The following is a 57,671-nucleotide window of genomic DNA, read 5'->3' as shown; positions in this document are numbered from 1 at the left end:
CCATCAGGATGTAAAGTCCAGATTCCACTCGGGAAGTCAGTACGAACTGGTGCCATACCTGCCATGATCGCATACTGTTCAAATTCAGCATACGAGTAATTACCTGAAGCAACCAATTGGCGAATGTTATTTTCAGCTTCAAAGATGGTCTGCAAAGCTGGAGGCATACTCGCTTTCGCTTTCTCCATCACATCGAAAGGAAGAATTCCTAAAGCTCCACCTTCCAATTGCAACAGTTGTTTTGGTGTCAATAGCTTGATGGCTGTAGCCTTAACCGGACCAGCAAAATTGACAAACTTTGTTTTAGCAATAATTGCCCAAAGCAACATCTGAATATCGGATTGTTGAACTTCAGGATGTTTTTCTGCACTCTTCAGAATAGCAATAACAACATCACGCTTTTTACCTAAAGTAGGTGCATACATATAGCCATCGCCAGATGAAGGCGCAAAAGTACCGGCCTTCAAACAATAGCTTTTATTAATCATTTCATAGTGACCTGCTTGTAGAACAAAGCCATCAGAGCCATTTCTTTCCAAACCAGTCAATGGAGCATAGCTTGCTGAATTTTCAAACTCAGGCATCTCTTTGCCTTTTTGATCTACATCATCAAAACTCGTAGAAATAGCCTCTGGTTCTTTTAGAATCTTATCTAAACCAAGAGATTGAGCTCCTTTTGATGCAACTGCCTTACCAGCTTTATTTAACAAATCCCCAAATTGCGCAGAGGCAAATTGAACATTAAACATCAATGTAAATAATAGAAAGGCACTTAATTTTAAACTTTTCATAGTAGTATTAAATGTGATTTTATCAATTAACAATAAAAATAGCCCAATCATTTGAATTTCAAAGTCATTTTAGATTAATTAATCGATAAATAATACGTTCAATTATTTTCTGTATTATTTCTTAAAATCCAATAATTGAAAAACTAATTATTTTGACAACTGAATTTCATAGTATTCTTGGCTAATGACATCACTATATTTAATTGGGCATTAAAGGTATTTGCACCTTTAGATTTGGATATTGCTCACCCAATTTTTTCAGAAAATCGCTTGCAATAACAATTTCTTCTTTCCATTTTTCTGCATTCATGCTAAATGGACTAGCTGCTGTAGATGCAAAAGTAAATACTAAAGCACTAAATATGACAACCTCCATCATTCCACTTTTACTGGCAAGGGTCAGTTTATATGCTTTTGTATGCTCACCTTTTTGCAAGGCAAAGGCTTTCAGATTTCCTGTAAGAGGAATCTCTTCTATGGTAGATTCTTGAAGGCGTGTAGGATTAAAAACATAATGCTCTGAAATATCCCCATCGGTATCCGTATCGAAAAGATGCAGTTCTCCCCTATTTAGCACTAAATATTTGGGTGTTTGCATGGTGGTAAAACGCACCGTACCTAAAGTCGCCAGTCCTTTCAAACCGTCTTTAATGCCATCTTTTATAGCGTCTTTATTATTGTAAGAAGCATTGGCATAAGTTAAAGCCTCTATTTGCTGACCATCCATTTCTTTCTGGAGATATGGAACTTCATTTCTGATAAAGTTTTGCAAATAGCGATCTGCATCTGAAAAGGCAGCTGTAAAATCAGTATTCGCCAATATAGCTTGTTGACTCTTTCTTTTCTTATTCATAAAAATCATGAAGCCGGTATAAACAACTACTATGACAATGAAGAAAACGATTAATATGGTTGTGTTCATAATGTAAGATATTTGATGTTCAATAGCTATTTACTACATCTCTTTAGCCTGTACAGGTCTCTTTTTACTTGGAAGCAAACCATAAATAATGATGGCAATAATTACTAATGCAATTGCCTTACCTCCATACTTATTGTAAAAAGGAACTTGATTTAACTTTGCTTTATCCAGCTTTTGTTCGGCTAAAATTGCATTAAGTTCTGCCTCAGGAATTTCATAATAGGTATCCTCGACCTCATCATATCCCACCAATTCCGGATCCTTTGTAATCCACAATGGAAGAAAATAGGCAATATTGAATTCGGTATGTTTGGTTGCAAGGTCAATATAACGACCCGGACTTAATTCAAATTCTTCCGTATTTGGAAAATCATGAACCTTCTTCAGCACTTCAATTTCACCAACTGGAATCTTGGCTCTTCCAAATGAACTGTGCGAACTAAACAACACTCCTAGTAAAATTAGTACGGAAAATTTAATCTTTGTAGACATAATGACTGCATTTAAGTAATGGATTATTAATAGTTATTTAAAAAATATTAGCGTGTATTTTGTAACGAATATAATACAATCAATTAAGTTAAAAAATTATTTTGCTGTAAAATTTAGTTGCATAAACAAACTATAAACCTCCATTAGAAGGAAAATACAATCATAGCTATTAAGACAACCCTATTAAATTTAATCTTTACTAAACCATTAAAATTATTGAATAAGCAAAGATTTCAGTACTTAATTATGTAATTATAATCTTAGAACGGCAAGAAATTATTTATCGGTTTTAATAATAATCCGGAATATTCTTTCCCAAAATAAGATCACGATTGATATGCCACATTCCATTAACCATTTTTGGTACAACCACCCCAAATCCTCCTCTATTTTTTAATCGAGATTTGAATTGATAAGTAAACAATGGGTCGTCTGAAAAGAAGTATTCATCTAAATAATATTCATTTTTACCGGGCTCCTTAATGGTAATATGGATATGTTCGGGTTCTGATCCGTCAGGATAGGAAGCAGGTCTAAAACTATAAAAGGTAAATTCCCCATCTTTATTGGTTTTCGCCCAGCCACGGATATAACCATGTCTTTTTGCCCAACCTTCTTCATTTCCCTTGGTTTGATAAACACCTTTTCTGTTGGTATGATAGATGTAGATTATCACATTCTGCGCTGGCGTCTTTCCATCTACTTTATAAACTGTACCTGTGATCTTCATCTTTGGTTCATTGTTCCAGAACTCAGGTAAAGTATCTACGGCACTTAATTTTTTATTGCCATATTCATAAATAGCCTCACACCCTTCGCATGGTCCACCGATATGATGTCTTGGTTGTGCCTCACAGGAATAAAACAGGATTAGCAAACATAATTTGCTTAGTAAAATTAGCTTTTTCATATCTTTCATTAATAAGTTTACGAATGAAAGGTATAGACTAATTTACTGCATGAAAAGGCCTTAGAAGTCAATTTAGGCTAAGCTGAGGGATTTACTGCTTAAGCTGAGGAGTGTTATGCATTTTCATTTTGAAATCTGTAGCATAGTTACGACTAACCCGAACTATTTCACCGTTTGCTAGGTAAAGATCATAATCTCCGTTTAAGCGTGAAGTAAAACTTACTACTTTAGAAATGTTAACAATGCACGTTTTGTGAACTCGAACAAACTTAGATTCATCCGACTGCTCCAGGAAGGATTTCAAGGTTTCGTTATGTAGATAACTTTTATTTTCTAATTGGATGCAGATGTAAGGACTCTCTGATCTTATTTGATATACATCAGCAAGATGTAGGACTACCTGCGATTTGCCTGAATGTACAATAATTTTATCCAAATGCACCTTACTGGGTTCAGAATCAATGGATGGATGTTCCTTTGAAGAATAATAAGCCAATAGAACAACGAGTAAATAAACAAAAAGAACACTCAACAGGTCATGCTCTATCGCATAGATAAGGAATTTGTAGGGACCAAAATGCGCCTCATAATAAAGATTAGAAAATATGGATCCCAAAAGTGAAAATAAGACTAAATGCAAAACAATAGCCAATATATAACACATGATCAATACATCTAACTTATCAATGGTTTTATACTTCCTAAAAAAGTAATTCAAGGCACATGTAAAAGGAATAAACAGAAGCCAATGAACTTTAAATAACAAAGACTCGCTTAGAAAAAAAGAATAACCATTTCGACTTGCAATTAGATAATCCTGAAATACGGAAAGCCCTATTATCATAGCAATACCAATCAGGATACCTATAAAAGTTCTTTGCTGATTAACTAGAAGATTCTCCTGTAAAAGCTTACCAAATGAGTTACTCATAAAGAAGTCATAATTAAATGGTTAACCTATCAAAGATAGAAAAAAGTAAAATTGAAAAACATCTTCGAATCAAAAAACATTAGATCAAGAAATCAAAATTCAGCGATAGAATCAAAAAGGAAAAGAATCAACTATATTAGATATTCCTATTCTAATTAGTCAAATTATTCAGGGTCCAAATAATTGCTTTCTCTTTTGTTGCTCGGAAAATCGTATTATGCTTTTCCTTTTTTTCATCGGAATATTTCCATACGATGTTTGTAGGATTTGTTGTTTTAAGCTTTTCAGCTAGATTTTTGGTATTGCCGGAAATATCTGTTGCACTTGAACCCGCAAACCAAAAGGTCTTTTTAGAAGTAGGAAATTTATCTAAATATTGACTCGATTGTTTGACCAAATACGCATCATTCCACCAGATGGAAGGGTCAAAAGCTATATAAAAATCAAATAGTTCTGGCTTTAAAAGCAATGTCTCTGTAACGAATAATCCAGCTAAAGACTCCCCTATAATTCCTTTTTTATTGGTGACTCTATATTTTTTATTGATTTCGGGAATAAGCTCTTCTTCAATAAATGCCCTGAACTTTTCAGAACCTCCACCTTCAGGCAGCAATTCCTTATCCTTTGCAATAGACGTTGGACCCGTCAAATCTCTCTTTCGAACTGTATTCTCTATTCCAACCAAGATTACTGCAGGTATTTTATTGGCTTTGATTAAATCGTTCAAAGTATTGGCTATATGTGGAAAGTCCTCTTGAATTCCACCATCCGGCATGTATAAGACCATGAAAGAATCTTGGCTGGATTTATAGGACTCCGGAGTCCAAATATTGATAGTACGCTCCTCTCCCACTTGTTTGGACTGTATCTTGATCGTTTCATGTTCGGGTATAGGATCCTTTTGCTGCGCAGAACAAGATATAAAAAAAAGAAAGAACAGAGGTAATAGTAAGTTAGTATGTAAGGCTTTCATGGATAAATATTAATTGGGTGTATAGTTTTAATAGTACTGTCAAAATAAATTAACTGGAGACTAATATACAAAGGGGATGGGGGAAATAGGAAGGTTTGGTGAAAAATGGATATTTTTTTGTAGGAAGAAAACGACATGTAAGTTCATCCCCTAACATGTCGTTTCATTTTTAAATTTATTTTACCAGGGCACCATTCCTGTTTGAGGATTAATTTCTTCACTAAAGAATTTCCCTGTTGGACCGTTGTTATCAGTACTACCTAATACAAGCAATATTACAGTCGAAACCACCCTTGAAATTAAAAATTCAGGAATTGAAAAGCTATTTAGGAGAATCCCGCATTTGCTAATTATTAATCTATTTAATATATTGACTGGTTGCAGATCCTAAACCATAAATAATAAACCTGAGGCTGTCTAATTGATCCTTTTTCATAAGACGGACTCTACATTAACAACCTTATGAAAACCTTAAATATCCTTTTCGTATTTATCCTTTGTTGCATAACATGTTCCTATGCACAACAAGCTCCACCTAATATCATTGTTATCCTAGTGGATGATCTCGGATACAAGGATGTCGGATTTATGGGTGGACACTATTATCGTACTCCACATTTGGATAGCTTGGCAAAAGAATCTTTAGTGTATGAACAAGCCTATGCCGCTGCATCAAACTGCGCTCCTAGCCGTGCAAGTCTATTGACAGGCCTACAAACTAGTAGACATGGCATATATACTGTCGGCTCTTCCGAAAGAGGTAAAACCGAAGATAGAAAATTAATTCCCATCAAAAATAACACAACACTGGATAGCAATCTTCCTACCATTGCGACGCTCCTAAGTAAGAAAGGATATCAAACTGCGGCCATAGGCAAATGGCATCTTAGTGACTCTCCTCTTAACCATGGCTTCTCATACAGCTTTGGAGGTAATCATAGCGGGCATAATAAGCACTTTTCTCCCTATAAAAACAAGGCAATACCCGATGGGAAACCTGGCGAATATTTAACAGACCGAATTACAAACGAAGCCATCGATTATGTCGGTCAGCAAAAGCAATCTTCCCCTTTCTTTTTATACCTTTCATACTATGCGGTGCACACACCTCTAGAAGCGCCCGATTCATTGCAAAACCACTATAAAGGCATAAAAGGAACAGGTGAACGGGATTATCCTGTTTATGCTGCTATGATCGAATCTTTGGATCATAATATTGGTAAGCTTGTCGATAAACTCAAACAGCAAGGACTTTTGGAGAATACGGTCCTATGGTTTTGCTCGGACAATGGAGGGATAAATACCATCTCTCCACAACAACCTCTGCGCGCAGGTAAGGGTTCTTACTTTGAAGGTGGAGTCCGAATCCCTTTCTTTATACACTGGCCTAAGCAAATACAGCCAAAGCGGGACAGCAGTACATTAGTCAGTCATCTTGACCTGTTACCGACTATAAAAGAGATTGTAGAAGATAAATCTCCACAATTATTAGATGGTGAATCGTTATGGAGCAATATTCGCGGGGAGGATGTTCTACAAGATCGAGTGTTGTTCTGGCATTTCCCGATATATCTGGAAGCTTATAACCCATCTAAGGATGATGGTCGTGATCCGAAATTTAGAACTCGTCCAGGAAGTACCATACGAGTTAAAAACTGGAAACTCCACCATTACTATGAAGATGATGTATACCTTTTGTATAATCTATCATCAGACATCGGAGAACGAAAAAATAAAGCATCCGAATATCCCGATATCTTGAAAAAAATGAAGTCAGAATTGAAGAAGAAAGTTTTGGATACACATGCTAAAATCCCTAGACAACTAAATCCGAATTATAAGGATAGGCTGTGAGATAGAGCTGATCTTGAATTGTTGGTTAGCATTAAAATTGAATATTTTAAGTTCAAAACCTTTAGGACTTAAAGCTGAATAGGAAGATTGCAATAAATTGTTGAACCAGATTTCAAAATGTAATTTTAGTGAATGATTAGCAAAAACATCAACAGTTATTTGTGTTTTTTATTTGTTTCTTCAACCTTATTGCTATCTTTTTTTAGTAAATATTCTTTATAGAACTCCTGATCCTTCTTATAGATATTCTTAGGATTAGAAAGGTGATCTAATTTATTAGAAGTTCGAAAAAGGGTGATAAAATTAAACTCATCTTCAATTAATCCTTCAATAAGTTGAGGTAAAATTTTCTTGGAGAGCCCCACTACAATCGTTCCTTTTGCTTGTTCAGCTCCTGTAATTATATCAGCACCGCCACTATATAATCTATCTGTAGTTTCAAACTCCTGATAGTTTTTACCCTTAATAAATTCCAATGCTCCTGAATCTGTAACCTTTGAAAAGTCTATTTGTTTTATAGAAGGCATCTTCTGAAATACTTCTTGAAACATTTTTGAAGATGTTTCGGAATATCCCTTAAATCCTATAAGCTCATCGTTCAAAAAGTACATATCCAAGGAAGTCAATTTATATGCTCCAATGGAAAATGAAACCTCAGCCTTTTTCAGTTTTTCCTCCGTAATAACGATTCGGGAAAGGTTTGCATCGGTATAGTCATGATACCTCAATGGATAACGCTTTATATCAGGTCCAAAAATCTGAAACAAATTTTGGTACATTTTATTACCGACTTCTACCTGTAATAAATCAAAAGAACGACTTTTCGAAGCACAAGAACAAAGGCATCCCCAAGACAAGAATAGAAACAACAAAATAAATTCTTTGAAGATTTTTCGCTCAGTTTTGATCTCCATTCTTTTAAATATTTGAGAATTAATCATATTCTATTGGCAATTATAATCTATAAATTGGGCTATTTCCTTCAGATAAAGAAGAAGGTTTAACATCGCAATTGTATAAACTCCAAATTAACAGTAATAGTGCTTTAATTGAGTCGTGTATTTGGGTAAAATTTTAAAACAGAAATAGGAGATTATTGTTTATGGTATTAACAAATTTTGTAAAAGGAAGTAGCAATTAACGGATGACCAGAAAGGTTATAGTTCTGATAGTCTTGAAAACAGACAATTGAAAGAGGCTATATAATATATTCTCCCCTTCTAAATACTAAAAAAGGATTGGCTCAGCCTCACATTCCCCAGACGCTAACCCTGAGCCATCCTGTGTGGGTTGAGCTTAAAAAATCAATTTCGACAGGGGCTATTAGACTGAAAAAATCAATATCTTTACACCATATGCAATTTTTATGAGTAAAAAGGCAATTAATAGATTAAAGGTAGTGCTAGTAGAAAATAATGTAAGTAATAAGTGGCTTGCAGAACAATTGGGAAAAAATGAAGCTACAATATCAAGATGGTGTACAAATGATGTACAGCCTAGTCTAAAAACATTGATAGAGATTGCAAATATCTTAAAAGTTAAACCCGCAGATTTAATCAACAATATTGAGCAATAATTATGGATAATGAAAGCAAATTATTGGAATTAAAAAAGAGATTATCAGAAGAGGTTCTTAAAGAAAGTTCTGATAATAATCTTATTATTTCCTTATCTAATGAAATAGCTAGTTTAGATAAATCTGCTGTAAGGTTTTCCGTGGATGCTGGTATTATAAATAGATTAGGAAAAGAACTAGTTGGTAAGCAGGAAACAGCCGTTTCAGAACTTATAAAAAATGCATATGATGCAGATGCTACAGAAGTTGATTTAATTTTTGAAAATGCATGGAATCAAGGAGGGATTTTAACAATAGAAGATAATGGTCATGGAATGAACCGAGAGCAACTGGTAAATGGTTTTATGAGGTTGTCTTCTTCAGATAAAATTCACAATCCTGTTTCTGAAAAATATAAACGTCAAAAAGCAGGTAAAAAAGGAATTGGTAGATTTGCTACACAACGTTTAGGGAATAAACTAACAATCATCACCCAGACACTACATTCTCTAGATGCATTAAAAGTTATTGTTAATTGGGATGATTTCGAAACGGATAAAGATTTGTTGACTGTTTCCAATTCGATTGAATTTGTTTCTAAAACTAAAGAAAGTGGTACAACATTAATAATCGAAGGACTTAGAGAAGGTTGGTCTGATGCTATGATTAAACGAGTCTACCGCTATACCTCTGAATTATTACAACCATTTCCGCTTTCAAAAAAGAAAGAAGAAGAAAAAGAAAATTCCATTGATGAAGGATTTAAGAGTAATTATTATCGAAGTGATAATGGTGATTTGGTTGCAATTGTTGATGAAGAAAGAGCGATTTTCCAGCATGCTTTAGCAGAAATTGAAGGTTATGTTTTAGATGATGGTCAAGGTTGCTGGGCTTTGAAAAGTGATAAATTAAATTTTCCCGAAGAAGTATATCCAATAGGTAATAATGAGAAAGATAAAGAAGATACGACCACCCCATTTAATCTAATTAAAGGAGTACATTTCAAAGCTTATTATTTCATTTATGACCCTAAACTTTTCTCTCCTGGTACCGTAACGTTTATCCGGGAACTAGGCTATGAGAAAGGGGGAATAAAATTATATCGTAATGGTTTTCGTGTCCTACCTTATGGTGAACAGGGTGATGACTGGTTAGGTTTGGATAAATCGAATAATAGAAATATTATTTTAGCCCAACATCCTAATCGAAATTTCTTCGGTTTCGTTGAACTTGAGGACTTGAATAACGATTTTGAAGAAACCTCTAGCAGAGAAGGGTTGATAGAAAATGATCGCCTAAATGAATTAACCGATTTTGTTTATCGGTCGTTAACAACTGCTGTTATGAAAGTTCAAGAGTTGAGAGGTAGAAAGGTGACAGCTTCTCAAAAAGGATATAAGAAAGAGACTGATAACTCTTCAGAAAAAGTTGACAATGCAATTGAGCAAATAGAAGAACTTTTTAAAAAAACTGGGATTGAAAATGAAAATAACACTGAGCCTACAAAACCTACTGAAACTGTAGATAGAGCAAATGAATTAATTGCAGATCTAAAAAAGGCTAGAGAAGTAGAAAAAATACAGACACAAGAATTAATTGATGAAAACAATATGCTTCGGGTGTTGGCAGGATTAGGTTTAGTGATTGGTGAATTCGTTCATGAAGTTCAACGTTTTTTACCAGGTTTTGATGCAGATATTCGATTTCTTAAAAATGCAGTCAAAGACTATAAAGACGTTTATGAAAGAACTGAGTTGTTAGAAACAAATGTAAAATCATTTAGTACCTATACTTCTTATTTTGATAAAACAATTTCTAGGAATGTACATAGAGAATTAGAACCAATAGAACTGAGAGATGTAGTCAGAAATTTTGAAACAGTTATTTCAAATGATTTGAAAAGAGCTTCAATAGATATGCTCCCGAGCAAATTTGAAGGATATGATTTATTTACTGTTCCAATGCATCCGTCAGAATGGGCTTCCATATTATTTAACTTATATACTAATTCAAAAAAGGCAATTAAGAGAGTGAAAACTGATGGTAAGATTTTTATAAGGTGTGGGAAGGATGATAAGATTGTTTTCTTAGAGTTTTCGGATAATGGTGACGGAATCAGCAAAGAAAACGAAGAAAATATTTTTAATGCATTCTATACTACATCAACAGCTTCTAACCACACTTCTGATGATGCTACTGCTCTTACAGGAACTGGACTGGGATTAAAAATCGTAAAAGATATAATAGAGTTCTATAATGGAGAAATATATGTTTCAACCCCTTTACAGGGGTATAGCACAACGATAAGAATAGAGATACCTAAAAATTAAAAAAGCAAATTATGTCAGCACCTAAATATATATATGTTGATGATGAAAACGATGAATCAATTACATCATTAATAAATGGTTTTAATGATACTGGATTGGTTGAAGTTAATCAGCTTTCGATAAATAAAGGAATGAATTTCTCAGAATTGGAGGGATTGATAAAAAGTAAAATAGTAGATGAAAAATATGATGGATTATTAATTGATCTAAGATTAGATGGAGAAGGTCCAAATCAGTTAGAATATAGTGCTATTTCAATAAGTGCAGAACTAAGAGCAATATGTGCAAGAAAAGAGATACCTTCTTTTCCAATAGTTTTATGTTCAACAATAGATAAGATAAAAGAAACTTATAAATCAGATAAAACAAGTCATGATTTATTTGATTATACATTTAAAAAAGCTGGGGAACCTAATTATGAGAAATTTTCAAAAAAATTATGCTCACTAGCAAAAGGTTATAAAGATTTACCTTACGGAAAATTTAGTTTAGAAGAAATTTTTAAACGCCCAGATTTAAACACTCTTGATCAACGAATATTTGAACGTTTTTTTAATCAAGATATAATTGTACCATACGATTTTGCACACTTTGCTGTTAAAACTCTATTTCATTGTACTAACCCTTTGATTAAAGAAACTGTTTTAGCAGCGAGACTAGGCGTAAATATTGAGGCAAGTGGAGATCATTGGGTAGAACTATTGTCAAAATTTGAAGATTGTAAGTATAATGGCTTATTTTCAGACGGCTGGAATAGATGGTGGGCTAGTATTCTGAATGTTCAATTAAAAGAAATTTCGGGTAAAAACTTTTCTTTTTTAAAAGCAGAAGAGCGAGTGAAAATCTTATCTCAATTTTTTGGTATAAATAATTTAGTACCTGCTATTCCAATTACCAATAATGCAAGTAGTGAATTTTGGACTATATGTGAAGCGTTAAAACTTCCCCTTGATCCATTAGAGGGTGTAAAAATAAGATTATCACATGAACTGAAACCTTGGCAAGAACCTAAGTACATCTCTATGTATGCAGCAGCAGAAAGAATAGGCATTGATAAGGGTATTGAGCCTCATTACACTGAATTAGAAAGAGTTGAAGAATTTAAAAAAGGTTCGTGATATGGCGGTAGGTTCTAAGTATATGAGCTTCAGAAATGCAAGAGCTCAAGAAATGAGGCAAATGGCTGATTTGTTAGAAAATCAAATTGGCAATATATCTACATTCCCAATTCATAATGCTATAGCAGATCTTTGCAATCCGGAAAGGATACCTTTGTTGAAAAACGGAGATGCTAAGGAAAATGTTTGGGGATATGATATTGAAAATTTTGTTCTACCACTAGATACTCTGAAACACGTTACACCTAATAATATAAAGAATGGTGAGATTGTTTTAAATATGAAATTAAGAGGAAATATTGAAAATTGGGAATCCTTTAATGATCCGTTTGTGGAATTAGCTTTTAAAGTGCTAGTAAAAGGCGTGGGTAGCGACAAGACATATCACTTTGGATTTCACATTGATAAACATACTGGTGGTAATTCTGATGAACCTCATCCAATATATCATTTACAGTATGATTTTAATCCCACGAATTCAGCGGAACCAAATTTAGGGGACTTATTCTATGTTGATACTCCAAGAATAATGCATAAACCAATGGATTTTATCCTAGGTATTAGCTTTTTAACTTCAAATTTCTTTCCAACAGGATTTCGAGTTCTTTGTGAAAAAAGAGAATTCATAAAGTTAAATTATACGTATCAACAATCTGTATGGCGACCTTACTTCCATACTTTAGCTAATAAGTGGAAACCTTTCGATGAAAAAAATATCATTTGGGATCCTATTAACGAAATTTGCCCAATATTTGTATGAGAAACATATTCAGATACTTAAAGACTTATTCAACTCAACCATTAGAAGTTGATAGGCTTATTGTGTCTGCCTTTTTAGAAATTAATCAATTAACCGTTTTAGAGAATCGTTTTTTGTTGGAATATTCCATCTCTGAAAATCAAATTCAAGAGTGGAATAGTTTAGTTCAATTCATTGAAATCATTAATGAAGAAATAGAGTTTTTTGATATCGAAAAGCTAATTGAACTCTTCGAATTTGTTATCTCTCCTTCAGACAGAATTGTAAATGGGGCGATATACACACCTTCAGAAATTAGAGATTACATCGTAAGTCAAACGTTCAGAAATAATTTAAATATCCTTAATGAAGTTACCGTAGCGGATATTTCGTGTGGTTGCTCAGGATTTTTATATACAGCTGTAAAAGAATTAAGAAGAAGAACAAGAAATAGTTATCATCAGATTTTTCAAAATCAGATTTTCGGCTTAGACATTCAGGAATATTCAGTAACACGCAGTAAATTGTTATTGTCATTATTGGCTTTATCTGAAGGAGAAGATGTCGAAGAATTTCATTTTAATCTATATCAGGGAGATGCTTTGCTTTTTAATTGGGAAGAACATTATCCAGGCTTTGACGGATTTCAAATCATTGTCGGAAACCCGCCGTATGTCTCCGCCCGTAATCTTGATGAGAGTGCAAAAGAGAATGTAAAACTTTGGGAAGTTTGTACTACCGGAAATCCAGATTTGTATATTCCTTTCTTTCAAATTGGTTATGAAAACCTTGCAGAAAATGGTATTCTTGGTTTTATCACAATGAATACTTTTTTCAAAAGCTTAAACGGGAGAGCTTTAAGACATTATTTTGAAGAAAACAAGGCTACAATAAGAATTGTCGACTTTGGCACTCTTCAGATTTTTAAATCCAAGAGCACTTACACCTGTATTTGCTTCCTTGAAAAATCGGAACAAAACTATATCGAGTATTATAAATCAGCTGAAAAAGAATTACCGACCAACAGAAACCAATATAGTAGAATTAATTACAGAAATCTTGATGCAAAAAAAGGTTGGAATTTAAATAACAATGAAATTATTTCCAGACTTGAAGCTATAGGAAAACCTTTTGGAGAAAGATATAAAACTCGACACGGCATTGCTACATTAAAAAATGACATTTATATTTTTAAACCAGTAGCCGAAGATGATGATTTCTTTTACTTACAAAATGGGAATCTCTATCCAATAGAAAAAGGAATTTGTAAAGATATTTTGAACTCAAATAAATTAAGTAGAGATATTGATTTTGATGTGGTAAGAGAAAAGGTTTTATTTCCATATAATGATGATGTAAAACCAAAAGCTCTTGATGAAGAATTGTTAAGAAATCAGTTTCCTATGGCATTTGAATATCTAGAAAGAAAAAGAGCTATCCTGTCAGAAAGAGATAAAGGAAAAGGAAAATATGAAAAATGGTTTGCCTTCGGAAGAACACAGTCTCTGGAAAAAGTAGCTAATAAGTTGTTTTTTCCTAAGTTTTCAGATAGAATTCCAAGTTATCTAATCAGCAATGATGATGATTTACTATTTTACAATGGACAGGCAATTATTGGTCATTCAGAAGATGAGATGTTATTAATAAAGAAGATTTTAGAATCACGATTATTTTGGTATTATATAAAGTCAACAAGCAAACCTTATTCGTCAGACTATTATTCTTTGAATGGAACTTATATCAAAAATTTTGGCATCCCAGAATTTACCGTAAATGATATTGACTTTCTAATAAATGAACCCAATCAAAATATAATTGATGCTTTCTTGGAAGACTATTATAATGTACAATTGAATGAGGAGTTTGTGTATTAATCTCTTTTGAGAAATATACCTAATTCTTCAAACCAGTAATCATTAGTGTATCTAACTGTTTTTGGAAAAATGTTTTTTATAATTTTTTCTGTCATTTCAAAAGAGTATTCAACTTCTTTGCTAAGAATATTTAAATTATCTAGGGTTGATAAACATAAATCATATGGAGGAGTGTACAAAGCTCTTAGAAAAATAGAATTATTAGTTTCGTCATCTATTGTAAAATTGTAATAGTCAGAGTTGTCAACGGAATCAAGCAAATCTCCTAATGTATCAATTTTTTCATTTAATAGTTCATCTTCGTGTTCTGCTATTTTGAACACACATTCAAAATTAAAAGAGCGGTTTTCAGGATTTATAGGTGATGGTATTGTATAAAATTTTTCAAAGATATCAACTAATCTATAAGTCGTTCTTGGATCTTTAGGAAAAGGGGCATCATTATTTATTGCAATAATTTTGCTTGCTTTTTCCCAATCAATAATCTCTAAGCTATTTCGCTTTGCAGTATTTATTATTTCTTTTTTTAAAACTTCAAATTCTTCATGTTTTAGTAAATTTTCAAATTCATTTACATCAGTAGGATAAATTACAGGAGTTGGATGAATCCAACATAACAATTTGGTATTACTGGTATAAGTATAGGACTCATCTGGCTGATAATCAAAAAATAAATCATCTGATTTATTTTCACTAATTATAAAAAGTGACTTTGACCATATTACTTTTTTAATTTCCATTTGTCGCTCTACATGAGGATGTAAATCTTTATTAACCATACATGTATATTCCAAGTAAAAAACAAAATCTTGTTGCTGATTGTAATAACATAAATCATTTAATTGGGACATGTGTATTCTGTCGGGCAATTTCCAATCTTCGTTCACATCTATTAAGAAATCATACTCTTCCATAATGGAATCTTTGTAAATGATATATGTTTCGCTATTTATAGGTAAGTTAAATTTTTCGAATTTGAAATTTCGAAATGATTCTTCTTGTTCTGGAAAATATGGAATGCCAAAGCGGATAGCGATGAATGATTTCTCTATCTGCATCTCCTTATCATTGCAAATGGTATTTAGAATTTCCTCTTTTGCCTTATCTATGGAATGAAAATTTACATTTTGTTCTAATGTTGCGTGATGACCTATAGCATTTCCAAAAGAATTACCAGCCTTTCTAATATCAAGATGATTTAATGGGCGTAGTTGTCTTGGATTGATAAGCTTATCTTTTTCAATTGCTAATGAAACTTCATTCATAAAAGTTAAGTGGCTTGGAAATTTATAGTCATACAAAATATCCTCAGGTAATTTCCTTAAGATAAATGGAACTGTAATTCTATTATTAATTAGATGAATTCTTTCATTTTCAAACCAGATGTTTCTCAAAATTGAATTTTCTAAAACAATGTCAACTATCTCATGCCCTTCTAACCAATTTAAACTAAAGTTTTTGTAATTATCTAAATATTCTCGTTTGCTTTGTGGGGATAATTTACCAGAAGTGCAGAAAAAACCTTGATTGTAGCCGAATTTATTGAGAGCAATTACTATTTCGTCTGTTTCTCTACTACCAGAAGTTTTATTAAAATCAAAATGAAACTTACACTGAGTGATTACATTATTACCATGTTGATCTACAGAAAAAATATCTCTTCTCCCATCACCTGTACCATCCACTATTTTCACAATTTTGTGATTGTAATGAATGGATAATATATCAGCGACTAAAAATAGAAAATCTTTTTCATTAAGTCCATTCAAATATTGTAGTTTATCATTTGGCTTACCAGGCATAGTAACTTTATTATCAAGAGGATTTAAACAAAAATACAAATTAAATTCTCCATGCTCTGCCCACGCACAGAAAAAATACGGCTTTAGCCAGACCCCAACCGCACAAAGCGAATGCTTCGTCTGTTTAAGTCTATTGTTGTTTGCATCTCTTCTCCATCGAAGATGGCTAAGATAAATTAAAATAATAGCCCTAAAATGCTTATGTCGTTATACCATCTTTCTATTTTCTATCAATAGAATCGACGTTATTATTAGAAAATTATGTCAACAGCAATTATTTACATCCGTGTCAGCACAGACGAACAAGCACAAAAAGGATACTCTCAGCGTAGTCAGGAAGAAAAATTAAATAAATATTGTAGAGACAATCATATTGAAATTGTCCAGACCATATTTGAAGATCATTCGGCAAAAAACTTTGACCTACCAGCCTGGACTTCAATGATAAAAGAATTAAACATGAATAGAATTACAAGACCAAACCTTATTCTATTTACTCGCTGGGATAGATTTAGTAGGAATACAGCAAATGCGTATTATACAATAACCCAACTTCAAAAGATTGGAATTGAACCCCAAGCTACTGATCAACCTTTGGAAATGTCAGTACCCGAAAACAAAGTATTAATAGCAATTTATATCTTCACAGCAGAAGTAGAGAATGACCGAAGGTCTTAAATATTAAGCAAGGCATACACAAAAGGAAGGACGATATATGGGGCGAGCACCTATAGGTTATCGCAATATATCGGTACAAGACGGCACAAAAAAAAATCGTTCCTCGTGAGCCATATGCAACATTGATCAAAAATATATTTCGAGCATTCTATGAAAATATTTCAGTTCGTTCCTACTACAAAACCTTTCTTACAAGTAGATTAAAATGTTGTCTAAATGCTTTCTTTAAATATTTTAAAATCTGGTCTACTGTAGTAAAATAAGAATTCAATCGATAAATGGAAAAACTGTAGTCGAGGCTCAAGGAATCCATAAACCTTTAATTTCGATAGAACTTTTTGATGAAGTACAGTCAATATTTAAACGCAGAAACAAGAAATACATTAATAAAGCGTCAATACTGTGCTTATGTTTAAAGGGATACTCAATTTCCCTCTTTGTTAAAAAACAATCTGATATTGGATTATTACAGTTAAGACAATTTTTAGATTTTATTACTCGATGTTTCGAGATTTAAGTTCATTTTTAACTTTGGAATAGTGCGACGAAAATGCCACAGCAATTCCAAGAAAAACGACAGGAAGAAAAGTAAAAACATTTATCCCCTGTTTTATGGTCGAAATAGCCCCGGATATAATCATAACAATGATTACTCCTATGAAGATTCCTAAAACAAATTTTGCATTTTTGCTCTCTTTTAATAGTTCCTGATCTGATAATTCTTGTAAATTTTTCTTCATAATTTTAGTCTTAAATTTGCTATTGAGGTTTATTTTGCTTGCACTAATTCTAACTAGGACAATTTAGCAAAAAAATCGTCTAACCAATTCTTCCAGGAGAGTTTTTTTTCTTTCATTAAAAAATGTATTGCTATGGTTTATATCCACATAAGACAGATAATAAAAAACTTCCTATCTCTATTGTGTTTTCTAATTAGCATTAAGACAAGATATTTTACGGTCTTAATTTAGTTTAACAATCAGATGCTTTCGATCTAAAAACAGAAAAAGCCACTGATTTCCAGTAGCAATTAATGGATGACCTGAAAGGTTATAGTTCTGATGGTCTTTAAAAGAGAGTATGACAAAGGTCTATATACTATATACTCCCTACTAAATACTAAAAAAAAGGATTGGCTCAGCCCCACGAGCCCCAGACGCATACCCTGAGCCATCCTGTGTGGGGGTGGCCATAAAAAATCGAAGCTTCACCGAAAGTGATCTTTTTTCATTCAGGGGCTTGAGCACAAATAAATTTGGCTCTGCCCCTGAATGAAAAAAGCCTCCCGCTAAGCGGAAGGCTTCGATTTTTTAGTCGGGGTGGCAGGACGAATCTGCGCACACTCAAATATCTATATGTCAATATGTTGACTTTCTTTAAAAAGAACTACTCACCGTTTAACTCACATATAATTTGTGATTCGATGTTGCAAATTTAATCATTTAATTTGATTGAGCAATACAATTTGGTGATTTTTGATTTAAACCTCAAAATCACTAAAGCGATTTTTCTGGCTCATTTTTTCAAATAAAAAGATTAACAAGGTTCAAAGTTATATAATAAAGCAATCAGACTTAAAGTCTCTTTATATCCGTTAAATTTGCGTTTACTAAAGGGGCTTTTCAAAGTCATTTCATACTGAATATTTATAAAATAATCTCCACAGTTGGGTGAGATTTATGACAAAAATCTTCCCACAGGTGGGGTGAACTTGGGTAAAGGTATCACTTAATATAATGATGTTTGTGTATTAATTAGGGATAAACTGAATTTTGAAATTCGCTATTGATCACAAAAATTATGGGCTATGCAACATTCTTTACACACCATTATTTTAGAGATACATAATAAGGAAGATAAGATTTTATCACAGAGCAAAAGGTTGATTGATGAGGCTTATGAAATGACCTTGTATCTACAAGACCTGTTATTTGAGGTCAAGAAATATATTGCTAAAAAGGGCTTTCAAAATGATGGGGAAGAAATAAAATTCTTCCGAACCATCAAACCCCAAATACTTGGAAAACTCATCTACTACAATAAAATTTACCGGATTGAAACGACCTGTCCGGTCAGCAACGGCAAAATGTATTACAGTTACTTTTCGACTCAATTAGCCAATCTTAAAAGAGAGTACATTGAGCATATCTGCAATTCAGATTTTTATAGGTACTATCGTTCGGGGCGTACGGACCGTGACGACACCTATTTCAAAAGAGGCAACATAAATTACCACGACGGTCTGAACAGTATCGTCTTTGAAATTGATCCCGAATTTTCTACTTTCTACGATTACAAGACCGCAAGGATTATCGCCAACGAATTGCTTTATACCTATCTGCTGACGAAAATCAATCCAGATGAAAATCCCGATGCTATTTTACAAAAGCCGGAAAACGCCAAAGATATTTTTTGGACAGAAAGCAAAAACGCACTTGTCGAATTGATATATGCCCTGTATGCTTCGGCAGCAGTTTCGCACGGTAAAACCGGTGTCCGAAAAATCAGTTTGATGTTCCAGATACTTTTTGGCATTACGCTCGGTGACCTGCACCACGCATTCCACAGAATGAAAACCCGAAGCGGTTCCCGAACGGCATTCTTGGACCAGCTTAAAACTTCATTGGAAGAATATATGGATAAAGACCTTTAACCCAATGCAGGTCTTTTGTTCAGGGCAGTGCATTGTTGTGTACTGCTTTTTTGTTTATACCATAAGCCAATGTATGTCAATTGGCAAATGATGGTATAAACCATCTCCTAAATACTCGAAATTCTTTTTAAGCCCTACCAAACAAGGGTTTCTCCCAATTGCAAAAATTTTCAAAAAACAGCCAAACCAATTGGCAGGGCTTGGCTGATAAACACTGCCACGCTTCCCAATTTTGCATGGTGAACATTAAAACTTATCGACTATGAATATTGACAGAATGGAATTTATAGCGTGGATGGAACGCATCATGGACAGGTTTGATATGTTGGGCGACAATATTGACGATTTAAAAAAGAAACGCAATAGCATAGACGGAGAAGAACTGCTCGATAACCAGGACCTGCTGCAAATGTTGAAAATCAGTAACCGTTCCCTGCAACGCTACCGCTCCATAGGTAAACTACCTTACTATACCATTAGCGGAAAACTGTATTACAAGCTATCCGATGTGCACCAGTTTATCAGGGAGAGTTTTAACAAGTAAAACGCCAATGCGTGCCGAATACTGCCTTTGACTGCCACTTCGGGCGATGCAGTAACTGCTTCATTTACTTTCGGCAATAAAACTTTAAACTTTTCAGATTATGAGTGAAGAAAAAGAAACAGAAAACCAACAGGTTGCTTCCGAACAGTTATCGGATATACTTTTAGTGCTGGATAAAGAAAAAATGAAAATCCAAGCTGTAAAAAGTATTGACAAAAGCGGAAAAATGGAAACGGTTGACCCTACGAAGAAGAACCAAAGCGAGTTCATGCGGGTGGATAAACACGGTGATTTCGTGACCAATTTCCTTTCCAATTTTTGGAGGCAGTTAAAAGACCCTACCAAATTTGCTCTTTTCAAAGTTTCGGCTGACGAAGCCGTAGAGAAAGCAAAAGAATTTCAGAATCAGATAAACAATCCAACTGCCGAAGGCAAAAAGAAAATGGAAAAGCATGAAGTGAAAAATGAACCCGAACAAGAGCAAAAACAAGAAAATAAAAATGATATGACAAAAACAGAGACAACCCCGGAAACAAGCGAGTACCGCTTCCAGCCGGAACAGATTGATTGGGAAACAATGAACAATCTCGGATTAAGCAAGGAATACCTTGAGAAAAAGAACCTCCTTGACCCACTATTGAGGGGTTACAAGACCAATGAGCTTGTACCTATAAGCGTTAATCTTGGCGGTGCGGTCGTCCGTACAGATGCCCGCTTGTCTTTACAGTCCACCCCGGAGGGGGACGTTGTGGCAGCGGTACACGGTATCAGGCGTGAACCCAACTTAAACTTTGAGTTTTTCGGACACAAGTTCTCAGACGAGGACAAACAGAACTTACGTCAAACAGGCAATATGGGGCGTGTGGTCGATCTGATAAACTCCAAAACAGGCGAATTGATGCCGTCCATCATTAGTGTGGACCGGCTTACCAATGAGCTGATTGCTTTGAAAACAGATTTCATCAAAATCCCCGATGAGGTTAAAGGTATAAAACTAAATGACGAACAAAAACAAACCTTAGTGGAGGGCAAACCCCTGTTCATTGAGGGAATGATTTCTACAAAAGGTACTCCCTTTGATGCAAACGTACAGTTCAATGCGGATAAACGGTATGTGGAATTTCTGTTTGACCGAAGCAACAATAACAGGCAAACCCAAAACAGCCAACAGGACAATCAGCAAAGCAGGTCGCAGGAAGCCCCGAAAACCTTTAGGGGAAAGGAACTGGAGGATGACCAATACAACAAGTTCAAAGACGGTCAAACAGTTTACATTCCGAATTTGGTCGATAAGAAAGGGCAAACTTATAACGGCTATATCACATTCAACAAGGAAACAGGAAAAACCAACTTTGAGTTTCCCAACCAATACAAGGAACGGATAAAACCTACAGAAGCCCATAAAACGCAGATTGCCGTCAATTCCGAGGGCAAGACCAACGAAGCGACCAAGAATATCAAAGAGCCTCTACAGAAAGGGCAGCAAAGACCGAAAAACGAAAAGCAACAGGAGCAACAGAACAAACCCAAAGCACCTGCAAAATCAAAGGGTAGGAAAGTGAGTTAGGTATGAAAACAATTATCGCAGAAAAACCAAGCGTAGCAAGTGAAATAGCCAGCTTGTTGGGTGTTTCCGAAAAAAAGGACGGTTATCTAACGGGCAATGGCTATTTCGTTACGTGGGCATTCGGACACCTTATCGGTTTGGGAATGCCCGAAGATTATGGGATTTCGGGATTTGACAAGGCTTCCTTGCCGATACTCCCGAATCCGTTTATTTTGACTGTTCGTAAGGTCAAAAAAGACAAAGGTTATACAGTCGATACTGGAGCATTAAAGCAACTGAAAGTCATCAAGGAGCTATTCCATAAAAGCAACAGTATTATCGTAGCTACCGATGCAGGTCGTGAGGGTGAACTTATCTTTCGGTACATTTATGAATATCTGAAATGCCGTAAGCCCTTTCAGCGGCTTTGGATAAGCTCGCTTACTGAAAAAGCAATCAAGCAAGGGTTTGACAGCCTGAAAGACGGTAAAGAATTTGACGGCTTATTTCAGGCTGCACAAGGCAGAAGCCGTGCCGATTGGCTGATCGGCATCAATGCGACACAGGCATTGAGTATAGCCGCTGGCAACGGCATTTATTCGCTGGGCAGGGTGCAAACACCTACATTGGCTTTGATTTGTAAACGCTATCTGGAAAATAAAAATTTCGCTATTAAAAAGTATTGGCAAATTCAGCTATTGCACCGCAAAGAGGATATTGATTTTAAGAGTATCTCAAAAACCAAATGGAACGAACAAAAGCTTGCGGAAGATACATTACGACTGGTCCAAAGACACGGAACCGCAACGGTCATATCTGTGGAAAACAAAAACACCACGGAGCAACCCCCCTTGCTTTTTGATCTCACAGGCTTGCAAAAAGAAGCCAATAAAAAGCTGAACCTGTCGGCAGAGCAAACACTCAATATTGCCCAGAACCTTTATGAAAAGAAATTTATTACCTATCCACGTACCGGAAGCAAATATATACCCGAAGATATGTGGAGTGAGATACCTAATCTTGTAAGAGCGTTACAGGACAATGATAACTTTAAGCAAGCTATTTCTAAATTAAAATGGGGTCGCTTCAATAAACGTGTCGTGAATGACCTGCGTGTAACAGACCACCACGGAATACTCATCACGGACAAAGTGCCGTCTGCACTCAATGCCGACGAAACAAAGGTTTATGATATGATTGCCTTTCGACTGCTCGAAGCTATCTCTCAGCCTTGCATTAAAGAAATAACGGATATAGCATTGGAAGTATCACACTACGATTTTATGCTAAAAGGCTGTAAAGTTTTGGAAGCGGGCTGGCGTTCGATCAAAGGAACATTTTCGGACGAAGATACCGAACCGATACAGGATTTGCCCGAACTGAAAAAAGGCGGTGAATTGAAAATCAAAGAAGCCTCCTGTTTGGAAAAGAAAACAAAACCACCTGTGCTGTTTACCGAAGCCGGACTATTGTCGGCAATGGAAAATGCCGGAAAGGAAATAGCGAATGAAGATGAGCGTAAAGCCTTGCAAGGCATTGGCATTGGAACACCCGCTACAAGAGCGGCAATAATCGAAACGCTTTTTAAGCGGGATTATATCAAGCGTGAAAAGAAATCCCTTGTTCCTACCGAAAAAGGATTGCAGGTTTATGATGCTGTAAAGGACAAAAGAATTGCCGATGTAGCTATGACCGCCGAATGGGAAATGGCTTTGCAGAAGATTGAAAACAACGAGGCAGATGCTATGGATTTTCACCAATCCATGGAAGCCTACGCCTCGGCCGTTACGCAGGAACTGTTGAGCATCAGCATTGCGGGCGAAAAGCAGCACGAACTGACCTGCCAAAAGTGCAAAGCCCATAAACTGCTCATCAGGGATAAGGTGGTCAAATGTCCCGATGAAGCGTGCAACTGGCTTTTGTTCCGCAATATCTGCGGGGTACGGTTGAGCCTTAACGAAGTGGAGAACCTCGTAAACAAAGGAACGACCAGCCTTATCAAAGGGATGAAAAGCAAAGCAGGCAAAAAGTTTGATGCCCGTATCGTACTGAAAGATACCTATGAAACATCGTTTGAATTTGACAACAGCACATATAAAAAGAGATGAACAGCAACGCAATCATAAGCCGAAAGGAAATAGAAAACCTTATCTACACAATACGGGGCAAACAGGTTATGTTGGACAGCGACCTTGCCAAGTTGTACCAGGTCGAAACAAAAAACCTTAACAAAGCCGTAAAAAGAAACATAGAGCGGTTTCCCCAATCATTCTGCTTTCAATTAACAGAAGAAGAAGCTGAAAACTTGAGGTTCCAAATTGGAACCTCAAGTTTAAATTACGGCGGCAGGCGTTACCTGCCCTATGTTTTTGGCGAGCAAGGGGTCGCCATGCTGTCCGCCGTTTTGCGCAGCGAGATAGCTGTAAAGGTCAGCATCGAGATTATGAATGCCTTTGTGGAAATGCGCAGATTGTTAATCGGAAATGCCGCATTGTTCTCCCGGATGGATAAAATCGAACTCAAACAGATTGAAGCGGACGGCAAATTTGAGGAAATCTTTAAGGCTTTGGAAAGCGGGAAGCTTCACAGTGATAAAGGTATTTTCTATGACGGGCAGATATTTGATGCCTATACCTTTGTCGCCGATATTATACGGAGCGCACAAAGGTCAATTATCCTTATAGACAACTATGTGGATGATACGGTGCTAACGATACTCGGAAAGCGTGGGCAATCCGTATCTGCCACTATTTACACCAAAAATATCAGTAATCAATTACAACTCGATTTACAACGCTACAACAGTCAATATCCGGCTATCAATGTACACGCATTTGCCCATGCCCATGACCGTTTCCTCATTATTGACGGTACGGAACTATACCACATCGGCGCATCACTAAAGGATTTGGGTAGGAAATGGTTTGCCTTTTCCAAAATGAGCGCAGAGGCAAGTAAGATGATTAGTTTACTAAATGGCATATTGCGTGAGGGATAGCAGCGACATCCTTTTGTGGTCCTTTAAGATCCGCAAAAGATATAGCGGATAGCCCGACCCGGTTGCATTTTTGGGTCGTCCTCTGTGCGGTGGTTAAATGCAGACGGTGGCACGCCCCGGTACACTTTCTTTCCCACTTGCTTCAATTGTTTGAAAAAAAATTTTACCCAAGTTCTACCCAACTTGGGTTTTTTATTCATTTGAATGGTTCAGATTTGTATAGCCTATATCAAATTCCATCCGTTTGATTACAGGAACCCCTTACCGTAAAAGTGGAATTGAAGTAAGAGGGCGGAATTTATTAAGGCATCCGATAGGAGAATAAATTACCGCCTATGGAAATACCTTATATCCTAAAAATAGAAAGCGAATTTAAAAGGTGGATAGCCAATCCCAACGACCTCCCGGAGTGGAGCAAATACCCATTACCTTTCGCTGTCCAAAGGCAGGGCTTTACGCTGCCGTATTATGAACTATTGAGCCAGCAAATTAAAAACAGTCCTTTTTTTATAGATTTAGTGCAGCTTAATGTAAGCAACCCTGTTTATATTCCTTTCGACATTCAAGAGCGGCAACTGTACCTTTATTTTATGCTCAAAGGCACATTGTTGTATATGACTGAAAGCCGTAAGCCGATTATAAAAACGCAGCCTAACAGCTTCCTCATGTCCTATTACGATTCGGGCAGGTATTTCGCCTATGCCCAAAAAGGCATGCATATCTGTCTCGTGGTAAGTATTTTGCCTGAATGGATAGAAAGCATGTACCATAACTACCCTAATATCCAAAACGTCCTGCATCGTTTTAATCACGATAACCGCACCTACGACACCATGTACCAATGCAGGATGGACAGGAAGATACACCGATGGCTGTATAAAATATACAGTTATTCACAGACCAATATCGGGGCATTGGATGGCAATCTCCGCAAGTATATCAGCTACCTTCTGGAGCATTACGACACAATGTTAGAAGACCAAAAAGCCGACCTTGCTTATAAAATCAAAGCCTATATCCAGGAACATTATTGTGATAATGCGCTTACCATAAAATTCCTTTCAGAATACTTTTTCGTTACGGAACGTACTTTGCTCAATATCTTCAAACGCCAGTACCACATAAGCGTACAGGATTTTATTACCGAATTGCGCATTTCTCACGCCTTGTTCCTCATCGAAAAACAAGGGAAAGCTATAAAAGACGTATATATGGAAGTTGGCTACACCAATGAACGTCCATTTCGTACTGCTTTAGAGCAATACCTGAAACGCAGGTAACGGAATTTCCCCGAAATTGATAAAATCGGAAAATTTCTTACACAAAGTTGCTCAATATTTACCGATTTTGTCTTTCACACGCTTACGGCTTTTGATGAACTTTGTATCAAAGGATGGTGATAACCATCATTAAGATACAAAGACAATGGAAACAGCAGCTACATATCAAAACCAAATCAAAAGAAAACGGATAACACTCAATGTCGTTATTATTCTTTTGCTGCTTCTTTGGATACCCGTAGGCATCGATAAAATAACAGACTTTACAGCGTTTAAAGGAGGCATTCTCCGCCAACCTTTTTCAGATAGCATAGGATATATCCTAATATACTCGCTCCCGGCATTGGAGTTAATAACAGTGCTGGCATTAGTAATGGAAAAGTATCGCAAAGCAGGTCTAATACTATCTACCGTATTAATGACCGCTTTTACAGCATATATCGCTGTGGCTCTTATGGGTGCATGGGAAAAATTACCATGCGGGTGTGGTTCGGTGATAAGTGGTATGAACTGGACACAGCATTTTTTCTTTAATCTCTTTTTCCTTTCCCTAAGCATTTTGGGGCTTTACTTATGGCATAAATTACGAGGTAGCAACGCCGGAGGCGAAGCTACCGAGGGCGCGTCTGCCAAAAGACATATAAAAAAGTATTTTTTAACATCAAAATTTTAAAGCGATGAAAAAATTAAAAATGAACCTATTTGCTGTAGTAGCAATAGCCATTGCAGCTGTAACCATGTCGTTTACCGTGATGAAAAACGCCAGTTTTGCAGGAGAAAAATGGTTTGAGTACACTGATGAAACCGGAGATGGAAATCCCAACAATCCTGAAAATTATATACTCACGCCAAGTGATGGCGCTAATCCGCCTACGTGTCCTGAAGGAAGTGACGAAATCTGTGCGGTTAAGGCTCAACCTGTGATGATTGGTGGTGAAGAACATCCCAATTTAGGTACTGTTATTGACGACAGAGAAAGAAAGCTGCAATAGCTTTTTCAGTAAATAATTTGAAAGAGTGTGAACAAGGATTATCCCATGTTCACACTCTATTTAGAGAATACTTTCGTTAATTAGATTTAATCATCCAAAGGAAAAGACCATTTCTTCAACCTCAAAATTTTAAAATGATGAAAAAAATAAAAAATAACCTATTTGCACTGGCAGCGGTAACCATTGCATCTGTAACAATGTCCTTTTCGGTAATGAAAAACGCCAGTCTTGCTGGAGAAAAATGGTTTGCCTATACAGATGAAACGGGAGATGGTAACATCTCCAACCCAGAAAATTTCGCACTTGTTAATGAAAATGGTAGTACAGCACCTCCGTGTATAACGGGAAATGATATATTGTGTGCTATTAAGGCAAAACCACTCATTGGAGATACTGAACACCCTGATATGAATACAGTTATTTCGTCTATATATACAAGGATAGAATAATAATTATTAGCGGTATTATGCTGAACCTTGTTACCGCTCGTTTTGTTGCATACCGTTGTTAAGTATCACACTATTGGGTATGGGAAAGACATACTTTGGACTGTTTGGCTCTAATGTATAAATCTTTCCATCAATATTTCTTGTTATCGTTTTTGAAAAACGGCTGTCCTTGTTCAATCGTCTTAAATCCGACCACCGTAATCCCCGCCATATTAATTCCTTTCTTCGCTCATCCAAGATAAACCTTAATACAGTTTCATCATTGTCCGAACTGAATGGAATAAATGTGCTGTTATAGCGATTTTTTAATAGTTCGTTTACGGTCTGTAAAGCCGTGGTAATATTTCCTGCTCTTGCTTCACATTCAGCTTTTATCAGATAGATTTCGTTGGTAGAAATTCCGGCAAACCACATTCCTGAATTGCCATCGTAATTTCCCCTAAAGGAATAATAGCCCGCTCTGTTTCTAAAGAAAGCTGTTATTCTAATATCGTTCGATTCATAAGACTTATATAGGTTGCTATCAATTCTTCCATAGGTAATGCTCATCACCATACGCCCAAAATCGTTAGCATGAAAAATTATTTCTTCATTATAGCGAGGTATCGGGAATGAGGTTGCCGACCCCATTGTTAATGTATTGTAATCAAGTAAAGCATCTGAATAGCTTAAACAAGTGTCTGCGTAAGATAGTGCTTTATCATAGTCTTCCATTGATAAGTATATGCGGGCTAACAGTCCATAGACAGCCTGCTTCGTTGGTGTTGTTTTATATGGGCTATTGACGGATAAAAGTATAACAGCCCTGTTCAAGTCATTGGTAATTTTAGTATAAGTTTCTTCAACCGATGACCTTATAGATTTCTCACCAATATCAGATTTTAACCTTAGTGGAATACCTAAGTCTGTTTGTGCCGTATTTTTCTCATAAGGTTTTGCCCAAAGCTGGGCAACATTGTAAAATGCAAAGGAGCGGAAAAACAAAGCCTCTCCCTCAATTTGGTTTTTTTCTACCGGAACAGGTTCAATTTTCTCCAACTGCTCCAAAATCAAATTGCATGAGTAGATTGCTGCATACATCATCGACCATTCGTTGGTTTCATCATCGTTAAATACATCATCATTCCATGTATAGATGTTTTTTGCTGTTAATGAAGTGAATCTATTCAAATTTTCTGTTTGTACAAATTGATTATCCGTAGCACCATCCTGAATTGAGGGATACCAGCTATTCATTCTCGATGTGTTATACAATAATGCTCTAAGGTCTGCAACCGTGGTCGGTACGACAAGCGATTTATCCGGTTTAACGTCCAAATATTTTTCACATCCTGAAAATGTGATTATTGTAATCAGTAATATTATTATATATCGTGTCATAGTTTCTAAATTTTAAAAGCCTGCTCTTAAACCAAATGAAAAAGTTCTTAGTGGTGATAAATCTCCAAATTCCGGGTCGACGTTATGTTTATCCGCTTTCCATATCGTCCCTAAATTGGTAGCGTACATCAATACCTCCAATCTTTTCAGTTTCCATTTGTTTTCCAATGATTTAATTTGGTAACTAAGGTTGATGTCCTGTAAGCGTATATTGTCTCCCTTTGAAATCAGCACTTCGGCACGTGGATAAAAATAGCCATCCCGATTGTTATTATTCGGATAGACCATTGACGGAATCTGTGTGGTGACTTCATCACCCGGCTTTTGCCATCTTAGACTAAAATCCGAATGCGAACCTGTGCCATTGAATATTGCGTTATAGTACACGCTGTTTCTCCTGAAATAGAACCCTAATTTATAGCTGATATTGAATGAAAGACTTAACCCTTTCCATGAGAACGTATTTCTTAAAGCACCGAAATGTGTAGGAGTGGCGGAGCCATAATAAATCAGTTCTTCTGGTGTGGTTTCGTTGCGGATGGCTGCATAATCTTTGCTTACTTCGCCATGAAGGTAGCCCATAGGGTCGCCTGTTTCGGGGTCAAGACCAGCCCATCGAAATGCAAAAATAGAATAGGCGGGTTTTCCAATGATGGGCGAAATAACCAATCCGCTATTAAGATAATTATTGAGGTCTCTTGTCTCGGCAAGATATTCCGTTATTTTAGTTTTTACGGTACTGTACAGCAAGTCTGTCCGCCATTCAAATGCTTTACGGATATTGACACTATGCAATTGTATATCTATTCCGTTTCCGGTCATGGAAGCCGAATTTCCAAGATAAGTGAACCCTCGGCTACTTAAGGAACCTATTGCACCTGTGGTTTGGTCGATAGGCATATAACCAATAAGGTCGGTATTTTTCTTGTGATAGTATTCAAATGTACCGCTTAAACGTTGTTTTAAAACAGCAAAGTCAAACCCTACATTGAACTGCCCGTTCTTTTCCCAACGAAGATTTTCGTTCGGTGGATTAACTAATACACCATAAGGCGTATTTATTAAATTTCCACCATTGTAATAACGCATTGTGGGCAGAGCCGAAACATTGCGATTGAGGTTACCGCTATAACCGAAAGTCGTCCTTAGCTTCAACAGGTCAAGCCATGTAATATTGATAAACCGTTCATTCGTCAGATGCCAGCTACCACCAACCGACCAAAGTGGGGTAAACCGTTGATTGCTCCTTACTCCAAACAGATTTGAGCCATCTTGTCTTGCACTAATGTTAAGATTATAGCGGTTATCAAACGTATAAGCCCAATTGGTAAAAAAGGATATAAACCTATCGTTAGTTTCGGATGTAAAATATGGATTTGGAATTTTTGCAATTCCACCTGTGGGACTGTACAAAGTATAATCAGTATCGTAATTAACTGCGATAGTCGTCAAAATATGGGGATTATAACCATATTGTGTAGACTGTGTTAGAGTGGTGTTTGCCTGACGAGCCTCTGCTCCAGCAAGACCTGTTAGCTGGTGTTTATCCCAAGTTTTGGAGTAATTCAGTTGTTAACGGAGAGATTGCGACGTGAAGCTGTTTGTTGATTCATTTAAGATATCGCCCAAAGGTATTGGGCGGAATAACGCTCCATCCGTACCAACCTGTGTATAGGTATTTATCCTATCACGGGTATAATAGGATGCCATGCTCCGTATATCTTTTCCTGCTCCCTGTGCGTTTTCATATTGGTATTTGATTTCTACAATCAGCCCTTTGCCAATGTCATAATTCAGCCCTGTATTCAATATCAGGCAGTTTGTTTTCTGCTTATTGTTGATGAGGTTTATTTCGTCCAATGGACGATACGTCCAATCTAATAATCCATTTTGTTTTGTTTCCTGAATATAGTTTGACCGATAATATCGGTCTATTGGTAAAGCGTTTCCATTTTCGTCCGCAATACGGGCATAAGGTAACGAAGAAAAATTGGTAGGTCTTCCTGCGTTTGTGAAGGTATGGGTAAAAAACAAGGCGGCATCCCAACTCAATTTTTTGGAAAGTCGAAACGTATTGTCAGAACGTAGATTATACCGTTTATAACCTCCATCGGTGGTGCTGGTATTGTCATCATAGCCACCAGAAAGATAATAGCTTACATTTTCGCTCTGCCCACTCACGTTTAGGGAATATTGCTGGTTTAGCCCTTTCCTGTAAACGTATTTATTCAATTCCCGACGTATATCGTATTGCGCTAATTCGTTCAGCCCTTGTTGCAATGCGGCATCGGTTAGTAACCCGTGTTTATTTTTATACATTAATTCCACTGCGGGGGATAATGGCACGTAGCCTAACTGCTCATTGGCATCGTAAAAGTTATTGTCAAAAAGCATTTTTTCGACACCTATATAATCCGCAGAAGACATATAAGGCAGTTGCATCATATCCGGCTTTTGAATAAGAGTCATATTGCTGTTAAACGATATGGCAGGCGGCTGGTTCCGTTTGGCTTTCTTGGTCGTTATAACGATTACACCGTTTCCGGCTCTTACGCCCCATATAGAGGCTGCGGTTGCATCCTTTAGAATGGTAATATCTTCCACATCGTTCGGGTTAATATCATTTATATTGCCCTCGTAGGGAAAATTATTCAGTATGATTAATGGTTTCGTATTGGAAAAAATAGTGCTTAGACCTCGTATGCTCAAATTGTTACTGCCTACACCGGGTCTGTTATCAAACATTGCTGAACTGGCAATACCGTCCAACCTGCTCAATACATCGGTAGAGATTTGACGATTAAACAATTCGTTGTCGATATGGTCAAATGACCCTGTGGCTCTTTCTTTGGGTATTTTTTGAATACCCGTGGATACCACTACTTCGCTTAAAGTATTGCTTGCCGGATTTAGGTGCACCGTCAATGGGTTTTGTGGAGCAGCAGAAAGGACAAATGTCGTATCTGCTAATCCAATGTAACTAACACTAACTGCTAAAGGGAATGCTTTATTTGTAAATTCAAAATTTCCGTCTTCATCAGTTTGTACGGTGTTATTCTGACTGCGGTTCAACAATTTGACCGTAGCACCTGCTACGGGCTGACCATTTTCATTATTGACTACCTTACCCCGAATGTTGGATATGTTTTGGGCAATGGTATTGGTAACTGAAAAAAGTATGAGTAAAAAAGTAATTGTTCGTTTCATTGAGTAGTTTGGTTTATAGTTCAGAAATGACAAAAAAATCCAGCACTCTTTCATCTTCCACGATGGCAATACCGAATGGTTTAAGTTGCCTGTTAACAGCTTCCACATCCTCAATAGCATGTGCTATTTTTGGGATGGCTATTTTTTGGTCAGTAAAATCATTTACAACAGGAATATGCTGTATATCTTTATTGGTCTTGTTTACCCAAGCCGAAAGGTATTGTAAGCCGTCTTCGGGTTTATTGGGGATTATTGTCGTTTTCCCTATAATCTTAATGGTATAGCATTTTGTATTACGTTTTTCCATACGCCCATTTATGCCAAAGTGATAATTGAGGTCAGCCTGTACTTTTTGGGGAAAGTGCTTCAATACTGACAATGGGGCAATCCATTCGTAGCAATACTTATCCTGTAAAAACCTTTTCTCCGAAACAGAAAATGGTTCCTTCAACTCCAGCTTTGTCCGGTTAGGTGGCATTGTTAGCAATTCTCTAAATGCAAGTTCGTACATACGGCGGATGTCAGCATTGGTAGATAGTACCCGAAAGGTGCTCTCTTTTTCGTTCACTTTTGGTAGAGCATTTGAACGAGGAATGCCTTCTATGGCTAACGTAATAATACTTCTGCTAACAAAAAAATCCCCGTCAGCACCATTATTATTAAGCAGTAATGGACGTGTGTCATCATAGGTAAGGTTGTCCTTTTTCTGTGCAATGCTATTTGCATTGCCTTTCAATGCCGAAGTAATATTTTCCTTTGTTACATCAGATGAGTGTGTAATAGCTTGTACTTCGCCGGATTTGCTAATCCATACCTCATGCGGCAACATGGTGTAAGGGAAATGGAATTTATATGTATTGTCATCGGTAACTGAAAACAAGTTTAATCGGGAAAGTACTCGATTCTTCTTTAAGAATGCTTTTATTTCGTTGGCTTTCTGGTCTGTCATCGGTAAAATGATAACATCGTCTTTAAACTCCTTTTCCAGTTCGTGAAGTCTTGGCAATGCAGCTACACAAGTACCGCACCACGTACTCCAAAAATCCAATATTATCAGCTTGCCTTTGTAATCGGCAAGGGTGATGTTTTTTTTGTCCTGCGGGTGGTTCACCACCTGCAAAGGTGTGTTCCAAAGAGCATCAGGGATTTGGTCGCCGATGTTTAAAGCGGTGATGTTTTGGTTGTTTGCAGTCCCGACTTCTCGGGACTGCGGACGGGCTATGCCGACACCAAACAACATGAAACAAATTAGAATTAGGAAGTGCCTGCCGCCCGTTACCAGTTCCGGGTTATGGCAGGCTATAAAAATCGTTATCCTATTACGAATAAGTTTATTCGCCATTGGGTTTATAAATTATGGTTATTGGGAAATGATTAATTGCTCCGAGTATGGTTGCAGGACGTGCTAATCCGGGCTTTTGATGATGCAGCGGAGGCTGAATTTCTTTGAGAAGAACAAAACATCGCTTTTTATCCCTCCCGTTGGGGAAAGGAAGTAATATTGTTTATAATTGTTTGTCAATCTTCTCACTATTAGTTATTTGTTCCAAATAACGTTGAAATGGAGATTTTTTTGAAGTAATTTTGGTTGTCTATTATGCTTTTTTGGTTGTCTTTTATTATATTTACGCTATCAAATGACAATGAAATATGCAAGAGGAAGACAAAGTACACGTTTTGGAAACGCTGGAAGAAAACCATCAGGGCAGAAATGCGCAGCGTATCCGTATTTACTTGGGCATTAAGCAAGAAGTGCTTGCTAATGAATTGGGTATGAGCCAGCCACAAATTTCTGCCATAGAACGGGAAGCTGTTTTAGAGCCGGAAATGTTGGAACGATTTGCTTTTGCATTAGGCGTAACCCCTGACCTCATTAAGAAATTTGATGTGGAACGAGCTATTTATAATATCAACAGTTATAAAGATAGTACTGTTCAACATGGTGAGAATAGTACGCAGAATATTAATCCGTTAGATAAAGTAGTCGAGTTATACGAACGGTTGTTGCAAAGTGAGCGGGAGAAACTGGAATTATTTATAAACCAAAAAAATCATTCGTAAAATAACAATGGAAAAAGAAAAAGAAACCGTGTATTTGGAGGGGAAAAACCACATGGGTATAAAAATTGGCAGTGCAAGGCGATTGGTAGGTATTACGCAAAAGGATTTGGCAGAGCGTATGGGTGTGACCAAGCAAGCTGTATCTAAATTGGAACAAACCGAGAACGTGGATGACGAACGATTGGAAAAAGTAGCTATTGCGCTTGGCGTAAGCGTAGAGGGTTTGAAGAAATTTGATGTGGGGCAGGTTCTTTACCATACTAATAATTTTTACGAAAAGGTTGAACCGACAAATGGTGCTATGGTTGGTACAGTAAGAATTGAAAATAATCATCAGTTTTCAATTGAGCAGGCAACCAAGCTGTTTGAAGAATTATTGAGAATGGAACGGGAACATTTTCAGAAAGCAAAAGATAAGAAATAACTAAAGTATCTTTTAAAGCATAACGATAGATTCAGGCTTCCCTCGTAACCAAGAAGCGAAGAATTTTAAAAGAAACGGCGGATCTGCAAGTCCGCCGTTTCTCTTTCTATCGCTGTCATTATTTTTCCTCCTGCTCATCCATTTTCTTAATAAGGTTATCCCGCAGTGCATCAAGGAATTTGGTACGGTTTCGTTTCCGGTTGCGTATTTCGAGATAGGTATGGTAAAAGTTTCCCAAATCAATATTAAAGGCATTTTCAAAATATTCCGCTATCAACCTAATATCCGTATTGCCATTATCGAGAACGCTTTGGTAGTATAGGGAGTAAATGAGTTCTGTCAAAGCAGCTTTACTACCTGTCCAGTTCAGCCCCGAAATAGCAGTTCGTTTTATAAACAAACGCTTGTAGGTGCAGTAAAGCTGGTCTTCGAGATACACCTGTATCAAATCATTCGCCATTATCTTGGCTACCTTATAATCGTGGGAAGTAGAAAAAGATTGGTCGGACTGAAAATAATAGGTATCCAGCCACAGTTTTATATCGTGCTTGCCCCGAACAAACATTTTCTCGTCAAGAAACGAGTTGTTGCTTCGGTAATATTTATAAAAATCAATGTTATTGTCGAAAAACCTTTTTAGCTTCTTCAATTCTTTTTTAAGATATTTTCTAATGCGCTTAGCCCCGTAGGGCTTCCTCGTCTCGATTTTGTAAATGGCATTATAATAAATCAATTTTGAAACAATGACTGGCTTTTGATATTTAAAAAATCGGATTTCTTCATCAACATTTGTAAATCCTCGTTTCAAAACATAATCTTTAATTTCGGACAGACATTCCACAATCCGGTATATAATGGCTTCTGTCCGTTGTACCGGGTTATCGTTTTCAATCTCCAGTTCTTGGATTTCTGTTTCCAATTTAAGATATGTTTCATTGTAAAATTTATCCATTCGTTTCATTTTGATAAATATGATACTGATTAATATAGAAATGCTAATACTGCTCGTATTAGCCCATGCAACTACATGAAAGAACAACCAGTATGATGCTGGTGGTGGAACTGTTGTATTGTCTGATGGGTTGTAGTATGATGCAGGTTAATCCAAACGAATTATACCCCGCATCACCCACTGTATTTTGCCGTAATTTTACGGTTTGCAGTTTACAACCATCCGGTATTTTATTTTAATATGTCAATGCAAGCCCTACACCAAATCCCATATCACTATCATAGTGGGTACGTATACCTATATTTTTATTGATGATATACCTAAGCTCCCCCATATATTCTAAGTCGGTATTTACCATGAAGCCACCTCTTAATCTTTTTGAAATTGGAATATCTTCGCGCATTAACTGCAATCTTACAATTCCATCGTGATATACTTCTGCCTGGAAATTGACCAGCATAGGTAACGTATACATAAACCCTAAACTGAACGCCTTGCGGGTGTCTTTCTTGTTGGTTTGTCCAAATATGTTCTTTTCGTGCTCATCTTCTCCCATTTTCCGGTAACGAAAATCAAAACCTACAAAGGGCATGAACCATTGCATCTTTCCAATGTATCTACCTAAGTGAGTTTCTACTTCATACCCGTGCATACTATTATAGCCTAAGCGCCATTCTGTTCCTAATTGATAGCGTGCATTCATTAGCATAGCTTCTCCATCATTACCATTGGTTGCAAAATCGTTTTGTGCCATAAAATGGGGCATATTACTTTCTCTTTGCAATTCTTTATAGGCTTTTGCCTTGTCAGGTAAATAGGGGTTATTGTAGTCTCCAACTTCAAACACCCTGTTCATTCCCGCCATCATGTGATATAATATATGGCAATGAAAGAACCAATCACCTTCCTCATTTGCTAAAAACTCAATGGTATCCGTTTCCATAGGCATGATATCCAACACATTTTTAAGCGGCGATTTTTCGCCTTTTCCGTTTATCACCCTAAAATCAAATCCGTGAAGATGCATAGGATGCCGCATCATCGAATTATTATAAATGGTAATCCGTAGGATTTCTCCTTTTTTTACAGGTATTTTGTCCGTTTCCGAAAGTATTTTATTATCCATGCTCCATACATAGCGGTTCATGTTGCCAGTAAGTGTGAACTTCAACTCTTTTACAGGCGCATCTTTTGGAAGGGAGGTGTTGTAAGGCGATTGCAACATAGCATAATTTAATGTTTTGATGTCTCCCAAGGCATTAGCGTTGTAACGGTTAGGGTCGTCATCCATGTTCATACCTTCATGCTTGCTGTGGTCTGATTTCTTTGCTGCATCTCCGGTAATTTCGGGATACATCACTACATTCATGTCCATTTGGTTCAGGCTCATCTTCATGCCCATATCGTCCAAATCGCCATTCATTTTCATCATATCGTTCATCATCTTCATCCCCTCGAAATACTTCAATCGTGGGAGCGGGGAAATAAGCTGTTTGACCCCATCACCTATAAAGTAGCTTGCTGATTGTGTTCTGTCCTCGGTTGTTGCTAAAAACTCATATGCTAACCCATCTTGAGGGATAGTCACTACAATATCGTAAGTTTCAGAAACTGCAATGATTAATCTATCCACTTCTACAGGCTCAACATCATTTCCATCATTCGCTACTACTGTAATTTTCCCTCCAGCATATCTTAGCCAGAAATACGAAGACGCCCCGCCATTGGAAACGCGTAATCTGACTTTGTCACCTGCTTTTAGCTTTTTACCACCAATTGTTTTCAAATCGGTGCTATGGCTACCATTTATTAGGATTTTATCATAGTAAACATCACTGACATCCATCGCCAGCATCCGTTTCCACTCATTTTTTACCTTTACGCCTAATTTTCCCTCCTTAATAGCTTCAACGTACGATTGCGTAGCACCTTTCTTAATGGCCGCCCAATCATTTGCATTGTGTAGCATACGGTTGATGTTATCCGGGTTAAGATTTGTCCACTCACTTAATATAATCGGGACGGTCGGCAAATCGTCAATTCCTTTTCTAAAGGTTTTATCGTCGCCTCTTTTTTTCATGATAAAACTACCGTACATGCCTATCTGCTCCTGCAAGCCTGAGTGCGAATGATACCAGTGCGTGCCATGCTGGATAATCGGAAAACGGTAGGTGTAGGTTGTACCCGGTGCGATGGGCTTTTGCGTAAGCCAGGGCACACCGTCTTCTTTATTGGGCAGGAACACACCATGCCAGTGCAGTGATGTGCTTTCTTTCAATTGGTTGTGCACCACTATTTCGGCAGTGTCGCCCTCGGTAAAGGTAAGGGTGGGCATGGGGATTTGCCCGTTTACGGCAATCGCCCTTTTTTGCTTACCTGCATAGTTGACAAGTGTATCTTTTACATACAGCTCGTAATGCACTACTCTCTGTGCAAACAGCGTTTGCGTGCAAAGCAGCATCAGCACTGTTTGCAATATTCTTATGGGTATTTTTTTATATCTGTTCATTCGTTGAAAAATTTTATTTAATGCTGTCTTCCATTGTGCCAAACCACGCTATCAAAACCTGCTTATCCTCCGGTGACAATACTGCATTACGATGAATTAGCGTATATGACGACAATGGCATTTCCCCGTCCTTAACCTGCCCGGCCATAGCCCTGAACTTGTTTCGCTGCCTGCGGACAGAATAGTCGCCAAATTCGCTAAAGTTGAGTTCCTCTTTCCCCTTTTTTATATGCTCTGCCATGTACCATGCGCCGGGCTGGATACGGCTGTACCACGGATAATGGGTATTGTTGCTATGGCAGTCATAACAGGACTGAACAAGGATAGCCTTTACATTTTGGGGTACGGTGTACACCCTTTCGATATGGGTGGCTGGCACTTCAACCGCCTGGTTCCGTAAGGGCTGAAAGAACTGTATGGCAATCAGGACGACAGCCAGCCCCAATATGATTTTCTTCTTTATGGTCATAATTATTTTATTGTGGCTTCATCTTTTTGTGTCTACTGTTTTTTCACATACTTGGCATAATTCTCCTTGTTTTCAAAATAAGAAACTTCACCGTTATTTCCTGTCACAGCAATCACCGCATTAGCTTTGTCTACCTGCTTATGGGAATAGGGGTCTATCGCCATCCGCACGGTCGCATCTTTTGGAATACGTTCCTTACACATTTCGCAACATCCGTAATAGGTTTTACCATCAAATTTTACGTCAAACTGCCTTTTGCCCATATAGGCATCGTTGACCATGCAGACTTCATCCGATGGAACCAATTCACCTATTTGGGTAGTATGTCCGTTGCTTTCCGGAGTTGCCTGCGAATGCTGCTGTTCCGCTTCATCCTTATTTGACCCCGCCTGACCGCAAGCGGTGAATAGCAGGGTTAATAAGGAAATAAAGCCAATTATTATTTTGTTCATGTCCAAACTTGTTTTTTTAAATTTTATTATTTACTTTCTTCAAACTCTTTTAGCTTGCGCTTCATTAGTTCAATTTCTTCCGCTTGGGTTTTAAGTATATTTTTTTGCAGCTCTATCAGTTCCGGGTCGGTCAGGTGTGCCTTTTCGGACATCAATATGGCTGCTGCGTGATGGGGTATCATACCCTTTGCAAACTGCTTGTCCCCGACATTGATTTGTTCCCTGATACCAAACCATGAAAAGATGCCAACAGCAACCGAGATGATGGCTATCGCCCAATTCATCTTCCTGTTGGGGTACATTACTTTCATTATCGCTAATTCGATAAGCAGCATTGCCGAGGTCATCAGCAGGGTCATGTACAAATTGTTGATATTGGGTATCAGGTTCTGCCACCCGTCAATCATGGCGTACATGATAAAATACATCACTGCGAACATGGCTACAGCCATCACCGCAAAGCGTTTGTACATGGCCGAAGCATGTTTTGTATTGTGCGTGCCATGCTCCGAGGAATGACCCGCATGGTGACTGTTTTGCATATTTTCCATAACCCTGAATTTTATTTGCTGTTAATTGTTTTTTCCACCTTACCGCAGGTCAGCATTTTAGAACCGTAGTAAGGGTTTTTGATTTCCTTGTTTTCGCTGAACCAAACAGCACCCTTACCGTCATTGAACATCGGGCAATGGTCCTGATACAATGTTTGCGATGTACCGAACAAATCAATCAGGTCTTTCAAATCTTCGCCAAGCGAGGCCAAATGTTCCCGCTGGTGGTGGATGTTGCCGACATTTTCCCCGATATGTTCTGCGTGTTCTTTAGCATCGTCCGCTATGTCCATGTACTTTTTGTGCTTATCGGCAGGAACGGCTTTCATGTCCACTTTATTCAGGGTAGCTAACAGCTTTTTCCCTGAACTGGCGGCAGCTTTGTCATCGTCCGAAACAAGGGCGTTCTTTAAGGACAGATAATCGGTAACTATGGGCGCAATAGAAAAGTTTTTTGCTTCTTCTTTTCCTGTTGCTTTTGCTTCCTGACCGCTCGGAGTTTCACTCACAACGGGCGCAGCTACCGTATCATCCTCTTTTGGTTGGGAAGCTGACTGTTCTTGTGATACAACAGCAGTATCACTTGAAGACTGCTCGTTTTTGTTGGATGCCTGATTGCATGATACTGTTACAAATGCCATGATAACAGCAATGATTGATAATGTTAGATTTTTCATTTTTATTTATTTTTTGATTTTTAAAAAACTTGCGTTAATAGCCACTACAATGGTGCTTACACTCATCAGCACAGCACCCATAGCGGGACTTAAAACAAAATTCGGATAGAGTACGCCTGCCGCAAGGGGTATTGCCACCACGTTGTAGCCAACCGCCCATATCAGGTTCTGTACCATCTTTTTGTAGGTAAGTTTGCCGAAGTCAATCAGTTTGACCACATCCCTCGGGTCGCTGTCTACCAATATGATATCCGCTGTTTCGGCAGCCACGTCCGTACCGGAACCCACGGCAATGCCCACATCTGCCTGTGCCAGTGCAGGTGCATCATTTACACCATCACCAGTCATTGCTACGATTTCGCCTTTTGCCTGAAACTCCTTTACTTTCTCCTGCTTGTTGTGCGGAAGCACATTAGCCAAATACCCGTCCATACCCAATTTTCCGGCTACGGCAGCAGCAATCCTGTCGTTGTCCCCGGTGAGCAGAAAGGACTTGATGCCCATTTTTTTGAGTTCCTCAATCGCCTGTGCCGACCCCTCACGGATGCTGTCTGCCAAAGTAATGATGCCGATTACCCGGTCATCAATGAGGACAAAGTTGACCGTTTCGGCTTCCTGATTGATTTCGCTTGGTATTTCCGGCAGGGAAAGGTGGTTTTCGGTGAAATAATTCGGGCCGCCAGCTACGACATTTTTCCCGTTCACAACACCTTTAACACCTATGCCCTGCATATAGCTGAAGTTTTCAGACTTCCATAAGGCAAGGCTCTTTTCTTTCAATGTAGCCATAATGCCTTTGGCGATATGGTGTTCCGAATTTTGCTGTACTGCGGCAGCATACTGGATAACCTCATCGGCATTATATTCGTCTGTTAACGGTATAACCTTTTCTACGGCATGGGAACCTTTGGTGAGCGTTCCGGTCTTATCAAAAATGACGGTGGAAAGTTTTCGGGTGGTTTCAAATGCCGTACGGTTGCGGATGAGCAGGCCATTGGTCGCCGAAAGCGTTGTGGAAATGGCGACCACCAACGGGATAGCCACGCCCAATGCGTGCGGGCAGGCCGTTACCATTACCGTCACCATTCTTTCAAGCGCAAAGGCAATATCTCCACTGCTTGCATACCAATAGGCAAATGTGCCTATGCCCACGGCAATGGCAATAAAGGTGAGCCATTTGGCAACTTTGTCCGCAAGGTTCTGTGTATTAGACTTAGTAGCCTGCGCTTCCTGCACAAGATTGATAACCCTGTTCAGGTAGCTGTCTTTTCCCACGGCTGTTACCTTAACTTTCAGCGCACCATCGCCATTGATAGAGCCTGCGATGACCTTTCCGTCCTTTTCCTTTTTTACGGGAACACTTTCCCCGGTAAGCATACTCTCGTTGATATACGAAAGCCCCTCCAGTACCAATCCATCGGCTGGAATTTTTTCTCCCGGTTTTATGATAGCCGTTTCACCGCTTTGCAGGTCTTCGAGCTTTATCTTTACAGCTTCTCCGCCACGTTCCACGGTAACATCGTTGGGCAGCAAAGCCACCAATGACTGTAATGCCCGTGAAGCAGCCATTTGGGAACGCATTTCCAGCCAATGCCCTAACAGCATGATGTCAATTAGGGTTGCCAGTTCCCAAAAGAAGTCCATACCCTGCAAGCCAAATACAACGGCTACGGAATAAACATAGGCTACGGATATGGCAATGGCAACAAGTGTCATCATCCCTATGGCTTTGGCTTTCACCTCGCCAATCATTCCCTTTAGGAACGGTAAGCCTCCATAGCAATAAATCACCGTACCCAATGCCAACAGCACATATTTATCGCCATTGAAAGCAAGGGAGAAACCCAACCATTGCTGTATCATGTGCGACAGGAGCAGGATAGGGATTGTAATGACAAGGCTTATCCAAAAACGTGTGAGGAAATCGCCTGTATTATGCCCCTCATGTTTATCAAAGTTTTCGTCATCATGGCCATGTTGAGAATGCCCGGAATGCTCATGTTCTGGCGTGTGTTCATGAGAAGCTGACGTACCGCCACCGGGAACCAATGCCATGCCACAAAGAGGGCATTTGCCCGGTTCGTCTTTTAGCACCTGCGGGTGCATGGGACACGTGTATTTTTTCATAACAAGGGATTTTAAAAGTTATGTTGCATTTAATTTTTTTACCATCTCATGGGTCATTTCTTCAGCATAAGTACCATAGGCATCAACAAGTACCCCTTTGCTCTTACCGTCATTGGACGATATGGCATAAATCACGGCATTGTTATCAGGACTGCTGTCGAGGCTTTCAAACCTATGAGTTTCCGTAACCGTAAAATCCTCCGGTTTTAGTTTCAGGCTCTTTGACGCACAGTAAAGGCAGTCCGGCAACAGACTAAAATCAATAATGTACCCACGTTGTCTTAGGTCTTTAAGAGCCTGCACCATATCACTATACTGTTCCATAGCTTTCCGACCTGTTATTTAATGGTTTCGACCGTACTGCCGCAGGTAAGCATCTGTGAGCCGTAATATGGGTTTTTAATGGCATTCTCTTTACTTAGCCAATTGGCCCCCTTACCTCCATTGTACATAGGACAGTGCTGGTAATAAACTGGTGTATCCTGTTTAGACACTTTAGCCAGTATGTAGATGCTTCCCGAAAGTGCCGCAAAAGCACTTCTTTGTTTTGCAACGTCTTTTGATTTTGAAATGCTTTCCGCATTAGCTGTCAAGTCCTGCATTACTTTCATCCAAGCCGTATGTTCCTCTGCCGAAAGCTTGTTCATATCGACTGCTTTAAGGGATGCAGCCAATTCAGCGGCTTTGGCAGATGCAGTTGCCTCATCGGTTTTTATCAAAGCATCTTTCACTGAAAAGTAGTTGTCAAACACAGCTTTTAGCTGTGATTGATTTTGAGCTGCATCCTTGTTAGCGGGTGCTGCCATTTCACCGTGGTTGTGATTGCCATGTCCGACTTTCATGTCCATTGCCGCCCCTTTGTTTTGGGCAATTGTCTTCAAAGGTCTATCGTACTGGCAGCATTCAGCCAGTTTCGCATATACGTCATCCGGCGCACGGAACTTCTCACTATCATAACCCGCCAAAGCGATACGTTTCAGGATTTCATCCTGATTTGTTTTCTCGCTGTCATACGTGAGCGTAGCCATCTTGGTATCTTTGTTCCAGTCCACGTTGGCTACCTTTTTTATGTTACCTGCTTTTTCGATGGTGGTTTTACACATACCACAATTGCCGTAAATCTTTACGGTTTCTGTTTTCGCATTTTTGATTTGTGCGAAACCATTCATTGAGGATAGTAATACGGCGATTACCATCACTATTTTTGATAATGATTTCATAATAATTACTTTTTAGAAATGAAGTATTGAAAGCCCATTTCTGTTTTAAACTTTAAATAAATGATACAAATAAGGGATTTGCAAAAAGCCGAAGCGGCTTCTGACAGGACATACCTATGGCTGGCAGGCCATAAATTTAGCTTATTTTAGGCGGTAGCCAAATGGAAAAAAAGCCCGAAGAATAATAGGCTTCTTTGAAAGCGAATTTTTGCTTTTTAGCTGCTGCTAAGTGATCTTTTGCCTTTAATTCGATTACGGTTGGGACATTTAGGGAAGTGGTTGAAGCACCGCACCTGCAAGAGCTGTGGGAACAACCGCCCCCGCATTTGTCACTTTTGCATTTTTTACAGGATTTGCTCTTGCAACCTTTTGTATGTTCTGATTTTTTGGATTTCTCCTTTGAGCAGGAAGACTGCTCGGTCTTTGTTGAATTTTTGGAACAGGCATAGCTCTGACTTGGTATCATAAAGAAAACCAAACAGAACAATGTCAAAATGCCTATATGTATTCTATAATTTTTCAACGCAACAAAGTTACAAATTAGATTGGTTTTTTATATCGTTTTACGTTTTTTTTGCTATATGGAAAAATAATGCCATATACGCAATAACCTATCGCCTTTTTTCAGAATTGATAAAATGCCCTTTTTCATCAACCCAACCTCATGGAAATTCGGTCGGAAAAAGGGCATTTCAAAAAGTTGCTGGCTTAGGCATCCAAAGGTTCTATTTTGAAGCCTGCCTTTTGCACGGTCGATATTACTTCATGCTCGGTAATGCCCTCGGACTTCACGGTAAGTACTTTGTCCTTGTTGGCCGTGTCCACTTCCCAATGGCAGATGCCCTCTGCCTTGTCCAAGTGCGGCTTTACAGATGCGATACAGCCGCCGCAATTGATGTTCGTCTTGAATTGAAATTGTTTATTTTCCATTGTTTACAAATTTTAGAGTTATCTGATAATGCAAATTTCCGTACTATTCAGTTAGTTATTGTTGTGTAATTTCTTGTTTGATTTGTGAGATTTACTGTTTTATTTCTTCCACTTCAACCGCAGGCTGTTACTGACCACGCTCACGCTGCTCAATGCCATTGCCGCACCCGCAATCATCGGGTTGAGCAGGAAGCCGTTAACAGGGTAAAGGATGCCTGCCGCTACCGGAATGCCGATTACGTTGTAGATAAACGCCCAGAACAGGTTTTGCTTGATGGTGGCTACGGTCTGTTTGGACAAGCGTATTGCCTGCGGTATCTTGGTCAGGTCGGACGAAATGATGGTCATCTTGGCTACGTCCATTGCGATGTCGCTGCCTTTGCCCATTGCGATACTTACATCGGCTGTTGCCAATGCGGTGCTGTCGTTGATACCATCGCCCACCATTGCCACTACCTTTCCTTTACTTTGCAGTTCTTTCACAAAGTCGGCTTTGTGCTGTGGCAAAACTTCGGCTTTGTAATGCTTGATGCCTGTCTGCTCCGCAATGGCTTTTGCAGTAGCTTCATTATCTCCGGTCAGCATATACAGGTCAATGCCCATTTCCTGCATTTCCCGGATAGCCCGCACCGATGTTTCCTTAATCTTATCGGCGATAGCGATTACAGCAAGAGCCTTTTTGCTGTTTGCAAACCAGATAACGGTTTTAGACTGTTTGCCCCATTCTTCGGCCTGGTCTTGTAATTCGCCGGCAATGGCAATGTTGTTTTCTGCCAATAGCTTTTTGTTGCCTACAGAATAGGTTTCGTTGTCATGGTCTGCTTTTGCGCCTTTGCCCGTAATGCTGTCGAACATGGATAAAGAGGTGGTCGCTACATCGCCAAGATGCTTCACTACGGCTTCTGCCAATGGATGCTCGGATTGCTTTTCGATGCTCAAAAGGATTTCTTTTGCAGTGTCCTCATTGTTCAGCCATTTAATGCCCGTTACCTGTGGTCTTCCCTCGGTGATGGTTCCGGTTTTGTCCAAAACGATGGCATTTACTTTTTTGGCCAGTTCCAAACTTTCGGCATCCTTTATCAAAATGCCATTTTCAGCACCTTTACCAACGCCTACCATAATAGCGGTGGGTGTCGCTAAGCCTAAAGCACAGGGGCAGGCAATGACCAATACCGTAACGGCTGCCAACAGACCTTGAACAACCCCGTTTTCGCCTCCCAAAATCAACCATAGCGTAAATGTCAGGATGGCAATACCTATCACTGTGGGAACAAAGATGCCCGCAATCCTATCGACCAGTTTCTGTACGGGTGCTTTGCTTCCCTGTGCATCCTGCACCATTTTGATGATGTGGGCAAGCATGGTTTCTTTGCCCACTTTTACCGCCCTGAACCGGAAGCTGCCTTTTTGGTTAATCGTTCCTGCAAATACTTTTTCTTTTTCTTTTTTCAATACAGGTACAGGCTCACCGCTTAACATGCTTTCGTCCACATACGAATTGCCCGATATGACCATGCCGTCTACCGCAATCTTTTCACCGGGCTTTACGAGTATCACATCGCCTGCGCTTACGTCTTCGATAGCGGTCTGCTTTTCCGTTCCGTCCGCATGTACCACGATGACCGTTTTTGGCTGCAAGCCCATCAGCTTCTTAATGGCTGAAGAGGTGTTGCCTTTGGCTCTTTCTTCCAGCAGTTTTCCCAAGAGGATGAATGCGATAATAACGGCAGCCGCTTCAAAATATACGTGAGCATGCAGTCCCCGTTGATGCCAAAAGTCGGCAAACAGCATATTGAAAACACTGAACAGGTAGGCAATACCTGTACTCAATGCCACCAGCGTATCCATATTGGCGGAACGGTGCTTTGCCTGCTTCCAAGCGTTTACAAAAAAATCCCTGCCCAACCATATTACAACGGGCGTGGAAAAGAGCCACATTATCGGGTCTGCATAGGGCATATCCATAAAGAACATTCCTATGATTACCACGGGCAGGGAAAGGATAATTGCCCAAATGGTCTTGTTTTTCAAGGTTCGGAATTTCTTTTCGTGGATGGCTTCGAGCGTTTCCTGCTGCTTGGTTTTGTCTTCAATCAATAGGTCGTAACCTACTCCCTGAACCGCTTTTTGCAGGGTGGAGGCATCGGTCATATTGGGCAGATATTCCACGGTAAGATTGCCCGTTGCAAAGTTCACGGAAGCATTAACTACTCCCGGTTGGTATTTAACAATGCTTTCGGCACTGCCCGCACAGGATGCACAGGTCATGCCCAATACCGGAAAAGCACTTTTAACCGTAGGAACTCCGTAACCTAAATCTTTAATTGCCTTAACAGCTTCGCCTACGGTTTCATTGCTATCTACTGTAATCGCTGCCCTGCGGTTGTTCAGCTCTACTTTATGGGTTTCTACGCCTTTTACCTGTGCCAATCCCTTTTCAACGATTAATGCACAGTGTTCGCTTTCTACATCCTCCAACGGTATGTATATATTTTCTCTGTTTGTCGCCATATTTGCCTGCTTTAATTTACAATGCAAAATTGGCTATTATAATTATGGGTACTGTTGTGAAATTTTGGATTTGATTTGTAAGATTTATTGAAATCCTGTATAGGTGAGCCACTTCATCAGATGGTTATCGCCATAAAGCCAGTTTTAGATGGTCTTTAAAACCACAAAGCATTGCGAAAGATAATCGCAATGCTTTATTGTTTGCTTAAAAAGCTGTGGTCTTAAAATACTGACGGATGCCCGGTCTTCTTCTTGGTGCGGGGTTTATTCAACTTTAGAATTAAATTGAATATCTACGTCAGTTGATGACTTAGGGTCATTAATCAAGTCCGTTTCAATCTTTCCTCCCTGTGGATAATGGCGCAGCACAACCCTGACCGTACCAGTGGAAGCGGTCGTGGTTGTCCAAACGCTTTCCAGCCCTAACGTAACGTTGTTGTCATCCTTATCCAAATTTGTGATTTGTATATTTGATGTGGAAGATGGCACGTAATAAATACGGTGGTCTATATTTTCCTCACTTACTTCTTCGGTAATGTCTTCACCATTTACCTCGTCAAGAAAGGATACGCTGACATCATAGGACTTACCCGGTTGCAGTGCAATCTGGTCTATGACCGGGGCGTTTCCTCCGGCTCCGTCAGCACCTTTCCAAGCATAAAGAAGTTCGTTCGTGGTTCCCTGTTCCTTAAAACGTAGCTGTACCGTAGTGATTACCTCGTTGTCGTTTTCTTCGGGGATAGGGTCATCGTCTTTGCTGCATGAGGTTGCGAATAGTACGATTGCCGCTACGGCAATCGAAGAAAAATGTTTGAATTTCTGTGTCATTGTTATATAAATTTAATTGTTGAAAAACGTGTTTGTCAGAAAACGTACTTTAATCTAACGGAGATGTTTCTGCCCATTTCGTCCGTAAAATACCTGAAGCTGTTCAGGTAGTTTCTGTACCGGGTATTGAACAGGTTGCTCACTGCAAGATTGATGTTCAGTGACCTGCCCAAGACACTGACCACTGTACCAGCGGATATATTTGTCAGGAGATAACCATCAGGGGGCAGCTTATAATCCTGCTGGCCGTGTATGTTTTCATCAGGTACTCTTGTCTGTTTTAAGACCAGCGGAATTTCCATCCCGATATAGGATTTTTGGAAAGACCTTATATCGGGCAGTTCGTAATTGAACCCCAATGAAAACCTGTCCGATGGCATGGAAATCAGCCAGTCGTTTATCGTTTTATTGTACGCCCTTAGCAAAGATGCCTTTCCTATGATGTCCAGTTTCTGTACAGGCTTGTAATTGATTAATAAATCCGTTCCCGTGAGATAGGCATCAGCCTGTTGATAGACGAATTTGGGAAATGCACCTGCAATGGTCAATACAGGCTCTCCCGGGCGGGGCTGTAAATAGATAAAGTTGTTGATGGAATTGTAGAATACAGACCAGTCTATATTTACTGATTTTTCTTCATTGCTATATGAAAGCCCCAAGACCGTGTTTACAGCCTGCTCTATTTTCAGGTTTACGTCCCCAAGTTCATAGGTGGCAGTACCTTGATGTATGCCGTCAATGAGCAGTTCGTTAACGTGGGGAGCCCTATTGGCAAGGCTGACCATTCCGTTTATCCTGATATGGTCTGAAAGATGGTAGATGGTATTGAATGATGCCCCGATTGTTGAAAAATCAAAGTCATGCTCCACAGGCTGGTTATTGTAAGGGTATCGTACCGTACTGATTTGCTTAAAATCATACCTGATACCGCCCTGAAGCTCCCATTTGTTCTTCTTCCATTTTTCAATCCAGTATGCACCGTATGTTTGGGAATTGTAGGCAGGGATGAGATACCGACCTTTGTAGGTATTGTCCTGCTGCATAGCGGATATGCCGATACTTCCGTTAAAGTTTTTGAATGTGGGATGCTCCCAAGAAATTTCTTCGGAAATCGTGCTGACATTCAAAGTCATTTGAGGCGTTGTAATTTCGCTGTTCCTGACTATATCAAATTCTTCCCTGTTGTTGAATTGTGCGGCAATCTGTATGTTCAGTTACCCGGCTTTCTCTCCGGCAAATATCTCCGGGTACTGGATAGGTTAATGGAAGAAGATTTAGTCCACAAAGTGGTAAACGTTGACGGGGGTGTAGGATATGCAAGTTGCCATAACTGTGAAGTAGTCCACAATCATAACCACTTGCATTTCAGTTGTCAAAAATGTAAATCGGTAACTTGTATAGAGGATGTGCAACCGTTATTTAAGTTGCCTAAAGGATATAAAATAAGTGAAGTCAATTTTACGGTGTCAGGGCTTTGCCCGCAGTGTTCCTGAATAGCGTAGCCGTTCCTATACTTTATCCAACGGCTTTCTCTTATCTTCCCGGACTTGTTTGAAATAGCTCGGGGTAAGCCCCGTTACTTTCTTGAACTGGTTGCTCAAATAGGCTACGCTTGAATAGTTGAGGCGCATGGCAATCTCACTTAACGACAGTTCATCATACACCAGCAGTTCTTTTACCTTTTCCACCTTTTGGGCGATAAAGTATTTTTCAATAGTTGTACCCTCTACTTCTGAAAACAGATTGGACAAGTAATTGTAATCGTGGTGCAGTTTATCGCTCAATACATCGGAAAGGTTGGTTTTTACATCACTATCCTGATGATGTACCAGGTCAATGATAATGTTCTTTATCTTTTCTATTATCCTGCCTTTTTTATCATCAATTACTTCAAACCCCAATGGCTCTAAAGTCTTGACCAAAGCCTCTTTCTCCGTAGGTGTAATTTCTTTGGTAAGGGTAACTTCGCCCAGCTTTACATTTTTAGCATCTAAACCAAGTTTATCCAATTCGTTTTGCACCACCATAATACAGCGGTCGCATACCATATTTTTAATAAAGAGTGTATTCATATCTTACTAACTGCTATATTAAGCACAATAAACAAATTTACGATTTAAGTCGAACTACGCTCGTTGCTTCCTGTCTAAATCAAGTTATCTGATTGCATTGTCTGCATAGGCGCTTTTAATTTGGGTTTTTGTTAACCTGAAGCCTCGGCCCAGGCTTCTAATTTAGTTAATTGAAACCTTGCGAAAGTTGTATTCCGCAAGGTTTTAAAACAGTGATACATCTGCCTTTGCTAATGGTCTGCATTCACCCTACAATATTAAATTATAGCAAATACTGGTACAGTTCGGCTATTGCATCGTTGTACTCTTTCTCCGCCTGCAAATAATTATTGGTAGCGGTATAAAAGTAACTTGCCTCCAAAAAATATTGGATAGTGGTTATCTCTCCGAATGATAACGCTTTATCCAATAGTTTAATACTGTTGATACTGCTTAATACTTTCTCATATTCTGCTACCGTCTTTTGCAGGTTGATATACTTTTCATACAGTTGCTTCAAATGATAATAATGTTCGTTCTTGTGCCGTGCTACCTGTACTTCTGCCACCGATAATTCAGCCTGCTTTTGCTTCACCCGATTTTTGTTTTCACACAAAGGAATGCTCACGCCTACTTTTGCACCGTAAAACTGCTGCCCTAAAATACCCTGATAATGAAAACCCACTTCAAATTTTGGCAGGGTCAATGCCTTAGTAACTTCAATATCCTTTTGGGCTACTACGGTCTGTTGTGTCAAATATTTTCTTACCGGGTCTTTGTATTCAATTGTTTCTTCCAATTCTTCAAATGCAGGAACGGGCTTATATTCAGGGTATATGGTATCGTTAAAGACTATCTCTATACCGCCGTTAAGTTCCGTCAGTTTTTGATGAAGTTGGTTGATAGCGGAAATGTTCAACTGATAATCTTTATTAATCTCAATCAATTGAAGTTTAGCCTTATTCACGTCCAGCACATTACCTTCGCCCTTATCCAGTTTGGTCTGAAAGTCGGTCAGGAACTTTTCGGTTTTTGTTTTCCGTTCTATAATTCTTTCCTGAAGTTTATTGCGGTATATCAGTTCAATGCAAATCTTTTTCGCTCCCAATAATATTTCCTGCCTGTTGGCTGTTAGCGAAAAATCTGCCTGCTTACTCTGCTCGCCAGCCAATGCTTTCTTTTTACTGTAAACCGTGGGAAAGTCGAAACGCTGCAAGACGTTAATGTCCGTTTGGTTGCCCGCAATGGCATAGGGTGAGCCACGCATAAAATCGTAGCTGACCACAGGGTCGTACAGCGTATTGCCCGTATGGTACAATAACTTCTGCGCATCCCAATATTTGCTTTGGGTTTGCAGCGTTTTATTGTTCTTGGCAACATCAGACAAGACGGTTTCCAATCCTGACTGTGCCTGCAATTGTATGGTAAAAACGCACATACAGATTGCCGTTAAAAATTTTATGTTCATGCTTTAGCTGCTTTTTTGTTAGATAAATAGTACACCGCCGGAACAATAAAAATGTTGAGCAATGTAGAAGTAAGCAAGCCGCCCAATATCACTTTTGCCATAGGACTTTGTATCTCGTTGCCGGGCAAATCGCCCGCAATAGCAAGCGGTATCAATGCCAGCCCTGCGGTAAGTGCCGTCATCAGGATGGGGCTTAACCTGTTCTTTGAGCCTTGTATAACCGTATCGTACAAATCCAACCCCTCATCACACAATGTATTGTAATGCGATACGAGCAGGATGCCGTTACGGGTAGCCACACCAAACAAGGTGATAAAACCGATAATGGCAGGAATGCTCAAAATGCCACTGGTAAAATAGATGCTGAACACACCGCCAATCAATGCCAAAGACAGGTTGATTAAAATGATGGCGGCTAACTTTACCGTTTTGAACTCCCGGAACAGTATCAGGAAAATAATCAGAATGGAAAGCAGGGAGGTCGCAATCAAGGTCTGCGATGCTTCTGCCTCCGCTTCAAATTGCCCACCGTATTCAATGTGGTAATCTTCGGGCAGCTTTATTTTTTCGCCCACTATCTGTTGGATTTCCTCAACGGCACTAACGATATTGGTTAAGCGAAAACAAAATGTAACCGCAACAATCTACACCAAAGCAATCAGCAATCAGCTACAATTGGACATAAAACGGTACAACAGCCAATACCTCCCGATTGAAATTAAGGTTTTCTCCGATACCCACGACCGATTTTTGATAATAGACCAAGCGGAGCTTTACCATATAGGGGCTTCGCTCAAAGACCTGGGCAAAAAATGGTTTGCATTTTCCCGAATGGATATTGAGGTGGGCAGGATGCTTCACATCTTGAACAAACAATAAACGCTCCGGATTCAGAGGGTTTAATTTTAGTTTCTTGACAATTCTAAAATCCCGCTAAGTTATTTACATCAACTTAGTATAGTTTCTTCTTCAACCATAAACTTGCCCTTACCAATAGTATCAGTACAGGCACTTCGACCAATGGTCCGATAACGCCAACAAATGCCTGTGGAGAATGAATACCAAAAACCGCAATGGCTACGGCTATGGCCAATTCAAAATTGTTCCCGGTGGCTGTAAATGCTATGGACGCGTTCCTGTCATAAGGAACATTCAGGGATTTGCTTATAAAAAAGCTCACGAAAAACATCAATACAAAATAGATGATTAGCGGTATGGCTATCTTAATCACGTCCACTGGCAACTCCAATATCTTGTCGCCTTTCAAACTGAACATCAGTACAATGGTAAACAATAATGCGTAAAGTGTAATAGGTGATACTGCCGGTATGTATTTTCTATTGTACCATTCAATGCCTTTTGATTTTATAAGAACATATCGGCTCACGAAACCTGTAAAAAAAGGAATACCCAAGTATATCAACACGCTTTCGGTAACGTCTTTCATTGATACATTTACATTGAAATTGGCTAATCCTAATTTACTCGGCAATACGTTGATAAAAAGCCAAACCAAAAAACTGTAACTCAATATCTGAAAGACACTGTTCAACGCTACCAATAGTGCCGTATATTCCCTGTTGGCTTTTGCCAGGTCGCTCCATACAATTACCATTGCGATACATCTTGCCAATCCTATCAAAATCAATCCCGTCATATAATCGGGTTCATTCCTTAAAAACAGAACGGCTAACCCGAACATCATTACCGTACCGATTACCCAATTGAGGAATAAAGATATTCCAATTACTTTTTTATCCTTAAACGCTTTGGGCAATACTGTATAATCCACCTTTGCCAATGGCGGGTACATCATCAGTATCAAACCTATTGCCAGCGGGATATTAATGGTTCCTACGGACAAGCTGTCTGTTACGTTAGAAATGTTGGGAAAGAAATATCCTAATCCTACGCCAAATGCCATAGCAAGGAATATCCATAGGGTAAGGTAACGGTCAAGAAATTTTAGTTTTGGTTGCATTGGTTATTTTTTAATCATTGAAAAAACATAGAACATTTCAGTTGCTATCTCCAAACTCCTTTCCGCATATATCTTTGTCTGCTCTGTTGTGCCGTCTGAAATCTTCGGGTCTTCAAATGTGATAGGTATTCTCTTTTCTGCACCTGCAATAAAAGGACAGCCATCGTCTGCCTGTGAACAGGTCATAATGGCAGTGAATGCCGATACAGGATTGAAAGGGCTATCGTACTTTTTTGAAAAACCGATAATCGGCAAAGCATTTTCACTGTACTTAATAGCATAAACAGGATTGTCCGCTTCCGAAATTTTGAAAGCAGAAAAACCCTGTTCATTCAATGTTTCCACTACTTTCGGAAATAATGCCGTTTCTTCCGTACCGCCCGAATAGCAATATACATTCGGGATATGGTAATATACACTTGCCACCTGTGCCCAAACCTGCGATAAATGGCTTCTTCGTGAATTGTGTGTACAGATGAAATTGAGATTTATTACCTGTCCGTTGCTTACTTTTTGTTGTACGAAGTCTATCAAGGGTTGCAATATGGTTTTACGTTCTTCGCTTACGGTCTGAACATCAGATATTCCCTTTATGGTTTCAGCTAAATTCTTGTACATTACGATTGGTTTATAGGGTTTAACAACAGTCCGAATTAGGCGAACAGCAAGCACTGTTCAGCTCTGATAATTCTACTTTTTGTTTTTCGGCAGGAATACCGCAGGCATCACTTGCCAAACAAGCGGTTTGTTTGTTTTTCAGTACAAAATGGTTTCCGTTAAAATCCAGATTGTATTTGCCAATGGTTTCGCTTTGGTATTCCACTTCTATTTCGGCATCTTGAATATCCAATTTTTCTTCGGACAGTTTGATGATGTTCAATAGTTTGGTCGGCTTTAGCCTGTGTTCAAAATCGTTGGCGTTCCACAACTGGAAGTTGACGACCTTTTCATTTCTGATCGTTCCGCCACAATCAATAAAATGTTTTGTAACAATACCTACCTCCGTAACGTGGAAATGTTTGGGGACAAATGTTCCGTCCGCTAATTGAAATTCAACATTGTCCAATGTTGGTAAGATTTCTTTGATGTTTGATAGTTTCATTGTTTTTGAATTTTGAAATGATTTATTAAAATATTGTATCGTAATATAGCGATGTTAAATATTAAAAAAACACGGCTAACAGCACTTGTTTACCTTTACTTCCTGATCAAAGAATGAATTAAAATCTGCTTGGATTTTTTTCCAAACATTTTTATCGATGCAATAACAAACAGATTTAACCTCGATTGTGCCTTGAATGATGCCGATACTCTTTAACTCCTTTAAATGCTGAGAAATCGTAGCCTGTGCCAATCCCAATTCCTCGACCAGATCATTACAGATACAGGCTTTCTGGTTAATGATATATTGAAGTATGGCAACCCTTGCAGGGTGTGCCAGAACCTTAAATAGAGAAGCTAATCTGTTTTGCTCGTCCGTGAATATTTCTGATTTAGTAAGTCCCATGCTTTGTTTTTTATATATCGCAATATTACGATAATAAATTTAGATATAATATGGTTTGTAAAAAAACAATCAATTCTTTTAATAATCTTATGTGTGGTAAAACCCTACCTCTCAAAGCCAAACTCTGCCACTTTCAGTCGACCTTTTCTTCTCGCTGATACCTTAGCCGTTGCAAGAAAAAAAAACGAACAGGAACAATGATTGGGTTTTTATTGGAATGGGATATATTACACGGGCAAATGCAGAAATCGTCCTACTGTTCACAAAGGGAAAACCTCTTGAAAGACATGCAAGAGATGTTCCACAGGTGCTTATATCTCCCCGTGGAAGACAATCCGAAAAACCTGACAAAATCAGAAAGCGTATTGTTCGGCTTTTTGGGCAAGTTGACAGACTGGAGCTTTTTACAAGACAAAGTTCCCAAAACGATGATGATGATTTTGATGGGTCGGACGTATATGTCAATGAAGTGGACAACTCTATAACGATATCTGAATAAACACTGTTCTGCCAAATCCTGCCTCCCGAAGCCAAACCCTGCCACTTCTTCAAAGGCTCTTGCTCCCTGCTCTAATTTTAGGTTTTACGCAAAATTCTAAACAAAATTTAATTATGAGTACACAGCAAAAAGACCTGTCGTATTTCCGTTTACGACTACAGGAACTCCTGAACAGTAGTTTCCCTGAAAAAGCCAGCAACCAAAAATTTATTGACCAGCGTTCCTCGTGGGCTGCCAATGCCTATGAGGATGCGTTCCGTTCCGGCAATGCCATTGAGCAATGTAATGAGATAGCGAATTACATACTCTTTGAGGGTTTGCACTTCTCCAAGTTTGATATGGTTTTTCAGGTAGTATGCAATGAGTTCGATACCCTAATGGCAGACGAGGAACTGCGGCGGTTCGCTCTGAAAATGTTCCCTGTTTGCGAGAATGTTTTCGCCCAATATGAACTAGCCGATGATTTTGCCTACGGTTATGAGTTTGACCTGCTCTATACCGAGATAACCGGAACCATCGCAATATGGATTGAGGAAAATGGGCTTCAGTAAACGGCAGCATCTCTTGGACAATATCGAAGCCCTGCGGATTGCCTTTACATTGGAAAAAGAGCAACGAAACGCTACCGTGGGTGAAAGACTGTCAATGAAACAATACAGCGGATTTGGCGGTCTTAAATTCGTATTGAACCCCATAGCAAATGAAATAGATATCAACCATTGGAGGAAAACCGAACACGATTTATTCCCCATTACGCTGGAACTCCACAAACTGCTCAAAGAAAAGTCCGAAGACGATAAGCAATACCGCCGATACGTGGACAGTATGAAAAGCTCCGTGCTGACGGCTTTTTATACACCTCCACAGGTAATTGATGCAATTTCCGAAACCCTGCGGGAAAGCGATGTAAATATTCAGAAATTCCTTGAACCCTCCGCAGGTATCGGCTCGTTTATACAATCCTTTTCCGAAAACCAACAAACCAAAGTAACTGCCTATGAAAAAGATTTGCTGACAGGCAAAATCCTAAAACACCTCTATCCCGAAAGCAATATCCGTGTGAGCGGTTTTGAGGAAATCCCCGAAAAGGAACAAAATAGCTATGATGTTGTTGCAAGCAACATTCCGTTTGGCGATACTTCCGTGTTCGATCTTACGTTTTCCCGAAGCAAAGACCCCGCAAAAATACAGGCTGCCCGTAGCATACACAATTATTTCTTTTTGAAAGGAAACGATATGCTCCGTGAGGGTGGTTTGCAGGTATTTATTACTTCGCAAGGAATTTTAAACAGCCCCAACAATGAGCCGATACGTAGGGCGTTAATGAAAAGCAACCATCTGGTGTCGGTTGTCCGATTGCCAAACAACCTGTTCACGGAATATGCAGGTACAGAAGTCGGAAGCGACCTGATTATCCTGCAAAAGAATACGGCAAAACAACCTCTGAGCGAATTGGAAGAGCTGTTTTGCCAAAGCAGGCAGACCAAATACGATACTTCAAGCAATGCTTTTTTCCGTGACGGTACGAGGGTCATACATACCGACCGTAAGATAGATACCGACCCATACGGAAAACCTGCAATTATCTATACGCATAAAGACGGTGTTGCGGGGATTGCCAAAGATTTGAAGCAAATGCTTTCCGAAGATTTTGGAAAGCACCTGAATTTTGATTTGTACAAAGGCGAAAGCAACGATGAACCTATCGTACAAATTCCGATTACGCCAACGCCGGCACCTCCGGCTACTGAACCCGAAATCATACAACCCGAACGACCGCGTTTTACTGCACCAGCCATTGTACAGGAAAGCCAGCAGGAATTAAAACAGCTAAGCATTTTCGACCTGTTTGAAAATGTAAATGAAACCGTAGCGGTTATTACCCCGCCAAAGAAAACCACCCAAGCCAAAAGACAAACGACAAAAAGAAAACGTACCCCAAGAGGTCGGCAAACCGACCTCTTTAGCGGAGCGATGCAACAGTCCTATACATCTCCAGCATCAAACGGCACGGTCAATAAAACCTTACAAACCAATGGCACAAAACAGAAAACAATCGGCGATTTATTTTCACAGGCAAACAGTAATGGCCAAGCCGATAAGTCAGCCGGTACCGTACCTGCTACTGTTCCCGAACCTGCTCCGTACAGTGACGAACTCCAACAGTTTCACCGTAACGATTGCCTTGTCGTAGATAACGGTTGGGTCGGCTATTTGCAGGAAGTGGATAAAAGTGATGCAAGGGCAATATTCCACCCGTTGCAGTTACCGTCTTTGCAAAAAGCAAGAGCCGAAGCATATATCCAAGTTCGTGATACCTATATCGACCTCTACCAAAAAGAAGCCGAGAAACATTCAGAACACAAGGAAGAAAGGGAAAACCTTAACCGCTTATACGATGCTTTTGTCAAAAGGTACGGAAATCTCAACAGTGCG

At 38.8% G+C, this 57,671-nt stretch carries 54 protein-coding genes (2 of these 54 cut by a window edge); 20 read left to right on the top strand and 34 right to left on the bottom strand.

Annotated elements, in window-relative coordinates; genetic code table 11:
- From ACP6L2_RS11195 to ACP6L2_RS11170, 6 genes are all read right to left on the bottom strand, one after another.
- Positions 1-791 carry the 5' portion of a hypothetical protein gene (locus ACP6L2_RS11195; protein WP_440509269.1) on the bottom strand. The gene continues 181 nt to the left of window position 1, outside the view, so the window shows 791 of its 972 coding nt (coding positions 1-791); its start codon is at positions 789-791; the stop codon falls past the left edge of the window.
- 199 nt (positions 792-990) lie between these two features.
- Positions 991-1,644, bottom strand: a complete 654-nt coding sequence (locus tag ACP6L2_RS11190; protein ID WP_440509267.1) for a hypothetical protein — start codon at positions 1,642-1,644, stop codon at positions 991-993.
- Positions 1,645-1,746: 102 nt separating this feature from the next.
- The gene (locus tag ACP6L2_RS11185) at positions 1,747-2,205 is read right to left on the bottom strand and encodes a hypothetical protein (protein WP_440509266.1); all 459 of its coding nucleotides are present in this window, start codon (positions 2,203-2,205) and stop codon (positions 1,747-1,749) included.
- Positions 2,206-2,494: 289 nt separating this feature from the next.
- Positions 2,495-3,115 carry a dioxygenase family protein gene (locus ACP6L2_RS11180; RefSeq protein ID WP_440509264.1) on the bottom strand — a complete coding sequence of 207 codons (621 nt, stop codon included), beginning with the start codon at positions 3,113-3,115 and terminating at the stop codon, positions 2,495-2,497.
- Between the two features lie 91 nt (positions 3,116-3,206).
- A complete protein-coding gene (locus ACP6L2_RS11175; RefSeq protein ID WP_440509262.1) occupies positions 3,207-4,046 on the bottom strand; it encodes a LytR/AlgR family response regulator transcription factor in 840 nt (279 codons plus the stop codon).
- A gap of 151 nt (positions 4,047-4,197) precedes the next feature.
- Positions 4,198-5,019: an alpha/beta hydrolase gene (locus ACP6L2_RS11170; RefSeq protein WP_440509260.1), complete on the bottom strand. Its 822-nt coding sequence runs from the start codon at positions 5,017-5,019 to the stop codon at positions 4,198-4,200.
- Between the two features lie 462 nt (positions 5,020-5,481).
- Here ACP6L2_RS11170 and ACP6L2_RS11165 point away from each other — a divergent pair, with 462 nt between their 5' ends.
- The gene (locus tag ACP6L2_RS11165; protein ID WP_440509258.1) at positions 5,482-6,873 is read left to right on the top strand and encodes a sulfatase; all 1,392 of its coding nucleotides are present in this window, start codon (positions 5,482-5,484) and stop codon (positions 6,871-6,873) included.
- Positions 6,874-7,028: 155 nt separating this feature from the next.
- Here the strand turns inward: ACP6L2_RS11165 and ACP6L2_RS11160 are convergent, their stop codons facing one another.
- Positions 7,029-7,787: a hypothetical protein gene (locus tag ACP6L2_RS11160; RefSeq protein ID WP_440509256.1), complete on the bottom strand. Its 759-nt coding sequence runs from the start codon at positions 7,785-7,787 to the stop codon at positions 7,029-7,031.
- A 452-nt stretch (positions 7,788-8,239) separates the two neighbouring features.
- Here ACP6L2_RS11160 and ACP6L2_RS11155 point away from each other — a divergent pair, with 452 nt between their 5' ends.
- Genes ACP6L2_RS11155 through ACP6L2_RS11135 form a run of 5 tightly spaced genes read left to right on the top strand, consistent with a single transcriptional unit; the run spans position 8,240 to position 14,489 of the window.
- Positions 8,240-8,449 carry a helix-turn-helix transcriptional regulator gene (locus ACP6L2_RS11155; RefSeq protein ID WP_440509254.1) on the top strand — a complete coding sequence of 70 codons (210 nt, stop codon included), beginning with the start codon at positions 8,240-8,242 and terminating at the stop codon, positions 8,447-8,449.
- A gap of 2 nt (positions 8,450-8,451) precedes the next feature.
- Positions 8,452-10,758, top strand: coding sequence for a sensor histidine kinase (locus ACP6L2_RS11150; RefSeq protein WP_440509253.1), 2,307 nt, complete (start codon positions 8,452-8,454; stop codon positions 10,756-10,758).
- 11 nt (positions 10,759-10,769) lie between these two features.
- Positions 10,770-11,876: a hypothetical protein gene (locus ACP6L2_RS11145; protein ID WP_440509251.1), complete on the top strand. Its 1,107-nt coding sequence runs from the start codon at positions 10,770-10,772 to the stop codon at positions 11,874-11,876.
- Entirely contained in the window at positions 11,851-12,636 is a 786-nt protein-coding gene (locus ACP6L2_RS11140; RefSeq protein WP_440509249.1) for a hypothetical protein, read from the top strand. The genes ACP6L2_RS11145 and ACP6L2_RS11140 overlap by 26 nt, the downstream gene beginning before the upstream one ends.
- A complete protein-coding gene (locus ACP6L2_RS11135; protein ID WP_440509247.1) occupies positions 12,633-14,489 on the top strand; it encodes an HsdM family class I SAM-dependent methyltransferase in 1,857 nt (618 codons plus the stop codon). The genes ACP6L2_RS11140 and ACP6L2_RS11135 overlap by 4 nt, the downstream gene beginning before the upstream one ends.
- On the opposite strand, the gene ACP6L2_RS11130 is transcribed toward ACP6L2_RS11135, so the two are convergent.
- Positions 14,486-16,291, bottom strand: a complete 1,806-nt coding sequence (locus ACP6L2_RS11130; protein ID WP_440509246.1) for a restriction endonuclease — start codon at positions 16,289-16,291, stop codon at positions 14,486-14,488. The genes ACP6L2_RS11135 and ACP6L2_RS11130 overlap by 4 nt on opposite strands.
- A gap of 261 nt (positions 16,292-16,552) precedes the next feature.
- On the opposite strand from ACP6L2_RS11130, the gene ACP6L2_RS11125 reads away from it, so the two are divergent.
- Entirely contained in the window at positions 16,553-16,969 is a 417-nt protein-coding gene (locus tag ACP6L2_RS11125) for a recombinase family protein (protein WP_440509244.1), read from the top strand.
- Between the two features lie 494 nt (positions 16,970-17,463).
- Here the strand turns inward: ACP6L2_RS11125 and ACP6L2_RS11120 are convergent, their stop codons facing one another.
- Positions 17,464-17,709, bottom strand: coding sequence for a hypothetical protein (locus ACP6L2_RS11120; protein WP_440509242.1), 246 nt, complete (start codon positions 17,707-17,709; stop codon positions 17,464-17,466).
- A 1,067-nt stretch (positions 17,710-18,776) separates the two neighbouring features.
- Here ACP6L2_RS11120 and ACP6L2_RS11115 point away from each other — a divergent pair.
- From ACP6L2_RS11115 to ACP6L2_RS11075, 9 genes are all read left to right on the top strand, one after another.
- Entirely contained in the window at positions 18,777-19,622 is an 846-nt protein-coding gene (locus tag ACP6L2_RS11115; protein ID WP_002993297.1) for an RteC domain-containing protein, read from the top strand.
- A 262-nt stretch (positions 19,623-19,884) separates the two neighbouring features.
- Positions 19,885-20,166: a helix-turn-helix domain-containing protein gene (locus tag ACP6L2_RS11110; RefSeq protein WP_002993296.1), complete on the top strand. Its 282-nt coding sequence runs from the start codon at positions 19,885-19,887 to the stop codon at positions 20,164-20,166.
- 100 nt (positions 20,167-20,266) lie between these two features.
- Entirely contained in the window at positions 20,267-21,733 is a 1,467-nt protein-coding gene (locus tag ACP6L2_RS11105; protein ID WP_099372377.1) for a DUF3945 domain-containing protein, read from the top strand.
- A gap of 2 nt (positions 21,734-21,735) precedes the next feature.
- A complete protein-coding gene (locus tag ACP6L2_RS11100) occupies positions 21,736-23,820 on the top strand; it encodes a DNA topoisomerase 3 (RefSeq protein WP_440509239.1) in 2,085 nt (694 codons plus the stop codon).
- Positions 23,817-24,710, top strand: coding sequence for an ORF6N domain-containing protein (locus tag ACP6L2_RS11095; protein WP_440509237.1), 894 nt, complete (start codon positions 23,817-23,819; stop codon positions 24,708-24,710). The genes ACP6L2_RS11100 and ACP6L2_RS11095 overlap by 4 nt, the downstream gene beginning before the upstream one ends.
- A gap of 590 nt (positions 24,711-25,300) precedes the next feature.
- A complete protein-coding gene (locus tag ACP6L2_RS11090; RefSeq protein ID WP_257214078.1) occupies positions 25,301-25,990 on the top strand; it encodes a helix-turn-helix domain-containing protein in 690 nt (229 codons plus the stop codon).
- 145 nt (positions 25,991-26,135) lie between these two features.
- Positions 26,136-26,663 (top strand): MauE/DoxX family redox-associated membrane protein, encoded by a 528-nt coding sequence (locus tag ACP6L2_RS11085; protein WP_002993285.1) that lies wholly within the window; start codon positions 26,136-26,138, stop codon positions 26,661-26,663.
- Positions 26,664-26,667: 4 nt separating this feature from the next.
- Positions 26,668-26,982 (top strand): hypothetical protein, encoded by a 315-nt coding sequence (locus ACP6L2_RS11080; protein WP_003010122.1) that lies wholly within the window; start codon positions 26,668-26,670, stop codon positions 26,980-26,982.
- A gap of 134 nt (positions 26,983-27,116) precedes the next feature.
- Positions 27,117-27,431, top strand: a complete 315-nt coding sequence (locus ACP6L2_RS11075; protein WP_002993282.1) for a hypothetical protein — start codon at positions 27,117-27,119, stop codon at positions 27,429-27,431.
- A gap of 30 nt (positions 27,432-27,461) precedes the next feature.
- Here the strand turns inward: ACP6L2_RS11075 and ACP6L2_RS11070 are convergent, their stop codons facing one another.
- From ACP6L2_RS11070 to ACP6L2_RS11055, 4 genes are all read right to left on the bottom strand, one after another.
- Positions 27,462-28,811: a RagB/SusD family nutrient uptake outer membrane protein gene (locus ACP6L2_RS11070; protein ID WP_440509234.1), complete on the bottom strand. Its 1,350-nt coding sequence runs from the start codon at positions 28,809-28,811 to the stop codon at positions 27,462-27,464.
- Between the two features lie 12 nt (positions 28,812-28,823).
- Positions 28,824-30,263 (bottom strand): hypothetical protein, encoded by a 1,440-nt coding sequence (locus ACP6L2_RS11065; RefSeq protein WP_440509232.1) that lies wholly within the window; start codon positions 30,261-30,263, stop codon positions 28,824-28,826.
- Between the two features lie 120 nt (positions 30,264-30,383).
- A complete protein-coding gene (locus ACP6L2_RS11060; protein ID WP_440509230.1) occupies positions 30,384-32,018 on the bottom strand; it encodes a carboxypeptidase-like regulatory domain-containing protein in 1,635 nt (544 codons plus the stop codon).
- A gap of 13 nt (positions 32,019-32,031) precedes the next feature.
- Complete coding sequence (locus ACP6L2_RS11055; protein ID WP_094280393.1) at positions 32,032-33,360, bottom strand: TlpA family protein disulfide reductase; 1,329 nt, start codon at positions 33,358-33,360, stop codon at positions 32,032-32,034.
- 308 nt (positions 33,361-33,668) lie between these two features.
- Here ACP6L2_RS11055 and ACP6L2_RS11050 point away from each other — a divergent pair, with 308 nt between their 5' ends.
- Both ACP6L2_RS11050 and ACP6L2_RS11045 read left to right on the top strand, forming a co-directional pair.
- The gene (locus ACP6L2_RS11050) at positions 33,669-34,079 is read left to right on the top strand and encodes a helix-turn-helix domain-containing protein (protein ID WP_002993277.1); all 411 of its coding nucleotides are present in this window, start codon (positions 33,669-33,671) and stop codon (positions 34,077-34,079) included.
- A gap of 7 nt (positions 34,080-34,086) precedes the next feature.
- Positions 34,087-34,503: a helix-turn-helix domain-containing protein gene (locus ACP6L2_RS11045; protein ID WP_002993276.1), complete on the top strand. Its 417-nt coding sequence runs from the start codon at positions 34,087-34,089 to the stop codon at positions 34,501-34,503.
- Positions 34,504-34,621: 118 nt separating this feature from the next.
- Here ACP6L2_RS11045 and ACP6L2_RS11040 read toward each other — a convergent pair whose 3' ends face one another.
- The 21 genes from ACP6L2_RS11040 to ACP6L2_RS10940 form a co-directional block, all read right to left on the bottom strand.
- The gene (locus ACP6L2_RS11040) at positions 34,622-35,464 is read right to left on the bottom strand and encodes an RteC domain-containing protein (RefSeq protein WP_002993275.1); all 843 of its coding nucleotides are present in this window, start codon (positions 35,462-35,464) and stop codon (positions 34,622-34,624) included.
- A 226-nt stretch (positions 35,465-35,690) separates the two neighbouring features.
- Positions 35,691-37,916, bottom strand: coding sequence for a multicopper oxidase family protein (locus ACP6L2_RS11035; protein ID WP_245153196.1), 2,226 nt, complete (start codon positions 37,914-37,916; stop codon positions 35,691-35,693).
- Between the two features lie 61 nt (positions 37,917-37,977).
- Entirely contained in the window at positions 37,978-38,433 is a 456-nt protein-coding gene (locus ACP6L2_RS11030; protein WP_002993272.1) for a heme-binding domain-containing protein, read from the bottom strand.
- Between the two features lie 32 nt (positions 38,434-38,465).
- Positions 38,466-38,885 carry a hypothetical protein gene (locus ACP6L2_RS11025; RefSeq protein ID WP_002993270.1) on the bottom strand — a complete coding sequence of 140 codons (420 nt, stop codon included), beginning with the start codon at positions 38,883-38,885 and terminating at the stop codon, positions 38,466-38,468.
- A gap of 26 nt (positions 38,886-38,911) precedes the next feature.
- Positions 38,912-39,436, bottom strand: coding sequence for a DUF305 domain-containing protein (locus ACP6L2_RS11020; protein ID WP_002993268.1), 525 nt, complete (start codon positions 39,434-39,436; stop codon positions 38,912-38,914).
- Between the two features lie 11 nt (positions 39,437-39,447).
- Positions 39,448-40,113 (bottom strand): DUF3347 domain-containing protein, encoded by a 666-nt coding sequence (locus ACP6L2_RS11015; RefSeq protein ID WP_002993266.1) that lies wholly within the window; start codon positions 40,111-40,113, stop codon positions 39,448-39,450.
- Between the two features lie 6 nt (positions 40,114-40,119).
- Complete coding sequence (locus ACP6L2_RS11010; RefSeq protein WP_002993264.1) at positions 40,120-42,240, bottom strand: heavy metal translocating P-type ATPase; 2,121 nt, start codon at positions 42,238-42,240, stop codon at positions 40,120-40,122.
- 18 nt (positions 42,241-42,258) lie between these two features.
- On the bottom strand, positions 42,259-42,546 hold the full coding sequence (locus ACP6L2_RS11005) for a phosphoribosylpyrophosphate synthetase (protein ID WP_440509226.1): 288 nt from the start codon (positions 42,544-42,546) through the stop codon (positions 42,259-42,261).
- A gap of 32 nt (positions 42,547-42,578) precedes the next feature.
- Positions 42,579-43,460, bottom strand: coding sequence for a DUF3347 domain-containing protein (locus ACP6L2_RS11000; protein ID WP_037459498.1), 882 nt, complete (start codon positions 43,458-43,460; stop codon positions 42,579-42,581).
- A gap of 267 nt (positions 43,461-43,727) precedes the next feature.
- Positions 43,728-43,907 (bottom strand): hypothetical protein, encoded by a 180-nt coding sequence (locus ACP6L2_RS10995; RefSeq protein ID WP_002993259.1) that lies wholly within the window; start codon positions 43,905-43,907, stop codon positions 43,728-43,730.
- Positions 43,908-44,168: 261 nt separating this feature from the next.
- On the bottom strand, positions 44,169-44,390 hold the full coding sequence (locus tag ACP6L2_RS10990; RefSeq protein WP_002993257.1) for a heavy-metal-associated domain-containing protein: 222 nt from the start codon (positions 44,388-44,390) through the stop codon (positions 44,169-44,171).
- 99 nt (positions 44,391-44,489) lie between these two features.
- Positions 44,490-46,901 (bottom strand): heavy metal translocating P-type ATPase, encoded by a 2,412-nt coding sequence (locus ACP6L2_RS10985; protein ID WP_440509223.1) that lies wholly within the window; start codon positions 46,899-46,901, stop codon positions 44,490-44,492.
- Positions 46,902-47,165: 264 nt separating this feature from the next.
- Positions 47,166-47,729: a hypothetical protein gene (locus tag ACP6L2_RS10980; protein WP_002993254.1), complete on the bottom strand. Its 564-nt coding sequence runs from the start codon at positions 47,727-47,729 to the stop codon at positions 47,166-47,168.
- Between the two features lie 35 nt (positions 47,730-47,764).
- Entirely contained in the window at positions 47,765-48,772 is a 1,008-nt protein-coding gene (locus tag ACP6L2_RS10975) for a TonB-dependent receptor domain-containing protein (protein WP_440509221.1), read from the bottom strand.
- Between the two features lie 465 nt (positions 48,773-49,237).
- Complete coding sequence (locus tag ACP6L2_RS10970) at positions 49,238-49,801, bottom strand: helix-turn-helix domain-containing protein (protein WP_002993247.1); 564 nt, start codon at positions 49,799-49,801, stop codon at positions 49,238-49,240.
- Positions 49,802-50,063: 262 nt separating this feature from the next.
- The gene (locus ACP6L2_RS10965; protein WP_002993245.1) at positions 50,064-51,248 is read right to left on the bottom strand and encodes a TolC family protein; all 1,185 of its coding nucleotides are present in this window, start codon (positions 51,246-51,248) and stop codon (positions 50,064-50,066) included.
- Complete coding sequence (locus ACP6L2_RS10960; RefSeq protein WP_002993243.1) at positions 51,245-51,823, bottom strand: efflux RND transporter permease subunit; 579 nt, start codon at positions 51,821-51,823, stop codon at positions 51,245-51,247. Before ACP6L2_RS10960 ends, ACP6L2_RS10965 begins: the two co-directional genes overlap by 4 nt.
- A 377-nt stretch (positions 51,824-52,200) precedes the next feature.
- Positions 52,201-53,229 (bottom strand): ACR3 family arsenite efflux transporter, encoded by a 1,029-nt coding sequence (gene arsB, locus ACP6L2_RS10955; RefSeq protein WP_002993239.1) that lies wholly within the window; start codon positions 53,227-53,229, stop codon positions 52,201-52,203.
- 3 nt (positions 53,230-53,232) lie between these two features.
- On the bottom strand, positions 53,233-53,847 hold the full coding sequence (locus ACP6L2_RS10950; protein ID WP_002993237.1) for a hypothetical protein: 615 nt from the start codon (positions 53,845-53,847) through the stop codon (positions 53,233-53,235).
- 19 nt (positions 53,848-53,866) lie between these two features.
- The gene (locus ACP6L2_RS10945) at positions 53,867-54,331 is read right to left on the bottom strand and encodes a DUF6428 family protein (RefSeq protein WP_002993236.1); all 465 of its coding nucleotides are present in this window, start codon (positions 54,329-54,331) and stop codon (positions 53,867-53,869) included.
- Positions 54,332-54,406: 75 nt separating this feature from the next.
- Complete coding sequence (locus ACP6L2_RS10940; protein ID WP_002993233.1) at positions 54,407-54,736, bottom strand: ArsR/SmtB family transcription factor; 330 nt, start codon at positions 54,734-54,736, stop codon at positions 54,407-54,409.
- Positions 54,737-55,348: 612 nt separating this feature from the next.
- Here ACP6L2_RS10940 and ACP6L2_RS10935 point away from each other — a divergent pair.
- Positions 55,349-55,786, top strand: a complete 438-nt coding sequence (locus ACP6L2_RS10935) for a DUF1896 domain-containing protein (protein ID WP_002993229.1) — start codon at positions 55,349-55,351, stop codon at positions 55,784-55,786.
- Between the two features lie 13 nt (positions 55,787-55,799).
- A protein-coding gene (locus ACP6L2_RS10930) for an N-6 DNA methylase (RefSeq protein ID WP_434426520.1) crosses the window boundary here: on the top strand, positions 55,800-57,671 show its 5' end (the start). Its footprint extends 3,534 nt past the window's final position; the window shows 1,872 of its 5,406 coding nt (coding positions 1-1,872); the start codon lies at positions 55,800-55,802; its stop codon lies beyond the right edge, outside the window.

The sequence above is a fragment of the Sphingobacterium lactis genome, from assembly GCF_051951495.1.
GTDB lineage: Bacteria > Bacteroidota > Bacteroidia > Sphingobacteriales > Sphingobacteriaceae > Sphingobacterium > Sphingobacterium lactis_A.
This window is presented reverse-complemented; position numbering and strand designations above follow the sequence as displayed.

What these genes read in the sequence shown, in the direction of transcription:
- ACP6L2_RS11190 (WP_440509267.1), bottom strand. Translation starts at nt 1,644, where the DNA reads ATGAATAAGAAAAGAAAGAGTCAACAAGCTATATTGGCGAATACTGAT.
- ACP6L2_RS11185 (WP_440509266.1), bottom strand. Translation starts at nt 2,205, where the DNA reads ATGTCTACAAAGATTAAATTTTCCGTACTAATTTTACTAGGAGTGTTG.
- ACP6L2_RS11180 (WP_440509264.1), bottom strand. Translation starts at nt 3,115, where the DNA reads ATGAAAAAGCTAATTTTACTAAGCAAATTATGTTTGCTAATCCTGTTT.
- ACP6L2_RS11175 (WP_440509262.1), bottom strand. Translation starts at nt 4,046, where the DNA reads ATGAGTAACTCATTTGGTAAGCTTTTACAGGAGAATCTTCTAGTTAAT.
- ACP6L2_RS11170 (WP_440509260.1), bottom strand. Translation starts at nt 5,019, where the DNA reads ATGAAAGCCTTACATACTAACTTACTATTACCTCTGTTCTTTCTTTTT.
- ACP6L2_RS11165 (WP_440509258.1), top strand. Translation starts at nt 5,482, where the DNA reads ATGAAAACCTTAAATATCCTTTTCGTATTTATCCTTTGTTGCATAACA.
- ACP6L2_RS11160 (WP_440509256.1), bottom strand. Translation starts at nt 7,787, where the DNA reads ATGGAGATCAAAACTGAGCGAAAAATCTTCAAAGAATTTATTTTGTTG.
- ACP6L2_RS11155 (WP_440509254.1), top strand. Translation starts at nt 8,240, where the DNA reads ATGAGTAAAAAGGCAATTAATAGATTAAAGGTAGTGCTAGTAGAAAAT.
- ACP6L2_RS11150 (WP_440509253.1), top strand. Translation starts at nt 8,452, where the DNA reads ATGGATAATGAAAGCAAATTATTGGAATTAAAAAAGAGATTATCAGAA.
- ACP6L2_RS11145 (WP_440509251.1), top strand. Translation starts at nt 10,770, where the DNA reads ATGTCAGCACCTAAATATATATATGTTGATGATGAAAACGATGAATCA.
- ACP6L2_RS11135 (WP_440509247.1), top strand. Translation starts at nt 12,633, where the DNA reads ATGAGAAACATATTCAGATACTTAAAGACTTATTCAACTCAACCATTA.
- ACP6L2_RS11130 (WP_440509246.1), bottom strand. Translation starts at nt 16,291, where the DNA reads ATGCCTGGTAAGCCAAATGATAAACTACAATATTTGAATGGACTTAAT.
- ACP6L2_RS11125 (WP_440509244.1), top strand. Translation starts at nt 16,553, where the DNA reads ATGTCAACAGCAATTATTTACATCCGTGTCAGCACAGACGAACAAGCA.
- ACP6L2_RS11120 (WP_440509242.1), bottom strand. Translation starts at nt 17,709, where the DNA reads ATGAAGAAAAATTTACAAGAATTATCAGATCAGGAACTATTAAAAGAG.
- ACP6L2_RS11115 (WP_002993297.1), top strand. Translation starts at nt 18,777, where the DNA reads ATGCAACATTCTTTACACACCATTATTTTAGAGATACATAATAAGGAA.
- ACP6L2_RS11110 (WP_002993296.1), top strand. Translation starts at nt 19,885, where the DNA reads ATGAATATTGACAGAATGGAATTTATAGCGTGGATGGAACGCATCATG.
- ACP6L2_RS11105 (WP_099372377.1), top strand. Translation starts at nt 20,267, where the DNA reads ATGAGTGAAGAAAAAGAAACAGAAAACCAACAGGTTGCTTCCGAACAG.
- ACP6L2_RS11100 (WP_440509239.1), top strand. Translation starts at nt 21,736, where the DNA reads ATGAAAACAATTATCGCAGAAAAACCAAGCGTAGCAAGTGAAATAGCC.
- ACP6L2_RS11095 (WP_440509237.1), top strand. Translation starts at nt 23,817, where the DNA reads ATGAACAGCAACGCAATCATAAGCCGAAAGGAAATAGAAAACCTTATC.
- ACP6L2_RS11090 (WP_257214078.1), top strand. Translation starts at nt 25,301, where the DNA reads ATGCTCAAAGGCACATTGTTGTATATGACTGAAAGCCGTAAGCCGATT.
- ACP6L2_RS11085 (WP_002993285.1), top strand. Translation starts at nt 26,136, where the DNA reads ATGGAAACAGCAGCTACATATCAAAACCAAATCAAAAGAAAACGGATA.
- ACP6L2_RS11080 (WP_003010122.1), top strand. Translation starts at nt 26,668, where the DNA reads ATGAAAAAATTAAAAATGAACCTATTTGCTGTAGTAGCAATAGCCATT.
- ACP6L2_RS11075 (WP_002993282.1), top strand. Translation starts at nt 27,117, where the DNA reads ATGATGAAAAAAATAAAAAATAACCTATTTGCACTGGCAGCGGTAACC.
- ACP6L2_RS11070 (WP_440509234.1), bottom strand. Translation starts at nt 28,811, where the DNA reads ATGACACGATATATAATAATATTACTGATTACAATAATCACATTTTCA.
- ACP6L2_RS11060 (WP_440509230.1), bottom strand. Translation starts at nt 32,018, where the DNA reads ATGAAACGAACAATTACTTTTTTACTCATACTTTTTTCAGTTACCAAT.
- ACP6L2_RS11055 (WP_094280393.1), bottom strand. Translation starts at nt 33,360, where the DNA reads ATGGCGAATAAACTTATTCGTAATAGGATAACGATTTTTATAGCCTGC.
- ACP6L2_RS11050 (WP_002993277.1), top strand. Translation starts at nt 33,669, where the DNA reads ATGCAAGAGGAAGACAAAGTACACGTTTTGGAAACGCTGGAAGAAAAC.
- ACP6L2_RS11045 (WP_002993276.1), top strand. Translation starts at nt 34,087, where the DNA reads ATGGAAAAAGAAAAAGAAACCGTGTATTTGGAGGGGAAAAACCACATG.
- ACP6L2_RS11040 (WP_002993275.1), bottom strand. Translation starts at nt 35,464, where the DNA reads ATGAAACGAATGGATAAATTTTACAATGAAACATATCTTAAATTGGAA.
- ACP6L2_RS11035 (WP_245153196.1), bottom strand. Translation starts at nt 37,916, where the DNA reads ATGCTGCTTTGCACGCAAACGCTGTTTGCACAGAGAGTAGTGCATTAC.
- ACP6L2_RS11030 (WP_002993272.1), bottom strand. Translation starts at nt 38,433, where the DNA reads ATGACCATAAAGAAGAAAATCATATTGGGGCTGGCTGTCGTCCTGATT.
- ACP6L2_RS11025 (WP_002993270.1), bottom strand. Translation starts at nt 38,885, where the DNA reads ATGAACAAAATAATAATTGGCTTTATTTCCTTATTAACCCTGCTATTC.
- ACP6L2_RS11020 (WP_002993268.1), bottom strand. Translation starts at nt 39,436, where the DNA reads ATGGAAAATATGCAAAACAGTCACCATGCGGGTCATTCCTCGGAGCAT.
- ACP6L2_RS11015 (WP_002993266.1), bottom strand. Translation starts at nt 40,113, where the DNA reads ATGAAAAATCTAACATTATCAATCATTGCTGTTATCATGGCATTTGTA.
- ACP6L2_RS11010 (WP_002993264.1), bottom strand. Translation starts at nt 42,240, where the DNA reads ATGAAAAAATACACGTGTCCCATGCACCCGCAGGTGCTAAAAGACGAA.
- ACP6L2_RS11005 (WP_440509226.1), bottom strand. Translation starts at nt 42,546, where the DNA reads ATGGTGCAGGCTCTTAAAGACCTAAGACAACGTGGGTACATTATTGAT.
- ACP6L2_RS11000 (WP_037459498.1), bottom strand. Translation starts at nt 43,460, where the DNA reads ATGAAATCATTATCAAAAATAGTGATGGTAATCGCCGTATTACTATCC.
- ACP6L2_RS10995 (WP_002993259.1), bottom strand. Translation starts at nt 43,907, where the DNA reads ATGCCTGTTCCAAAAATTCAACAAAGACCGAGCAGTCTTCCTGCTCAA.
- ACP6L2_RS10990 (WP_002993257.1), bottom strand. Translation starts at nt 44,390, where the DNA reads ATGGAAAATAAACAATTTCAATTCAAGACGAACATCAATTGCGGCGGC.
- ACP6L2_RS10985 (WP_440509223.1), bottom strand. Translation starts at nt 46,901, where the DNA reads ATGGCGACAAACAGAGAAAATATATACATACCGTTGGAGGATGTAGAA.
- ACP6L2_RS10980 (WP_002993254.1), bottom strand. Translation starts at nt 47,729, where the DNA reads ATGACACAGAAATTCAAACATTTTTCTTCGATTGCCGTAGCGGCAATC.
- ACP6L2_RS10975 (WP_440509221.1), bottom strand. Translation starts at nt 48,772, where the DNA reads ATGCAGCAGGACAATACCTACAAAGGTCGGTATCTCATCCCTGCCTAC.
- ACP6L2_RS10970 (WP_002993247.1), bottom strand. Translation starts at nt 49,801, where the DNA reads ATGAATACACTCTTTATTAAAAATATGGTATGCGACCGCTGTATTATG.
- ACP6L2_RS10965 (WP_002993245.1), bottom strand. Translation starts at nt 51,248, where the DNA reads ATGAACATAAAATTTTTAACGGCAATCTGTATGTGCGTTTTTACCATA.
- arsB (WP_002993239.1), bottom strand. Translation starts at nt 53,229, where the DNA reads ATGCAACCAAAACTAAAATTTCTTGACCGTTACCTTACCCTATGGATA.
- ACP6L2_RS10950 (WP_002993237.1), bottom strand. Translation starts at nt 53,847, where the DNA reads ATGTACAAGAATTTAGCTGAAACCATAAAGGGAATATCTGATGTTCAG.
- ACP6L2_RS10945 (WP_002993236.1), bottom strand. Translation starts at nt 54,331, where the DNA reads ATGAAACTATCAAACATCAAAGAAATCTTACCAACATTGGACAATGTT.
- ACP6L2_RS10940 (WP_002993233.1), bottom strand. Translation starts at nt 54,736, where the DNA reads ATGGGACTTACTAAATCAGAAATATTCACGGACGAGCAAAACAGATTA.
- ACP6L2_RS10935 (WP_002993229.1), top strand. Translation starts at nt 55,349, where the DNA reads ATGAGTACACAGCAAAAAGACCTGTCGTATTTCCGTTTACGACTACAG.